Annotated in this window: 45 protein-coding genes, 1 pseudogene and 1 riboswitch; of the genes and pseudogenes, 17 read left to right on the forward strand and 29 right to left on the reverse strand. The window is 53.2% G+C overall.

Annotation, left to right across the window (positions count from 1 at the left end):
- Positions 1 to 184: 184 nt before the first annotated feature.
- The 3 genes from yqfB to dbpA all read right to left on the reverse strand — a co-directional run bounded on the left by yqfB (position 185) and on the right by dbpA (position 2327).
- Positions 185 to 493, reverse strand: coding sequence for a N(4)-acetylcytidine aminohydrolase (gene yqfB, locus ACMV5H_RS21645; RefSeq protein WP_024530217.1), 309 nt, complete (start codon positions 491 to 493; stop codon positions 185 to 187).
- A gap of 39 nt (positions 494 to 532) precedes the next feature.
- The gene (locus tag ACMV5H_RS21650) at positions 533 to 859 is read right to left on the reverse strand and encodes a YebG family protein (RefSeq protein WP_115158056.1); all 327 of its coding nucleotides are present in this window, start codon (positions 857 to 859) and stop codon (positions 533 to 535) included.
- 85 nt (positions 860 to 944) lie between these two features.
- A complete protein-coding gene (dbpA, locus tag ACMV5H_RS21655) occupies positions 945 to 2327 on the reverse strand; it encodes an ATP-dependent RNA helicase DbpA (protein WP_414822454.1) in 1383 nt (460 codons plus the stop codon).
- A 211-nt stretch (positions 2328 to 2538) separates the two neighbouring features.
- Between dbpA and purT the strand changes: the two genes are divergently transcribed.
- Entirely contained in the window at positions 2539 to 3717 is a 1179-nt protein-coding gene (purT, locus tag ACMV5H_RS21660) for a formate-dependent phosphoribosylglycinamide formyltransferase (RefSeq protein ID WP_115158058.1), read from the forward strand.
- A 37-nt stretch (positions 3718 to 3754) separates the two neighbouring features.
- Here purT and ACMV5H_RS21665 read toward each other — a convergent pair whose 3' ends face one another.
- Together ACMV5H_RS21665 and ACMV5H_RS21670 are read right to left on the reverse strand one after the other, a co-directional pair.
- Positions 3755 to 3994: a YoaH family protein gene (locus ACMV5H_RS21665; RefSeq protein ID WP_021181044.1), complete on the reverse strand. Its 240-nt coding sequence runs from the start codon at positions 3992 to 3994 to the stop codon at positions 3755 to 3757.
- A gap of 63 nt (positions 3995 to 4057) precedes the next feature.
- Entirely contained in the window at positions 4058 to 5065 is a 1008-nt protein-coding gene (locus ACMV5H_RS21670) for a glycosyltransferase (protein ID WP_414822455.1), read from the reverse strand.
- Between the two features lie 265 nt (positions 5066 to 5330).
- On the opposite strand from ACMV5H_RS21670, the gene pabB reads away from it, so the two are divergent.
- The 4 genes from pabB to ACMV5H_RS21690 all read left to right on the forward strand — a co-directional run bounded on the left by pabB (position 5331) and on the right by ACMV5H_RS21690 (position 10954).
- Complete coding sequence (pabB, locus tag ACMV5H_RS21675) at positions 5331 to 6704, forward strand: aminodeoxychorismate synthase component 1 (protein ID WP_115158060.1); 1374 nt, start codon at positions 5331 to 5333, stop codon at positions 6702 to 6704.
- Positions 6701 to 7279 (forward strand): CoA pyrophosphatase, encoded by a 579-nt coding sequence (locus ACMV5H_RS21680; protein WP_115158061.1) that lies wholly within the window; start codon positions 6701 to 6703, stop codon positions 7277 to 7279. The genes pabB and ACMV5H_RS21680 overlap by 4 nt, the downstream gene beginning before the upstream one ends.
- A 372-nt stretch (positions 7280 to 7651) precedes the next feature.
- On the forward strand, positions 7652 to 9016 hold the full coding sequence (gene sdaA / locus ACMV5H_RS21685) for an L-serine ammonia-lyase (protein ID WP_021806771.1): 1365 nt from the start codon (positions 7652 to 7654) through the stop codon (positions 9014 to 9016).
- A 336-nt stretch (positions 9017 to 9352) separates the two neighbouring features.
- Positions 9353 to 10954: an EAL domain-containing protein gene (locus ACMV5H_RS21690; protein ID WP_115158062.1), complete on the forward strand. Its 1602-nt coding sequence runs from the start codon at positions 9353 to 9355 to the stop codon at positions 10952 to 10954.
- Between the two features lie 87 nt (positions 10955 to 11041).
- On the opposite strand, the gene ACMV5H_RS21695 is transcribed toward ACMV5H_RS21690, so the two are convergent.
- Positions 11042 to 12589, reverse strand: coding sequence for a TerC family protein (locus ACMV5H_RS21695; protein WP_414822456.1), 1548 nt, complete (start codon positions 12587 to 12589; stop codon positions 11042 to 11044).
- A gap of 586 nt (positions 12590 to 13175) precedes the next feature.
- Between ACMV5H_RS21695 and manX the strand changes: the two genes are divergently transcribed.
- From manX to mntP, 5 genes are all read left to right on the forward strand, one after another.
- A complete protein-coding gene (gene manX, locus ACMV5H_RS21700; RefSeq protein ID WP_209523880.1) occupies positions 13176 to 14147 on the forward strand; it encodes a PTS mannose transporter subunit IIAB in 972 nt (323 codons plus the stop codon).
- Positions 14148 to 14202: 55 nt separating this feature from the next.
- Positions 14203 to 15003: a PTS mannose/fructose/sorbose transporter subunit IIC gene (locus tag ACMV5H_RS21705; RefSeq protein WP_021181036.1), complete on the forward strand. Its 801-nt coding sequence runs from the start codon at positions 14203 to 14205 to the stop codon at positions 15001 to 15003.
- A 15-nt stretch (positions 15004 to 15018) separates the two neighbouring features.
- The gene (locus tag ACMV5H_RS21710) at positions 15019 to 15861 is read left to right on the forward strand and encodes a PTS mannose transporter subunit IID (protein WP_037376029.1); all 843 of its coding nucleotides are present in this window, start codon (positions 15019 to 15021) and stop codon (positions 15859 to 15861) included.
- Between the two features lie 55 nt (positions 15862 to 15916).
- The gene (locus ACMV5H_RS21715) at positions 15917 to 16375 is read left to right on the forward strand and encodes a DUF986 family protein (RefSeq protein ID WP_021806775.1); all 459 of its coding nucleotides are present in this window, start codon (positions 15917 to 15919) and stop codon (positions 16373 to 16375) included.
- 218 nt (positions 16376 to 16593) lie between these two features.
- Positions 16594 to 16773: riboswitch (yybP-ykoY riboswitch) on the forward strand.
- Positions 16774 to 16785: 12 nt separating this feature from the next.
- Positions 16786 to 17352 (forward strand): manganese efflux pump MntP, encoded by a 567-nt coding sequence (gene mntP, locus ACMV5H_RS21720; protein ID WP_024487163.1) that lies wholly within the window; start codon positions 16786 to 16788, stop codon positions 17350 to 17352.
- Between the two features lie 137 nt (positions 17353 to 17489).
- On the opposite strand, the gene rlmA is transcribed toward mntP, so the two are convergent.
- Entirely contained in the window at positions 17490 to 18356 is an 867-nt protein-coding gene (gene rlmA, locus ACMV5H_RS21725) for a 23S rRNA (guanine(745)-N(1))-methyltransferase (RefSeq protein ID WP_414822457.1), read from the reverse strand.
- A gap of 145 nt (positions 18357 to 18501) precedes the next feature.
- Between rlmA and pgeF the strand changes: the two genes are divergently transcribed.
- The gene (gene pgeF, locus ACMV5H_RS21730; RefSeq protein WP_115158065.1) at positions 18502 to 19215 is read left to right on the forward strand and encodes a peptidoglycan editing factor PgeF; all 714 of its coding nucleotides are present in this window, start codon (positions 18502 to 18504) and stop codon (positions 19213 to 19215) included.
- A gap of 65 nt (positions 19216 to 19280) precedes the next feature.
- Here pgeF and cspE read toward each other — a convergent pair whose 3' ends face one another.
- From cspE to ACMV5H_RS21745, 3 genes are all read right to left on the reverse strand, one after another.
- Positions 19281 to 19490, reverse strand: coding sequence for a transcription antiterminator/RNA stability regulator CspE (cspE, locus tag ACMV5H_RS21735; protein ID WP_002221949.1), 210 nt, complete (start codon positions 19488 to 19490; stop codon positions 19281 to 19283).
- A 41-nt stretch (positions 19491 to 19531) separates the two neighbouring features.
- Entirely contained in the window at positions 19532 to 19648 is a 117-nt protein-coding gene (locus ACMV5H_RS21740; protein ID WP_002211058.1) for a DUF2627 domain-containing protein, read from the reverse strand.
- Between the two features lie 746 nt (positions 19649 to 20394).
- A complete protein-coding gene (locus tag ACMV5H_RS21745; protein WP_021806779.1) occupies positions 20395 to 21393 on the reverse strand; it encodes an MBL fold metallo-hydrolase in 999 nt (332 codons plus the stop codon).
- 213 nt (positions 21394 to 21606) lie between these two features.
- Between ACMV5H_RS21745 and ACMV5H_RS21750 the strand changes: the two genes are divergently transcribed.
- A complete protein-coding gene (locus tag ACMV5H_RS21750; RefSeq protein ID WP_021806780.1) occupies positions 21607 to 21891 on the forward strand; it encodes a hypothetical protein in 285 nt (94 codons plus the stop codon).
- Between the two features lie 36 nt (positions 21892 to 21927).
- Here ACMV5H_RS21750 and ACMV5H_RS21755 read toward each other — a convergent pair whose 3' ends face one another.
- From ACMV5H_RS21755 to ACMV5H_RS21765, 3 genes are all read right to left on the reverse strand, one after another.
- Entirely contained in the window at positions 21928 to 23298 is a 1371-nt protein-coding gene (locus ACMV5H_RS21755) for an amino acid permease (protein WP_209526764.1), read from the reverse strand.
- A gap of 162 nt (positions 23299 to 23460) precedes the next feature.
- A complete protein-coding gene (locus ACMV5H_RS21760) occupies positions 23461 to 23697 on the reverse strand; it encodes a DUF4060 family protein (RefSeq protein WP_021181027.1) in 237 nt (78 codons plus the stop codon).
- Between the two features lie 90 nt (positions 23698 to 23787).
- A complete protein-coding gene (locus ACMV5H_RS21765; RefSeq protein WP_414822458.1) occupies positions 23788 to 24090 on the reverse strand; it encodes a phage protein NinX family protein in 303 nt (100 codons plus the stop codon).
- A 110-nt stretch (positions 24091 to 24200) separates the two neighbouring features.
- Between ACMV5H_RS21765 and fos the strand changes: the two genes are divergently transcribed.
- A complete protein-coding gene (gene fos, locus ACMV5H_RS21770; protein WP_209554856.1) occupies positions 24201 to 24608 on the forward strand; it encodes a fosfomycin resistance glutathione transferase in 408 nt (135 codons plus the stop codon).
- An 87-nt stretch (positions 24609 to 24695) separates the two neighbouring features.
- Here fos and ACMV5H_RS21775 read toward each other — a convergent pair whose 3' ends face one another.
- The 3 genes from ACMV5H_RS21775 to ACMV5H_RS21785 form a co-directional block, all read right to left on the reverse strand.
- Positions 24696 to 24977 carry a YebO family protein gene (locus ACMV5H_RS21775; RefSeq protein ID WP_059201072.1) on the reverse strand — a complete coding sequence of 94 codons (282 nt, stop codon included), beginning with the start codon at positions 24975 to 24977 and terminating at the stop codon, positions 24696 to 24698.
- A 98-nt stretch (positions 24978 to 25075) separates the two neighbouring features.
- Positions 25076 to 25219 carry a PhoP/PhoQ regulator MgrB gene (locus tag ACMV5H_RS21780; protein WP_414822459.1) on the reverse strand — a complete coding sequence of 48 codons (144 nt, stop codon included), beginning with the start codon at positions 25217 to 25219 and terminating at the stop codon, positions 25076 to 25078.
- Positions 25220 to 25338: 119 nt separating this feature from the next.
- On the reverse strand, positions 25339 to 25578 hold the full coding sequence (locus ACMV5H_RS21785; protein ID WP_414822460.1) for a DUF2766 family protein: 240 nt from the start codon (positions 25576 to 25578) through the stop codon (positions 25339 to 25341).
- Between the two features lie 169 nt (positions 25579 to 25747).
- Here ACMV5H_RS21785 and ACMV5H_RS21790 point away from each other — a divergent pair, with 169 nt between their 5' ends.
- On the forward strand, positions 25748 to 25960 hold the full coding sequence (locus ACMV5H_RS21790; protein WP_179249036.1) for a YccJ family protein: 213 nt from the start codon (positions 25748 to 25750) through the stop codon (positions 25958 to 25960).
- Between the two features lie 462 nt (positions 25961 to 26422).
- On the opposite strand, the gene cbpM is transcribed toward ACMV5H_RS21790, so the two are convergent.
- The 5 genes from cbpM to ACMV5H_RS21815 form a co-directional block, all read right to left on the reverse strand.
- Positions 26423 to 26725 (reverse strand): chaperone modulator CbpM, encoded by a 303-nt coding sequence (gene cbpM, locus ACMV5H_RS21795; RefSeq protein ID WP_021181020.1) that lies wholly within the window; start codon positions 26723 to 26725, stop codon positions 26423 to 26425.
- On the reverse strand, positions 26725 to 27645 hold the full coding sequence (cbpA, locus tag ACMV5H_RS21800; protein WP_115158068.1) for a curved DNA-binding protein: 921 nt from the start codon (positions 27643 to 27645) through the stop codon (positions 26725 to 26727). Before cbpA ends, cbpM begins: the two co-directional genes overlap by 1 nt.
- Positions 27646 to 28253: 608 nt before the next feature.
- Positions 28254 to 29060 (reverse strand): dimethyl sulfoxide reductase anchor subunit family protein, encoded by an 807-nt coding sequence (locus ACMV5H_RS21805; protein ID WP_115158069.1) that lies wholly within the window; start codon positions 29058 to 29060, stop codon positions 28254 to 28256.
- A gap of 12 nt (positions 29061 to 29072) precedes the next feature.
- Positions 29073 to 29621, reverse strand: a complete 549-nt coding sequence (locus tag ACMV5H_RS21810) for a 4Fe-4S dicluster domain-containing protein (RefSeq protein WP_024486412.1) — start codon at positions 29619 to 29621, stop codon at positions 29073 to 29075.
- 3 nt (positions 29622 to 29624) lie between these two features.
- Positions 29625 to 31958, reverse strand: coding sequence for a molybdopterin-dependent oxidoreductase (locus ACMV5H_RS21815; RefSeq protein WP_218519219.1), 2334 nt, complete (start codon positions 31956 to 31958; stop codon positions 29625 to 29627).
- A gap of 218 nt (positions 31959 to 32176) precedes the next feature.
- On the opposite strand from ACMV5H_RS21815, the gene ACMV5H_RS21820 reads away from it, so the two are divergent.
- Together ACMV5H_RS21820 and ACMV5H_RS21825 are read left to right on the forward strand one after the other, a co-directional pair.
- Complete coding sequence (locus ACMV5H_RS21820; RefSeq protein ID WP_021805653.1) at positions 32177 to 32869, forward strand: IclR family transcriptional regulator; 693 nt, start codon at positions 32177 to 32179, stop codon at positions 32867 to 32869.
- A 101-nt stretch (positions 32870 to 32970) separates the two neighbouring features.
- On the forward strand, positions 32971 to 33357 hold the full coding sequence (locus ACMV5H_RS21825; protein ID WP_024486415.1) for a helix-turn-helix domain-containing protein: 387 nt from the start codon (positions 32971 to 32973) through the stop codon (positions 33355 to 33357).
- 702 nt (positions 33358 to 34059) lie between these two features.
- Here ACMV5H_RS21825 and ACMV5H_RS21830 read toward each other — a convergent pair.
- Positions 34060 to 34224 (reverse strand): hypothetical protein, encoded by a 165-nt coding sequence (locus ACMV5H_RS21830; RefSeq protein WP_021805654.1) that lies wholly within the window; start codon positions 34222 to 34224, stop codon positions 34060 to 34062.
- Between the two features lie 490 nt (positions 34225 to 34714).
- Positions 34715 to 35154 (reverse strand): annotated as a pseudogene (gene lysM / locus ACMV5H_RS21835) (peptidoglycan-binding protein LysM).
- 225 nt (positions 35155 to 35379) lie between these two features.
- Between lysM and ACMV5H_RS21840 the strand changes: the two are divergent.
- Complete coding sequence (locus ACMV5H_RS21840; RefSeq protein ID WP_021181014.1) at positions 35380 to 35571, forward strand: YebW family protein; 192 nt, start codon at positions 35380 to 35382, stop codon at positions 35569 to 35571.
- 85 nt (positions 35572 to 35656) lie between these two features.
- On the opposite strand, the gene ompC is transcribed toward ACMV5H_RS21840, so the two are convergent.
- The 6 genes from ompC to ACMV5H_RS21870 all read right to left on the reverse strand — a co-directional run bounded on the left by ompC (position 35657) and on the right by ACMV5H_RS21870 (position 43453).
- Positions 35657 to 36739 carry a porin OmpC gene (ompC, locus tag ACMV5H_RS21845; protein ID WP_021805655.1) on the reverse strand — a complete coding sequence of 361 codons (1083 nt, stop codon included), beginning with the start codon at positions 36737 to 36739 and terminating at the stop codon, positions 35657 to 35659.
- A gap of 578 nt (positions 36740 to 37317) precedes the next feature.
- Positions 37318 to 38301, reverse strand: a complete 984-nt coding sequence (astE, locus tag ACMV5H_RS21850; RefSeq protein ID WP_209523955.1) for a succinylglutamate desuccinylase — start codon at positions 38299 to 38301, stop codon at positions 37318 to 37320.
- Positions 38302 to 38313: 12 nt separating this feature from the next.
- Entirely contained in the window at positions 38314 to 39654 is a 1341-nt protein-coding gene (gene astB / locus ACMV5H_RS21855; protein ID WP_115158072.1) for an N-succinylarginine dihydrolase, read from the reverse strand.
- A 27-nt stretch (positions 39655 to 39681) separates the two neighbouring features.
- Positions 39682 to 41154, reverse strand: coding sequence for a succinylglutamate-semialdehyde dehydrogenase (gene astD / locus ACMV5H_RS21860; RefSeq protein WP_414822461.1), 1473 nt, complete (start codon positions 41152 to 41154; stop codon positions 39682 to 39684).
- Entirely contained in the window at positions 41154 to 42188 is a 1035-nt protein-coding gene (astA, locus tag ACMV5H_RS21865) for an arginine N-succinyltransferase (RefSeq protein ID WP_021805657.1), read from the reverse strand. The genes astD and astA overlap by 1 nt, the downstream gene beginning before the upstream one ends.
- A gap of 50 nt (positions 42189 to 42238) precedes the next feature.
- Positions 42239 to 43453, reverse strand: coding sequence for an aspartate aminotransferase family protein (locus ACMV5H_RS21870; RefSeq protein ID WP_414822462.1), 1215 nt, complete (start codon positions 43451 to 43453; stop codon positions 42239 to 42241).
- Between the last annotated feature and the right edge of the window lie 1476 nt (positions 43454 to 44929).

A 44929-nucleotide genomic window follows, 5' to 3' on the forward strand; every position in this document is an offset into this window, starting at 1 on the left:
GAGTCCGGCAAGATAGTACCGGACAACGTCAAGTTTGAACTGAAGTGAATACTTCATCAGAACTGTACCTCCAAATGTCAGATGTTTGTCCAACATTTGGGGTTCAGTTCACATGCAGCGCCCCTACGCAGTGAACCGGTTAGGTTTGTCAGCATCTCATCGCAATGTGAGATGGCGTACCGCATCAGCGCTTGGTAAACGCGATGACAAACAGCTCATCCAGCCCTGGGTAGATATCCTGGATCACCTGCTTGAGTTCGCTGAGCGTCATATTCTCCTGCTGCGCATGTTCATGCGTTAGCTCATCCAGGCGCACCGGCGTTACCGACTTTACCTCGATATAACAGAAAAATACGCCGTCTTCGTTGCGGCTGACGCGCAGCACCTCGTTCGGCTGGAAGTGAGCTTCGCTAGCATCCCGAATGGTAATGGTTTTGCGCCCGGCCAGAATATCTTGCTCAAAACGGCTGAAGAAGGTTATCTCACGGGACATGCTGGATCCTTGGTTATCATCATGTTGCTGTACCACTGCTTAGGCGGCCTGCTGCTCTTCTGACGCAGCGCCTTCTTCCGGGACGGCGGCAGGTTTCTCACCTTTGGTTTTGGCTGGTTTTTTGGCGGCTTCTTGCGGGGCACCACCACGCAGGATCTGCGCCAGCACATCTTTGTGTTCCGCCAGGAAGAAGCTCAACCCTTCACGCTGTTCTTCTTCCAGCGAGACTGGCGCTTGCTGCAACCATTCACCGAGGCTATCGGCCAGATCCAACATTTTGTCGTAGGCATCGGCTTCTTTCTTGTTTGCGAAAGTCATTTTTTCCTCACCGTTTCTCACTACTACATATTTCACTTCAACAGCCATGAGCATCTTCCTCAAAGGTTATGATACTGTATTTTTATACAGTATAGAGTAATTTCGGGCAGGGCTGCAAGCGCCCTGCCGTTTATTATTTCAACAGCCGCACTTTGCAGCTCTTGCCTTTGATCTTACCTTGCTGAAGCTGTTGCAGTGCCTTACGGGCGCTGGCCTTACGGATAGCCACATAGGCATGCACCGGGAACATGTCGATCTTGCCGACTTCTGCCGCCGTTAGCCCGGCGTCACCGGTCAACGCCCCAAGAATATCGCCAGGGCGGATTTTTGCCTTGCGGCCACCGTCTATGCAAAGGGTGACCATTTCCGCTTCCAGCGGCGCGTTAGACGCCCCGCTCAGCTCAGACACCGGCGACCATTTTGCGCGCATGGACAGATACTCTTCGAGAGCATGAACACGCACCATTTCCTGCGGCGTACACAGGCTGATTGCCAACCCACTCAGACCGGCACGGCCAGTACGGCCAATACGGTGGACGTGAACCTCAGGGTCAAACGACAACTCGTAGTTGACCACCAGCTCCAATTCTTTGATATCCAAGCCACGCGCGGCCACGTCGGTCGCCACCAATACACGGCAACTACGGTTGGCAAAGCGAACCAGCACCTGGTCACGATCGCGTTGTTCAAGATCGCCATGCAGCGCCATGCAGCTGATATCACGGGCTTCCAGCGCTTCATACACGCTCTGGCAATCACGCTTGGTGTTACAGAACACCACGCAGGACGCGGGCTGATAATGGCGGATGGCGCTCACCAGCACCGCAGGGCGTTGATCGCGAGTGGTTTCATAGAAACGTTGTTCGATAGAGGCTTGCTCATCGCCATCTTCAACTTCCACATTCAGTGGCTGGCGTTGCACACGGGCGCTAATACGCTCAATGCCCGCCGGATAGGTGGCAGAAAATAGCAGGGTCTGGCGCTGCGGCGGCGTATAGCTGATCACATCATCGATATCATCGGCAAAGCCCATGTCCAGCATGCGGTCGGCCTCATCCAGCACCAGCACGGTCATCTCGTCCAGCACCAGGGTTTTCTTGCGCAGATGCTCCTGCACACGGCCCGGCGTACCCACCACAATGTGCGGCGCATGCACCAGGGAGTCGAGCTGTGGCCCCACCGGTTGGCCACCACACAAAGTCAGTATCTTGATGTTCTGGGTAAAGCGGGCCAGGCGGCGCAGCTCTTTGCTCACCTGGTCGGCCAGCTCACGCGTCGGGCACAGAATAAGCGCTTGGGTTGTCACTTTGGCAACGTTGATTTTATCCAGCAGGCCGATGCCAAATGCCGCCGTCTTACCGCTACCGGTTTTCGCTTTGGCACGTACGTCCTGCCCGTTCAGGATGGCAGGCAGTGCTGCGGCCTGTACCGGCGTCATTTCGGCATACCCCAGTTCGTTGAGGTTGGCCAACTGTTCAGCTGGCAGCGGCAGGGAAGAAAAAGAAACTGTGCTCACGGCAATAACTCTTATATAGCAAGTGGAAAGGCGGCGCTGCGCTTGGCTGGCACCGGATCAGGCGCAGATGATAACAGAGTTGGTGGGGTTTCCGGATTTCGGCGTTAAAAAAAGCGGTTATTATGCACCGCTGGTCGTACGCAATCGTTTTCGTATATACTGCGCGCTCAGTGTCAGACCCGTGAATTCATTCAGATCCAGGTATCAGACTATGTTAACTATTGGAACCGCCCTGCGTCCTGCCGCCACCCGCGTTATGCTACTCGGCTCAGGCGAGCTGGGCAAAGAAGTGGCCATCGAATGCCAGCGTTTAGGCTTGGAAGTGATTGCCGTTGACCGTTATGCCGATGCCCCAGCCATGCATGTGGCACACCGCAGCCACGTCATCAATATGCTGGATGGCGCGGCGCTAAAAGCGTTGATCGAACAGGAACGCCCCGATTTTATCGTGCCGGAAATAGAGGCTATCGCTACCAGCATGCTGGTTGAGTTGGAGCAACAGGGCCATAATGTCGTCCCCTGCGCAGAAGCCACACGTCTGACCATGAACCGTGAAGGTATTCGCCGTCTGGCCGCTGAAACGCTGGAGCTGCCAACCTCCAGCTACCGCTTTGCCGATAACGAGCAAAGCTTCCGCCAAGCGGTGGCCGAAATCGGTTACCCGTGCATCGTCAAGCCAGTGATGAGCTCATCCGGCAAAGGGCAAAGCCTGATCCGTGAAGAGCAGCAACTGGGCGCCGCCTGGGATTACGCACAGCTCGGTGGGCGCGCTGGCGGAGGCCGGGTCATTGTTGAAGGGCTGGTCAAATTTGATTTCGAGATCACTCTGCTGACCATCAACGCCGTCGATGGCGTACATTTCTGTGAGCCGATCGGCCACCGTCAGGAAGATGGGGACTACCGCGAGTCCTGGCAGCCGCAGCGGATGTCTGAGCTGGCATTAAGCCGTGCTCAGGGGATCGCCGCCAAGGTGGTTAACGCACTGGGTGGATTTGGCCTGTTCGGCGTAGAGCTGTTCGTCTGCGGTGATGAGGTGATTTTCAGTGAGGTCTCTCCACGCCCGCACGACACCGGCATGGTTACGCTGATTTCGCAGGATCTGTCCGAGTTTGCGCTGCACGTGCGCGCTTTCCTTGGGCTGCCGATTAACGCGATACGCCAGTTCGGGCCCGCCGCCTCTGCGGTGATCCTGCCGGAGCTAAGCAGCGACAACGTGCGCTTCAGCGGGTTGGAGACGGCACTGAATGGTTATAATCAGGTGCGGTTATTCGGTAAACCGAACATCGATGGCAAACGCCGGATGGGCGTTGCACTGGCCGTTGCGCCAGAAGTAGAGCAAGCAGTAGAGCTGGCCAAACAGGCTGCTGCTGCGGTGACGGTGCAAGGGTAAACCGGTTGGGGGTTCGGGACGCCGACCCCCGCTAACGTCAGTAGTTTTCGTCGTCTTCGCTATCTTCGTCCAGATACTCGGTCGGTTCTTCCTGCTGCTGTTCTTCTTCATCGTCGAACATCACGCTAACCTGATCGCCCTGATGTTTTTCGCGGATTTCTTGCGCCACAGTCGCGATGGCCTCTCCGCTGCTCATGCCCTGCCCCATCAGCAGATGGATACGTTCAGCAGCTTCCTGCTGTTCTTGGTGACTCAGTGACGGCATACCTGCAAGCATGTATTTCTCCCCGGTAAAATAGGCGTGAATTATACGCGCTAACGACGCAGATCCCTACACCTGTTATTCGCTGGCCCGCAAGGGGGTCGCGTTATCAATGCGCCACTGTTTTAAGCGATGCAGCCACAACATCACATGCCATGTCTGCTTGATCCCCCGCATATTGTCGATCATCATCCGCTGAATGCCACGCCGGTAGAAATCTTCAGCAATCTGTTGTTGTGCCTGCAATTCGGGCTCACGGCGAATACTATGGCAAATCCCCAGCGCTTCACGCGCGATTTGCCAGTGGAAGGCCGCACAAATCGGGACCTTGCTGCTGTAACGCTGATTCAGCGCCACCAGCATCTCGACGATTTTCATATAGTGACGCTGATACTCGACGTTCGCCTGCCCGGTACGCCGACGGTTGCTGATCGAGCGGTCGTGTACCCGTTGGCGATATAGCGGTTTGCTCAGGTATTTCACTCGTTGAGCATTGAACATTACCTCGGTGGTCCACGGGATATCCTGGTGGTGTAAACCAGGTTCGAAATAAAGTTGGTGCTGCTTGATAAAATCCAGGCGATACACGGCTAACCACACCACATGAATAAAGCGTCGTGATTTCAACGCCATTTCCAACCACTGCGCGCCAGAAATAACCGCCGTATCTTTCAAGCGCCCAACAGGAATAATGGGGTTCACATCACCATTATTTGCAAAATAGCGTTCGCCGTTACATTGCATCACGTCTAATTGATGTTCTTCGGCTACTGTAAGCAGCGTTGAATATATTTTTGGATGCAATAAGTCATCGGCATCGGGGAAGGCAACATATTTGCCACGGGCCACGGCCAGCCCAGCATTGCGGGCATTGGAAACCCCTGAATTGGGCTGGTCGATGACCTTGATATGCGGATGCTGCACAGCGTAGCGGTGCGCGATCTCTCCTGAGCCGTCGGTGGAACCATCGTTAACGATGATCACCTCCAACTGCTGCTCATCTTGCGCCAGCAATGAATTCAAGAAAGGAATAAATAGCTCCCCTACATTATGCAAAGGAACAATAACGCTTAATTTTAATGACATTGCCGCCTCACCTGCAGAATGATTTTCGGGTGAAAAAGATAATTTTGAATTTATTTTTACTTATTAGAGCATTCATCGCGGAAATTTATTCCGGTGAATATAGGCGAGATTTTTACATGTTATAATATGGCAGACGTGGCAAAAAATGCTCCATTTACGCTTGGTTTACTTTTCATCCGGCTAATCTGTAAGCAGCACCCTATAGCGTAATGTGGCAGAATGGCTGCCAACACCGCTGTTTACGTAAGTCAGGTTGATTGATCCTATGAATGTCACCGCCCCAAACCTTAAATCGTTACCCTATACGCGCGAAGCCGTATTAACGCTGTTCGCTCCATTGGCACAACGGCCTTGGGCTATGCTGCTGCATTCAGGCTTTGCCGAGCACCCGCATAACCGGTTTGACATTCTGGTGGCAGAACCGCGCACCACGCTGACGACTTGCGGTGCCAGCACCGAGATCCAGCAGGGAGAGACTCGCAGTCACTCACCGGAAGATCCCTTTGTGCTGTTGCAGCAACAGCTAGATGCTCTCAACCTGCATCCGCCACTGAACGGCGAACTGCCCTTTCAAGGGGGAGCGCTGGGACTATTTGGCTATGATTTGGGGCGACGTATCGAAGCATTGCCGCAGTTGGCACAGGCCGATATCAAGCTGCCGGATATGGCGGTGGGTATTTATGACTGGGCCCTGATCGCCGATCATCATCAGCAAAAACTGACCCTGCTCAGCTATGGGGATGTAGAACAGCGCTGGCAATGGCTTAACCAACAGCGGGTTGTGCCACAGCCCCCCTTCGCACTGACCGGCAACTGGCAGGCCAACATGACGCGCCAACAATATGGCGAAAAATTCCGGCGGATCCAGAGCTATCTGCGCAGTGGCGATTGCTATCAGATCAATTTGGCTCAGCGTTTTTCCGCCCCGTACCAAGGGGACGAATGGCAGGCATTCCAGCAGCTAAGCGCCAGCAACCGTGCACCGTTCTCCGCGTTCCTGCGCCTGCCCACCAACGCGGTGTTGAGCGTTTCACCAGAACGTTTCCTGTGGTTGGCCGATCGGCAGATCCAGACCAGGCCCATCAAAGGCACACTACCCCGCCTTGCCGATGCCGCGCTGGATGCAGAACAGGCACAAAAGTTGGCCAATTCCCCCAAGGACCGGGCCGAAAATCTGATGATTGTCGATCTGCTGCGTAATGACATTGGCCGTGTGGCAGAGCCTGGCAGCGTCAAGGTGCCGGAACTGTTCGTGGTTGAGCCGTTCCCGGCGGTACATCATCTGGTCAGTACCATTACGGCCACCCTGCCCGTTAACCGCTCGGCTAGCGAGCTGTTGCGCGCCTGTTTTCCCGGCGGATCGATTACCGGCGCGCCCAAAGTGCGGGCAATGGAAATCATCGAAGAGTTGGAGCCGCAGCGTCGTAATGCCTATTGTGGCAGCATTGGCTATCTCAGCGTTTGCGGTACCATGGACACCAATATCACCATCCGCACCCTGATTGCCGAAAACGGGCGCATCAGCTGTTCTGCCGGTGGTGGCATCGTTGCAGATAGTCAGGAACAGGCGGAGTATCAGGAAACCTTTGATAAGGTAGGCCGTATCTTGCCACAGCTGGGGGAGTTTACCGTTTCGTGAGCCATCAGGACTATCCGGCCTCATTGGCCGATTTTATCAGCCGCTTTCAGCTGCAACAGCCGCAGGCGATGCAGATCTCCCACCACTCGCGCCCAGCCGCCGTGCTGATCCCGATCGTTTGTCGGCCAGAACCGACCCTGTTGCTCACCCGCCGCGCCGATTCACTGCGTAAACACGCGGGTCAAGTGGCCTTCCCCGGCGGTAAAACCGATGCTGAAGACGGTTCTCCCATCGTTACCGCACTGCGTGAAGCGCAGGAAGAAGTGGCGATCCCGCCGCAGCGGGTGCACATCCTCGGCCAGTTGGCCCCGCTCGACAGCAGCACCGGTTTTCAGGTGACACCGGTGGTGGGCCTGATCCCGGCAGATGTGGCGTTTCATGCCAACGAAGATGAGGTCGCCGAGGTGTTCGAAATCCCGCTGCAAGAAGCGCTGCGGCTCTCACGCTATTATCCACTGGACATTCATCGTGGCGGCCACGCACATCGAGTCTATCTTTCCTGGTATCAGAGCCAGTTCGTCTGGGGTCTGACGGCCGCGATTATTCGCCGCCTGGCACAGCAAGTCAGCCTTTGAATCGGGCATTTTTTGAGACATACATCACGTTAAAGCCGGGATTACCTGTCGTTTTGAGTATAAAGCGATCGCTATCACTCCAGCAGTCTGTTTTATCAACTACCGTTACCGCTATCGATGTTTTAAAAAAACTGTAAACTCTCTCTTCAGCCTTACGAAATACCTGTAAAATAGCCACGACCGGAATAAACCACTAATATTATAAGGATTACCCCGGTAGCGTTTTAAGGCGTTAACAGCAATACCAAGGATTACTTTATTTCATGCGAAAAGGGCCGCAAAACCCGTACGGCCCTTTTACACTATCGCCGTTCCCTGCGCGGTTTTTAACCGTAGCAGCCATAACAATATGCCTCTTTAAGGAGTTTTAGCGTGATTAGCGTTTTCGACATGTTTAAGATCGGCATCGGCCCGTCCAGCTCTCATACGGTTGGACCGATGAAAGCCGGCAAACAGTTTGTCGACGATCTGGTAAACGAAGGCTTGATGCCTTCCGTCACGCGTGTTGCCGTCGATGTTTACGGCTCACTCTCATTGACCGGTAAAGGTCACCATACCGATATCGCCATCATTCTCGGCCTGGCGGGCAATATGCCTGATACTGTCGATATCGATGGCATTCCAGGCTTTATTCGCGATGTTGAGCAACGTCAACGCCTGATGCTGGCCAACGGCCTGCACGAAGTCGATTTCCCCCGCGACGGCGGCATGGTATTCCGTAGCGACAATATGCCGCTGCACGAAAACGCCATGCAGATCCATGCCTTTGCTGGAGACAAGCAGATTTACAGCAAAACTTATTACTCCATCGGTGGCGGGTTTATCGTTGACGAAGAACATTTCGGCAAAGCCGAAAGTAATGAAATCTCGGTTCCCTATCCGTTCCACTCGGCAAGTGAAATGTTGGCCCACTGCAACGCCACCGGTCTGTCCCTCTCCGGGATGGTCATGCAAAACGAACTGGCACTGCATAGCAAGCAGGAGATCGAAGCCTATTTCGGTAACGTTTGGCAAACCATGCGCGCCTGTATCGATCGTGGTCTGAACACCGAAGGCGTACTGCCTGGTCCTCTGCGGGTTCCACGCCGCGCCTCCGCCCTGCGCCGCTTGCTGGTTTCCTCAGACAAACTGTCCAGCGACCCAATGAACGTGATCGACTGGGTCAACATGTTTGCGCTGGCGGTGAACGAAGAGAACGCCGCCGGTGGCCGCGTGGTGACCGCCCCAACCAACGGAGCCTGCGGGATCGTCCCTGCGGTGCTGGCTTACTACGATCATTTCATCGAGTCCGTCAGCCCGGAAACCTATGTCCGTTACTTTATGGCATCCGGTGCGATTGGCACGCTGTATAAAATGAACGCCTCAATTTCCGGTGCCGAAGTGGGCTGCCAGGGCGAAGTTGGTGTGGCCTGTTCAATGGCCGCTGCGGGCCTGGCCGAGTTGCTTGGCGGCAGCCCTGAGCAGGTTTGCATCGCCGCCGAAATCGGCATGGAGCATAACCTGGGCTTGACCTGCGATCCCGTTGCCGGTCAGGTACAGGTCCCTTGCATCGAGCGCAATGCCATTGCCTCGGTGAAGGCGATCAACTCGGCGCGTATGGCATTGCGCCGCACCAGCGAGCCGCGTGTGTCGCTGGATAAGGTGATCGAAACCATGTACGAAACCGGTAAAGACATGAACGCCAAGTATCGTGAGACCTCCCGTGGCGGTCTGGCGATCAAGGTTCAGTGTGACTGATTAAGTCTGTCCCCCCTCGTCATCACCGGCGAGGGGGAACGGCTGAAAAAGTCTGAACTGGCTACGCAACCGCGTGCTGCGCACACTCAGAGAATCAATAGATTAGCTGGGGAAAAACCTCGTTGCCCCGTACAAATTCAGCAATACTGCTAACCTGACCACCTCGCCCATCCGCCGGTTAACCCCAAAATTTCCCCTTTGATTGCACGAACCGAAATAATTTGTTGAGTTACCATCAATTTTCCATGCGAACAGGCTAGAATTAGCCAAGCATAGTATTACTGAATTGCGCCTGGAAGTGGCGTCAGGCAGCTAGACTGAACAAGGACTTACCGGATGTTGATGACCCAACTTGCCGCATCGAAATACCGCTATTACCGTTGGCTTCTCGCCGGCGCGGTTGGGTTGGCTATTTTGTTGATTTCGCTTTATACCCGCTACTATCAGGAAATCCGTAATACCGAGCAGAACCAGCGCGTCCTGGCCAGCCGAGTGATCACCAAACTCAATGCGTTGCTGCTGCCCGCAGAGCAACAGGCTCTCAGCACCATGTCGCTAATCGGGCAACCCTGCGATTCGGTGATGCCAACGTTACGCTTTCGTGCCGCACAGAATCAGGCGCTGCGCTCGTTGCTGCTAGTCAAGGATGGTACGATTTATTGCTCCAGCCTGTTTGGTCAGCGCCACTATGTGTTTACCTCCATTTTCCCGACCATGACCCAAGGCGGCATGCAGCTGGCACTGCGCCCCTCCCTCATGGTGGCAAAAGGAACGCCAACGCTGGTGCTATGGACTCCGTTGCCCAACCAAAGTACCAGCGGAGTGTTGAACGTTTTCAATATCGATCTATTGTCCAATTTCCTGCTGGAACCACAAGAGCCTTACGCTCACCGCGTAGCCCTGAACGTGGGTGCCTACAGGCTGGAATATGGTCAACAGGAAATTACCCTGAGCGATGCCAATGCAGACGGCCTGCAATACACTGCAAAATCCGCCAAATATCCTTTTTCCATCTCCCTGTTTGGACCTGATGCCCGAACTCTGGCGCTGGCCGCACTACCCCGCCATATTCCTCTGGCGCTGATGCTGAGCCTGCTGGCGGCCTACGTGGTCTATCTGATCACCGCCAACCGCATGAGCCTGTCTTACCACATTGGCCACGCCATTTCGCATCGCGAATTTCGCGTTTATTGCCAGCCGATTATCAACAGCGATAATGGGCGCTGCGTCGGCGTTGAAACCTTGATGCGCTGGAAGAACAAGCGACAAGGCTGGATTTCGCCAGACGTGTTTATTCCGCTGGCCGAACAACACGCCCTGATCATTCCCCTCACGCGTTATCTAATGACCACGGTGGTAGAAAACCTCAACCTGTTCCCCCCCCGCCCCTCTTTCTATATCAGCATCAACGTCGCAGCTGAGCATTTCAATACCGTCAGCATTATCGATGACATCCGCCGCATATGGCTGCCCGCCCATCCGATGCCTTCATTGATGCTGGAACTGACAGAGCGAACCGCCCTGTCAGAAATTCAGTATGAGCAGATTAAAACGCTCAAAGAGATGGGCATCATGCTGGCGATAGACGACTTCGGTACCGGCCACAGCTCGCTCAGTTACCTGAAAAAGCTCAGCCCGGACGTGTTGAAGATCGATCGTGGCTTTACCGCCGCCATTGGTACTGACGCAGTCAATGCCACCGTGACCGATACCATCATAACGTTGGCACAGCGCCTGAAATTAAAACTGGTGGCCGAAGGGGTTGAGACAGAGGAACAGGCTGAGTATTTACGTTCACAGGGAGTAAATGCCTTACAGGGATATTATTTTGCCAAGCCGATGCCGATCAACGTGTTCCCGCTGTGGCTGCAGCAGTATGAAACCCGCCAACGCGCGCTGCATCAAAAGCCGCAAACAAAAGAAAAGCGAGACGGCTGATACAATTCAACCGGCTCGCTATGTACGTTAGCCAATGGACCAGCAACGCGGCAAACTGTGGCCGGGAGATACCCCCGGCCTGAACACTTACTCGTCTTGTTCGTGCAGCGGTTTCACCTTGGTGATACTGACCAGCTCGATGCGATAATCCGAGATCTCAAGGATTTCAAAGCGCAGGTCGTGAAGTTCGACCACGTCGCCCACCGTTGGCATCTGGTCAGAATATGAGAGCAGGAAGCCCGCCAGCGAGGCGTAATCCTCGGTGGGGCTAACCAGATCGTCACAGTCCAACGCCTGCTCCAACGAGTGGAGATCCGCTCCGCCTTTCACCAGCCAACGGTCGCCATCCTCGATAATATCCGGCGTTTCATCTTCATCCGGGAACTCACCGGCAATCGCTTCCAGCACGTCTAATGGCGTGACCAGCCCCTGCACCACGCCAAACTCATTGGTCACCATCACCAGACGGCCCTTGGCCCGGCGCAATACTGCCAGCAGCTTGATCACGTCCATGGTTTCCGGCACCACGATCGGTGGAGTACGTGCGGCAAACTCGGCGATATCCACGCCCTGATCCAACGCGACCAGCAGATCCTTGGCTCGCACTACGCCGATAAACTCGTCCAGCTCATAGCGGCAAACCGGGAACAGGCTATGCGGGGTATCCAGCAACTGTTCGCGCACCTCGTCGCGGGAGCGTTCGCAATCTACCCACGAAATCTCGGTGCGCGGCGTCATGACGCTGCGCAAGGTACGGGAAGCCAACGTCAGCACGCCGCTGATCATATAGCGTTCCTCCTGCGCAAAGGTTTCTTTCACCTTATGCAGGCTGTCTTCATCCACCTGCTGCTGGGTACGCTGTTGCCCCATCAGGCGCATAATCGCTTCAGCCGTGCGTTCGCGCATCGGGCGACGAGACTCGTGCTTGATGAAGTTGCGCCGTGCAATCTGGTTAAACATCTCGATCAGGATCGAGAAACCAATCGCCGCATACAGATAGCCTTTCGGAATGTGCACGCCAAGGCCTTCGGCAATCAGGCTCAGGCCGATCATCAGCAGGAAGCTCAAACAGAGCACCACGATGGTCGGATGGGCGTTCACGAAGTTGGTCAAAGGTTTCGAGGCCAGCAACATCACCGCCATCGCAATCACTACTGCTGCCATCATGACCGGCAGATCGTTGACCATCCCCACCGCCGTGATCACCGCGTCGAGCGAGAACACCGCATCAAGGATGACAATCTGCACCACCACCGCCCAGAATTTGGCGTAGCCACGGTTGGCACCTTCCTGATGGGTGCTGCCCTCCAGCCGTTCATGCAGCTCCATCGTGGCTTTGAACAACAGGAATACCCCACCAAACAGCAGGATCAGGTCGCGGCCAGAGAAAGCGAACTCCCCCACGCTGAACAGCGGTTTGGTCAGCGTCACCATCCACGAAATCACCGACAGCAACCCAAGACGCATCACCAAGGCTAATGAAAGACCGATAATGCGCGCTTTATCACGCTGCTTGGGCGGTAGTTTGTCGGCCAGAATGGCGATGAATACCAGATTGTCGATACCCAGCACGATTTCCAAGACCACCAGGGTCAATAACCCGGCCCAAATCGAGGGGTCCATTAATATTTCCATATCAGACTCCAGAAGAAAGACAGGTTGGCAGAGCTGTGCTCAGACGTAGGGAAGCAAACGCAGACGTGGCGTTGGCGATGACAGAGAGAAAACAGGATGGCACTAACAGGAAGCAGCCATAAGGCCGAGCGAACGTTGTGGCGCCAACAGGTGGCGGGTGAAACCTTGTAAAACAGTAACTTCGGTGACAGTCCATAGGGAGGGCTGAGGCCCTTCACTCCTTGGTTATGAAAGAAGAATGCACTCTAACAGGAAATTTTTCGCCAGAAAAGTGGCTTTATTCAGTTTACGTCTCATTTTGTAACAGCTTTGCTGTTTAATTCCGCAAACCAACTATTCGGCTTAATCGATCCACTAATAGCAGAGCAATGTCACAAAATTTATTTTTTCACGCACTAAAATAAATGACGTTAACGGGAATTAACGGCCACAGGTTTTTGAAACTGCGTGATAAATGTTAAGTGTGAGTTTCTTTTTTTCTACCATAATGTATTTGAACCAACGTATCTGAACCGCGGAAGTGACTGCCAGGATGGTGATGAGTCAAGACACGATCCGTGCCTTAAGTTCAACGAGGAGGTAGCGAGTGGCAATAGCTATTATCATCGGCACACACGGGACTGCAGCGGAACAACTGCTGAAAACAGCAGAAATGCTATTGGGTGAGCAAGCCAACGTCGCCTACATAGATTTCGTTCCCGGTGAAAATGCTGAAACGTTAATTGAGAAATATAATGGGAAAATCAGTGAACTCGATACCAGCGATGGCGTCCTGTTTCTGGTTGATACCTGGGGCGGCAGCCCGTTTAACGCGGCCAGCCGCATCGCAGTAGACAAACCACACTATGAGGTTATCACCGGGGTTAACATTCCCATGCTGGTGGAAACATTCATGGCCCGTGATGACAACCCAAGCTTTGACGAACTGGTCGCGCTGGCGTTGGAAACCGGCCGTGAAGGCGTGAAAGCGCTGAAGAAACCGGTGGAAGAGAGTGTTAAGCCCGTCGCGCCACAAAGTGCCCCTGCTCCAAAAGCCGCTGCGTCCCAAGCGCCTCTCGGCCCCAATGACCATATGAAAATCTGTCTGGCACGTATCGACGATCGTCTGATCCACGGCCAGGTTGCTACCCGCTGGACCAAAGAGACCAACGTCAGCCGCATCATCGTAGTCAGTGATGAAGTAGCCGCCGACCACGTCCGTAAAACCTTGCTGACTCAGGTTGCTCCTCCAGGCGTTACCGCTCACGTTGTTGACGTGGCAAAGGCGATCCGCGTCTGGAACAACCCGAAATATGCGGGTGAGCGCGTAATGCTGCTGTTCACCAATCCAACCGACGTTTGGCGTCTGGTAGAGGAAGGGGTGGATATCAAATCGGTGAATATCGGTGGTATGGCGTTCCGCCAGGGCAAAACCCAGGTGAATAACGCGGTGTCCGTCGATGAGAAAGACATCGAGGCGTTTAAGAAGTTAAACGAACGCGGGATTGAACTTGAAGTCCGTAAGGTCTCTTCCGACAGTCAGCTAAAAATGATGGACCTGATTAACAAACTCAATTAACGGCAACGTCGTTAATTTTTTACTCAGAGCTGTTTGGTCATATAGGAGAAGTGCAATGGAGATCACCACTCTTCAGATTGTACTGATATTTATCGTTGCCTGTATCGCCGGGATGGGTTCCGTCCTGGATGAGTTTCAATTCCACCGCCCGTTAGTGGCCTGTACGCTGATTGGCTTCGTTCTCGGTGACATCAAAACCGGTATCATCATCGGCGGTACGCTGGAGATGATCGCACTGGGTTGGATGAACATCGGGGCTGCGGTTGCACCCGATGCGGCGTTAGCATCGATTATTTCCACCATTCTGGTTATCGCCGGTGGGCAAAACATCGGTGCCGGTATCGCCCTGGCGATCCCACTGGCAGCAGCAGGCCAGGTACTGACCATTATCGTGCGTACCATCACCGTGGCCTTCCAGCATGCGGCGGACAAAGCGGCAGAACGGGGTAACCTGAACGGTATTACCGTGATCCACATCGCGGCCCTGTTGGTACAGGCAATGCGTGTCGCTATTCCTGCGGTGATCGTGGCGGTCTCTGTCGGTACAGCTGGCGTCCACGCCCTGCTTAACTCAATTCCGGAAGTGGTCACAGGCGGTCTGAATATCGCCGGTGGCATGATCGTGGTAGTTGGTTACGCGATGGTCATCAACATGATGCGTGCCGGCTATCTGATGCCATTTTTCTACCTGGGCTTCGTTACCGCAGCCTTCACCAACTTTAACCTGGTCGCACTCGGTGTGATCGGTGTGGTGATGGCGGTGCTCTACATCCAGCTCAGCCCTAAATACAACAAGTCTCAGGTGGTTCAGGCCAACCCTGCCGGTGCCAACGACCTCGATAACGAATTGGACTAGGAATAGGTGAAAGAAATGGTTGATACAACGACTCAAAAGAAACTGACACCTGCCGATATTCGAGGCGTATTCGTACGCTCCAACCTGTTCCAGGGTTCATGGAACTTCGAACGTATGCAGGCGCTAGGTTTTTGCTTCTCGATGGTGCCGGTGATCCGTCGCCTGTACCCTGACAATAACGACGAACGCAAGCAGGCAATCAAGCGCCATCTTGAGTTCTTCAATACGCAACCGTTCGTCGCAGCGCCAATACTTGGCGTTACCATGGCGATGGAAGAACAGCGTGCCAACGGCGCACCGATCGACGATGCGGCCATCAACGGCATCAAAGTAGGTCTGATGGGGCCACTGGCCGGCGTCGGTGACCCGATATTCTGGGGTACCGTTCGCCCGGTATTTGCCGCATTGGGTGCCGGTATTGCCATGAGTGGCAGCCTGCTCGGCCCGCTGTTGTTCTTCGTACTGTTTAACCTGGTACGCCTGTTGGTTCGTTACTACGGTGTCGCCTACGGTTATCAAAAAGGGGTCGATATCGTTAGCGATATGGGCGGTGGTTTCCTGCAAAAACTGACGGAAGGGGCGTCTATCCTCGGCCTGTTTGTCATGGGGGCCCTGGTTAACAAGTGGACGCACGTGAATATCCCGCTGGTAGTGTCAAAAATTACCGACCAGACCGGGCAAACTCACGTCACCACGGTACAAACCATCCTTGACCAGTTGATGCCTGGCTTGGTACCGCTACTGCTGACATTCGGTTGTATGTGGCTGCTGCGCAAGAAGGTCAATGCGCTGTGGATCATCATCGGCTTCTTCGCCATCGGTATCTTCGGTTACTGGATTGGTCTGTTAGGTCTGTAATAGCAATTGATAGCCGGGGGGCAACCCCCGGTTTTTTTATTTATGGAGTGGTGAGATGTCGCTGACCGATAGCGTAATACTGATTTTTATTCTGCTGATGCTGGCGTATGCGCTGTATGACGAGTTCGGCATGAACCTGCTGAAAGGAAAAACGCTGTTAAAGGTGCAGCTCAAGCGGGGTAATCGCCTGGACTGCCTGATCTTCGTCGGTCTGATCGCCATCCTGATCTACCGCAACCTGGTCGAGCAGGGAGCGCCGATAACTACCTACCTGCTAATTTCCCTGGCGTTGATGGCGGTATATATCTCCTATATCCGCAAGCCCAAAATGTTGTTTAAAACTACGGGCTTCTTCTATGCAAATGCGTTTATTGACTATCGACGCATCAAAGCCATGAATCTATCTGAAGACGGCATTCTGGTTATCGATTTAGAACAGCGCCGGTTATTAATCCAGGTTACGCATCTGGATGACCTGGAAAAAATCTATCATTTTTTCCTTGAAAATAAATGAGTTAAAAACACCCCACCCCATCCTGATTAATTAACAGTGCTTTTTTTGGGTAATTAATCAGCATGGATGGTGTTTTTCCTGCTTATTATTTCCACACCATTGATGCATCTACCGCCATTATTACTCTCACCAAGCTGGTTAATGAAAATAAGTCTCAATTTCACCCAATGCCTCGGTGAAATTAAACGTTGTCCGCAGCAAAAATATTATGGTATGGTTGCGCCGTCATTGGGGAGTAGCCGGTTTTTGGGGGAGTTTTAACCAGAAACGCCCGTATCAACATACTCGTTTCGTCAGCGAAACGTGGTGCGGGCAGCCAGGTAGGTTGGCGAGACCATAGGCACGTAACTCCGTCGTATGGTTGGGGGTGGGTTACGTGTATATGGAGCCACCCGGCCGAGACTATTTCAATGAACCTTTCCGCAACTCTTATCCTGGCTTTTGGCATGTCTATGGACGCGTTTGCCGCGTCGATCGGCAAAGGTGCCACTCTGCATCAACCGCGTTTTCGCGAAGCTATCCGTACCGGTCTGATCTTTGGCATCATTGAAGCCATTACCCCGCTTATCGGCTGGGGCATCGGGCTGTTTGCCAGCCAATACATCATGGAATGGGACCACTGGGTCGCCTTTAGCCTGCTGTTTATCCTTGGCGCACGCATGATCGTTGAAGGGGTGAAAAACAAGCCGGAAGAAGAGAAAGTCAATCGTCATGGTTTCTGGGTGCTGGTTGCTACGGCCATCGCCACCAGTCTGGATGCGATGGCAATCGGTGTGGGTCTGGCATTCCTGCAGGTTAATATCCTGCATACCGCGATGGCAATAGGTATGGCGACCATGATCATGGCTACGCTGGGGATGATGGTTGGCCGGTTTATCGGCCCGCTGCTGGGCAAGCGCGCAGAAATTCTTGGCGGCGTGGTGTTGATCGGGATTGGCTTTAATATCCTGCTGGAGCACTTAGGTTACCTTGCTTAATCCTTGGCAGAGAAGAAGACTCCCTCACCCTAACCCTCTCCCCAAGGAGAGGGAACCGACCGAGTTCATTGATCTTTCTGCGTAATACCTCAACTTTCTTGCTTTTACACCCTGGTTTCCGAAGCTACTTTGGCCAATTACCTACTCTGTTCAGTTCCCTCGTCCTGTGGGAGTGGGTTGGGGTGAGCGGCGACCCGACGGTACAAGCGGATGGCGAAATCCGTCTCGCAGGCAAAGGTAGCCATGTCGAGCAAACCTTGCTGCACCTCCGGCGAAGCGCGCCAGGCAAACGGCGTCATCTGCAACAGATTGGCAGCCTGTTCACCCGGCAGCGCCATCGGATAAGCCAGTGACTCGGCCAATTCACAGCTGAAGCCCTCAAGCTGCTCATCATGCTCCGCATGCAATTTAACCTCCTGATAAACCTGCTGTTTTAGCTGATAAAGGTGCCGCGGCCCCGGTGACACCGTCACCACCACCCCACCCGGCTTGACGACTCGCGCCAACTCCTCGGCTTTACAGGGGGCATAGATACGTAACACAGCATCGAGCGACGCGTCAGCAAACGGTAGACGATGGCTGGAAGCCACGCAGAAAGAGACCGCCGGGTAGCGTTTGGCTGCCGAGCGGATAGCCACCTTGGCAACATCCAGGCCATACACCGCTACGGTCCGTTCCTGAGACAAGCGTGCAGCCACGGCGGCCGTGTAATAGCCTTCACCACAGCCAATATCCAGCAGTGCCTGTGGCTCAATAGGCAAGGTGCTGGCTAACAGTTCAGCCACCCGCTGTTGCAACGGCTGGTAGTAGCCGCCGTCAAGAAATGCGCGGCGGGCCTGCATCATCTCGGCACTGTCACCCGGCTGTTTAGAACGCTTGTGTTGCACCGGCATTAAGTTGACGTACCCTTCTTTGGCACGGTCGAATTGATGGTTATTTTCGCAACGCCACTGTTGGTTTGCGAAATCAAGCGGTTGGAAGCACAGGGGGCACTGATAAGACATGGATGAGATCCCAGAGAGAGATGGCGCGGGTAGTCTAAAGAAGGCTGGTGTACGATGCAAGGCGGATGCCCATCTGCCACTAGCCAAGTAATCCAAAAGCTGGCTACACTGGATATCTCCTCTCAGCCACAGGCAAAAAAGTTCTATGACCGACTATTCCCCGCTGCTCAGCGGCGTTCCTGGCATCGCTCATGGCTTCGGCAATAAAGGTGCCCTACTGCCAACGCCGTTACTGCCCTATCGCGACACTCAGCCTGAGAAAAAACAGGTACACGGTACTCGCATAGTCGATATCCATCAGGCGGGCCAGCAATGCGGTGAAGCCGATGGCTTCTTTACCCGTGAGCCAGGGGTCCTGATCAGCGTATTAACCGCAGATTGCCTGCCGGTGATTTTCAGCCGTAAAGACGGTAGCGCCATTGCTGCGGTACATGCGGGCTGGCGCGGCCTGCTGGATGGCATTCTGGAGCAGATGGCCAAACGTATCGGCCAGGATGACGATACCGCCAACTGGGTGGCCTCCATCGGCCCCGCTGCGGGCGCTTGCTGCTATCAGGTTAACCAAGAGTTGGTCGAACAGTTTCAGCAGGCGCTGCCCTTGCCAGCAGAGCTGATCAGCCCGACCCAACGCCATCTGGATCTGGCCGCCATCGCCGTAAACAAGCTCAAAGCCTTGGGCTTCGCCGCAGTCGATCACGCAGGCTCTTGCACTATCTGCACGCTCAACAGCGACCCACGGCAGCCCCAGCGCTTTAAATACACCAGCTATCGCCGCAACAGCCATCGCCGCGCACAAGATCCCAACCATCCGGGGATTAAAGGCCGCAACCAGTATTCCGGCATCATCATCACCGGGTGATATTCATCGACGCCAGATACGAAAAAACCCGCACTAAGGCGGGTTTTTTGTTCAGCTGAAGCTGATTAGATTGCAGTAACGTTTACTGCAGATGGGCCTTTCTGGCCATCTTGGATTTCGAACTCAACGTTCTGGCCTTCAGCCAGGGTTTTGAAACCGTTACCCTGGATTGCAGAGAAGTGTACGAACACGTCTTTGCTGCCGTCAGCTGGGGTGATGAAACCGAAACCTTTAGACTCGTTGAACCACTTAACTTGACCTTTGATCTTTGCCATCTTGAGTATTTCCTTTGGATTGTTTAAACCGCCCGTAGGCGTTACATAGACAAACTAGAGTCGTTACTGCTTGAGGCACTAAGATAAGGATCGGCAGAGAAGCGGTATTCAACGCTAACGTCTTTACTCAGAACTTCTTTACTGAAAATGCCACACATATACAGAACTGTACCTCGTTTTACCCAAGTGCGTTATCACATACTCTGGAATCGATGGCAAGCCATTTTTAATCACTCATGGACGTGTCGCACATATTTGAAACGGTCAGTCGCAAGAATAGCTTAAATAGGGCAAAAGAGGTTGAAGCCTTGGCTATTTTCTGCTTTGTAAAGACGCCGCGCTGTACTCCGCGTGGCGCCTCAGTTTTAACAATTCTTTCAACTCGACAGCGAGCGATTTAGACCACATATAAGCCGCAGACAGGCCAAAGAACGTAAAAAAATTTGAATCTTTATGGAATTTTATATGCAACTATTGAATATCGAAGGCCGGGGGCCAAACGGCCCACTGATCCGACCTTTGGGGAGCAAAGCCTGTCATAGCAGGATAGTTATGCTTTGGCCACAGCAACAGAACCGTTCACTCGGGCCAAAACGCTCACACAGGCCAGTGCATAATCATGCAGCGAGCCAAATTTTGCACCAAGAATGTGCAACTGGACGAAATAGCCACCCCACCCTGCGGGTTTATATCCGTAGCTAAGTTAGTAAGGATAAAAAAAATATTAAAAATACCACCTAGCCACTCAGCAGCTATTTCCGCCGAAGATTAACGAAATCGCCAAGGCATTTTTTTCACTACTCTTGGCGTGACGGTTTTATCCATTACCCGCCGTAAACCCCGCAAAGCCGCACCACGCCCAGCGCCACCCGATGCGGGGTACGCCGCAACCCCATGATACTCATTAGGAGTTAGGGCTAACCTCCAGATGTTCACCAATCTTCAGCGGATAAAAACTGTGCTGCTCGACCCCGGCTTCGCGTAGTGCCAGGCTGAGTTGCACAGGTGGTTCATCCAACGACTCGTCGGCCAATTCAAACACGCCCCAATGGATAGGGATCACTCTGGGTTCATTCAATTGCTGATACAGCCTCACCGACTGCTGTGGGTCCATATGCTGCTCTTGCATGAACCATCTTGGGGCGTAAGCACCAATGGGCAACGCCGCGATATCGAACGGCCCAAGGCGGGTGCCGATATCAACCAACCGTTCGCTGTAACCGCTGTCACCAGAGAAATAAAAACGCAGCGCCGGGTGATGGATCACCCAGCCACACCATAGAGAACGATTGCGATCCCACGGTGTACGCATGCTCCAGTGGCGTGCTGGCGTGGCGTAGAACGTCATCTCATCCAGCGTCAGGCTCTCCCACCAATCCAGTTCGACCACCCGTTTGGCCGGGTAATGACTGAACCAGCGTTTGAGGCCCAGCGGGACGACAAAGGTGGCATTGCGAAAGCGTTTGGTCAATTCCCTGATGGTTTGACGATCCAGATGGTCGTAGTGATTGTGGGAAATCAGCACCACATCTACCGCTGGCAGCTGTTTTACCGTTAGCGGGGGCGGCGTCTTGCGATGTGGGCCGTAGAAGCTCACAGGTGATGCCCTTGGCGACAGTACCGGATCGATCAACACGTGGCGGCCCCCCAGGCGCAACAGCAGAGAAGCATGGCCCAACCACCATACACGGTCCTGATCGCCGCTCAGATCGGCGGCTTGCCACCAGTTGGCGATAAACTGCTCGTAGCCTGCCTGAGGAGGTTTGGGCAGGCCGAGCTTCTTGCGTTCGTCTTGCCAGCGCTTCAGATCCCCGGGCTGGTGTAACGACGGCTCCGGGTTGCAGAATCCCTGTGGCGTATGATGCGCTTTGCTGGCGTCGTAATATTTGTTGGTTATTTTCAACCGATTCTCTCCCTGTAGTACCATAGTGGTGCCGCAATCGTTACAAGATTGCCTACCCAATAGCTTATAGTATCGCAATGACAAACAACTGACCTTTTTGTGGATGTTGTTGTCATAGCCAGAGTAAGAAGGCCAAGGTCGCCAAGAACCTGTTAAGCCTTTCTTAAGAACCTTGTGATTTACTTACTAGGACATTCTGAAAAAGGAGGAGTTATGAGCCGGACTGCATCAGGCAAGTCACGCGTTCGTATGGGCCGCTATCGCCGAGCGCTGGCGACGCAAGGGCAATACTGGAAAATGTATCTGGCAATGAAGCTGCGCCGGCTACGCGTACCGTCACCGCTGCTGTTACTGGCAAGCACCCTGGCAGGCTTTTTTATGCTGGGCCTGCTGATGCTTAGCGTGGTGGTGATTGATGTTATCAGCACCCTGTTCCTGCTGTGCAGAAAGCTGCTGCGGCTGGGGCGCCACCCTCAGGGCAATGCCGTCGCCCGTTAACCGTTCGGAGGCGCTGAGGCGCCTCCAACGTGAATACTACCTCTTGTTACCAACTGCCTTTTTACGCCGGGTCAGCAAAAATCCAACCCACAACAACAGTACCCAAACCGGCATCAACAGTACGGAGATGCGGATCCCTGGGCTGAAGTACATGATCACCAGGATCAACGACAGGAACACCAGGCACAGATAGTTGCCAAACGGATACCATAGCGACCTAAAGCTGGTGATCACCCCTTGGCGATCTTTGGCTGCGCGGAATTTCAGGTGCGCCAGGCAAATCATCACCCAGTTAATCACCAACGTCGAGACTACCAGCGCCATCAGTAAGCCAAACGCCTCGCCGGGCATGACGTAGTTAATCAATACGCCTACCGAGGTGGCCAACGCCGATAACGCGATAGACAGCACCGGTACGCCACGTTTGTTAACCTTGGTCAGCGCCTTTGGCGCATTGCCTTGTGTCGCCAGGCCAAACAGCATCCGGCTATTGCAATACACGCCGCTGTTGTAGACCGACAGCGCTGCCGTCAGTACCACTACGTTGAGCATGGTCGCCACCAGGTTGCTGTTGAGCGCATGGAAGATCATCACAAACGGACTGCCCCCTTCCACAACCTTGCCCCACGGATAAAGTGACAATAACACCGTCAACGAGCCGATATAGAAAATCAGGATACGATACACCACCTGATTGGTGGCTTTAGGAATGCTACGGCGTGGATCGGCGGCTTCTGCTGCGGTAATACCCACCATTTCCAGTCCACCGAACGAGAACATGATCACCGCCATCGCCATCACCAGGCCGCTAATGCCGTGTGGCATAAAACCGCCCTGATCCCACAGGTTGCTAATGCTGGCTTCCGGGCCACCGTTGCCGCTGGCCAACAGGTAGGCACCAAATACGATCATCCCCAGGATCGCCGCCACCTTGATGATAGCAAACCAGAACTCGGTTTCCCCATACAGGCGTACGTTCACCAGATTGACCAGGTTAATCACGACGAAGAAAACGGCAGCCGATGCCCAGGTTGGGATTTCCGGCCACCAGTATTGAATATAAATCCCTACGGCGGTCAGTTCCGCCATACCGACCAGGATAAACATCGCCCAGTAGTTCCAACCGGATAAGAAACCGGCAAAGTCCCCCCAATATTTATAGGCAAAATGGCTAAAGGAACCGGCAACCGGCTCTTCCACTACCATCTCCCCCAGCTGGCGCATAATCAAAAAGGCAATAAAACCACCTATGGCATAGCCTAGCAGCACGGAAGGCCCGGCCATCTGAATGGTTTGTGCAATACCCAGGAACAGGCCGGTACCGATGGCACCGCCCAGGGCAATAAGTTGTATGTGTCTGTTTTTTAAACCGCGTTTTAGCGGGGTATCCTGAAGCTGACCGCCCATCTTATCCTCGTCCGGCTGAGTATCCAGGCAGCATTGCGCAAGATATCGCCAACCAATAAATAAACCTGCGGGCGTTTTAACACTTAACCTTTCAGGCATCAAGGATTAGCGCCCGGCGATCGTTAACCGGGCCAGAGGGTTGCAGGAGGTTTGCTACGCCAGCTAGCTTGGCATACCGCACAGTTTGCTGAGGTTACGTGCGCCGATCATCAGCGTCGCCACATAGGATTGACGGCGGGTGATGACCTCCACCGCCACGCGATCGTTTTGATACTTTATCAGGTAGGTTGAGGGCCAGCCCTGTCGGTGCAGCCCATAGCTTTTGGCATGACAATCGATCGCCGCATGGGCAATCACTAAATGAGAGAGAGTGGTATCACCTTTGATAATGCGCTTCATAAAACAGTCTCCGTCAGCGACAGGTCCATTGTCAGAATAAGGCGGTGTCTCATCATTACGGGTCATCTACATTATCGACTAACATTTGATTTATTGCGCTTGCTGACTCAATAAAAAACAGATCATTGCGGCACGCAACGGGCTGTGACTGCCAGCTTGCCACGCCCCTTGCTGGGTGATCATACTGGCTTGCCACTGTGGCTGGTCACTTTGTTCGGGGGCATTAAGGCTTATTTTGTTGGCGCAGATAATCGGCCAGGCATCGGAGGGGTTTTTGCAGTAATCTTTCCCTTTCACGCCGCCGTAAGGATACCATTTGTCCGGATTTTCTCCGGTGATTAACGCAATGCTGCGGTTTACTTCGGCGTCGCTTTCTTCGTACCATCTAATCATTGCTGATATCCATCTTTCGTAGAGTTGGCGCTACATTACGACGCCAATACGACAGATTTATGACAGCTAGCGTGCCGTAAACATTATTTTTACTAACGGATGAATTGATTATGTTGCTGGGTCTTAACCACCTGACGCTCGCGGTAAGTGAGGTAGAACGCAGTTTTCGCTTTTATGTTGAGGTGCTGGGGTTTATCCCTAAAGCCCGCTGGCATCAAGGTGCCTATCTTGTATTGGGTGAACTGTGGTTATGCCTGTCATTGGATGATGCCCGAAAAAATCAGATGTTGGGCGACTATACACATTACGCGTTTAGCGTGGCACCGGAGAACTTTACCATCATTGTGGAGCGTTTGCGCAAAGCAGGCGTACAGGAGTGGAAGAGTAATCACAGTGAGGGCGAATCTTGCTATTTTCTCGATCCCGATCGGCACGCGCTGGAAATTCACTGTGGCGATCTGGCAAGCCGGTTGGCAGCCTGCCGGGAGAAACCCTATCAGGGGATGGTGTTTTACTGAAACGGAATGGTGAGAAGGCGATCCGGTTAAAACTGAAACTGAGATAACCGACGTGTCCTTAACCTTCTCACCAAATGAGGGATGCGATTAACGCTCTGGTATAAACCCTTTATAACTCAGTGCCGGGCTAAGGTCATCATCATAATCGTCAACCGATGCCTTGTCCCCGCGGGCGGTTTGCACCAACGTTTTTAACAGTGCCGTTTGCTGGCGCTGCTGCTCGGCGATTTCCTGCAACAGCTGGATCTGTTCGTTGGCGCGTACGCTGGCGCGATTCACGATGAACCAGACCCACAAGCCAAACGATGCAGCCAACACCACAACGGCGATGGAAATCAGGCCGGACGGGCCAGAAGCTAAATCAAACATGAACAACCCTATCTACTCTACTGCCTCAACCAAGCCGACATAGTAACATTCTCACCAAGGCCAGGGGCAAGTTTGCGAAAAATTGTTATTTCGCCATGTTACCAGGGAAGGATACGCGTGATTGAGCAAATGCCCAGTGCAAACTTCTCACCTTGATCGCAATAGCTATCCAGAGCCAGCAGATAGAAAAGCAAGCAGGCAAACAGCGTTGCCGCTATCACCAGCAGTTTTTTATGCCCCAAAACTTAGCAGCCTTATGATTATGTTGTTAACCTAATCATCGATGCTAGCATAGGCAACTTAAACGAAGTTTAACCGGCCGTTTAGATTTCTCAGCCATCTGGAACAAAAGATAACCTAGTTACTCACGGTTAAACTTCATCTCGATCAGCGCAATCGCTTTTTCAATCGCCCGTTTGGTGATCGGATCGGCCCCGGCCGGGTGGCTGCTAAAATCGATACTATTGAGCTGGCTGGCCATCTTGTCCCGTACTTCGGTCGGCGCGATCACGTCGATCACATCCAGGATCTGCTTGATAACCAGTTGGCAGGCAACCAGATCGGAAACCAGTTCTTGATCGTTGCTCAGTGCGCTAGACATAATTTTTCCTCTGTTGATTTAAACGCGGCAAAGAATACCACGCCGTTTTGCATTTTGCCGCAGGCGTTCCGCCCTGAATTTTCGGCAATAATACGCATGCCTTGCAAAAACCAGCGGCAGAATTGTGGCCTATACTAGGCTGTGCCTCACACTCAACAGGAGAGCAGTCATGGCAAATCATAATGTGAAATCTTGGGCGACAGTGCGTGAAACCTCGGTAGAAATTGCCGAAGCGATCTTTGAGTTGGCCGGTAATGACGAGGTTTTGGCGCAAAAAATTTGGGAGGAAGGCAGCGATGAAGTGTTACCGCTGGCGTTCAGTAAAACCGATGCCGACCAACTTTACTGGGGTGAAGAAACCATCGAGCGTAAAAACGTCTGAGGCCCCTCACCCCAATCCTCTCCCACAGGGAGAGGGAGTTGTTTGCCCCTGCCCATTTGGAACTAAAGAGGTCATATCAGCAAACCCGATCACCCCTTAGTCCAAGGTGAGTCAGCCGATGCTCAACTTTCACCCAACTCGATCTGTCCCTCTCCTTGTTGGAGAGGGAGTTGTTTGCCCCTGCCCATTTGGAATTAAAGAGGTCATATCAGCAAACTCGATCACCCTTTAGTCCAAGGTGAGTCAGCCGATGCTCAACTTTCACCCAACTCGCTCTGTCCCTCTCCTTGTTGGAGAGGGAGTTGTTTGCCCCTGCCCATTTGGAACTAAAGAGGTCATATCAGCAAACTCGATCACCCTTTAGTCCAAGGTGAGTCAGCCGATGCTCATGATGAATCACTGCACTTTCACCCCACTCGATCGGTCCCCTCTCCCTGTGGGAGAGGGCTAGGGTGAGGGGCATCACTCTGCGATAAAGCGCTCAAGACGATGGCGTAGCTGAGCGTTCTCCCTGCGCAGCTGTTCAATCTCATCGAGCAGCGTCAGCGCCACCGCAATGCCGGGCCAATCCAGAGCCAGTTCACGTTGCAGACGCTGAGCGCGATTAAACGCCGCCACCGCCCCATCATCAAACAGCCAATCATCCACCGTCAGATCGCGGGGCTGGATCACTCCCAACCCCACCACCTCGGCCAATTCACTTTCCGTTACGCCAGTATGCAGGCAAAACTCGGTAATGGTGAGGGTTATCTGTAGCTTGGCCATTATGCTTTACTCCATTGCGTACGAGGATCGAAGGCCTGATTCGCCTCGGCCAGTCGTTGCCAGAGTGCGGCGCTGTCTGCATCGGATTTGGCCGGCATGACAATCTTGATCACCGCATACAAATTGCCGGTCTCTTTTTTGCTGACCAGCCCCTTCCCTTTGACGCGTAACCGCTGCCCGGTCTGGCTCCCCGCAGGGATGGTCAACAGGATATTGTCCGCCAGTGTAGGGACAGAAACCTTGGTTCCTAACGCAGCCTCCCAAGGTGCCAAGGGCAGAACGATTTCCAGATCGTGCCCGATCACCTCAAACAACGGATGAGGTGCCAGCTGAATGATCAGGTACAAATCGCCATTGGCTCCGCCAGCCATACCAGGCACGCCTTGGCCTTTCACGCGGATACGCTCCCCGTCTGCCACGCCCGCCGGGATTTTCACGTTCAGCGTTTTAGCGATCTCTTTCTCTGTCTGACCAAATGCGTTGTACACCGGCACCTTATAGCTCAGGGTGCGGGTTTGCTCAGTGAGGGTTTCCTCCAGGAACAGCGCCACGCCGATCTCAACATCCTGCCCACGGGCCGCACGCGGTTGGCCCTGCTGGCGGCCACGCGCACGTTGGCCAAACATCGAGGAGAAGATGTCGGAGAAATCCTCGGCACCACCATACTCTTCACGCCGGGTCTGGCGGCCGAAATTGGGCTCGTTACGATGCAGCCGCATTTGGTCATATTCGGCCCGGCGTTCGCTGTCTTTCAGCACTTCATAGGCTTCTGCGACTTCTTTAAAGCGCGTTTCGGCATCGGGCTCGGTACTGACATCGGGGTGATATTTGCGTGCCAGGCGGCGGTAGGCGGTTTTGATAGCCTTGATATCATCTGAGGGTTTAACCTCTAGAATGGCGTAGTAATCCTTGATTTCCATAATGCTATGGTCTCTTTACTGTGGCCGGAAAAGTGGATAGCGCGTTGATACGTGAGCAAGTTTAGGAGATAAGACTCATTGTAGCGCCATCAAGCAGTTAGTGCAGTATGCGCATCACTTCACGCGGTGATTTAGCGTTTCGAGCTGATTGGTTGCGGAACGTGCGGGAATTGCGGTGCTGACAAAGTGTTGATGACACGGCCCATATCTGAGCCGGTCAACAGGTAGTGAGTGAATTTCGAGTTAACATTGCAGGTTCCGGTTGCTAGCCAGTTTCACGGTTCTTCACCTCCCACGCCTTGCGTGTTATTGACCATCATCACTGGCATTGCCAGAAAAGCGGCGACGCCCACGATCACAAAAAGAGTAATAATCACTGTCATTAACATGCGATCACCCCATCAACGTGGCGTTGTTACGGCTGACTCTCTGTTTTGGTTAATTACATTGCTGGCCTGGACTACTTGGCATTTGCGGTAGCGGGCAATCTCAGATTAGCTGGTTTTTCCGAATGCTGGCAAGCCCTGTATTGAGGCTTTTTTCTGCAGGATGTTGGGTCGGCCCGTCGCTCGGCGGTTGCACGGCTGGACCGACCTCAGTTTATTGCCTCAGAACCAGGGGAATTGGCCCATGACGTTATGATAAAACAGCATACGCCCGACAATCTCCCCCGACACCAATGCCACTCCGGCTATCACGGCCATTGACGGGGCCAAACGTGTGCGCAAGCCAAGCACCGCGAACAGCACACCACCCACCAACATGCTGCCAACCAGCTGCCACCAAAGCATGATCCCTTGAGCGCTGGCCCCGGCAATCTGGTAACGCCCCACCAACGTGGCCAGCAGCAACAGGCAGCCCACCAGCAAACCATAGCGAACCGTGCGCGGAACGGCCAGGCCGCAGCAATTCAAATAGATCCCCAAGGTAGCGAACCCCAGCAGTAACGCGGTACTCAGAAACGCCAATTGGGTCAGTGGCGTATGCCACAGCGGATGGCTGACCATCTGGTAGTAGATTTGTGCCGAGACCAGAATGGCGGCAATCCCCAATACCGAGGTCACCATTCCCAATGTGGTGATCAAGGCCGACTTCTGCGGCCGCAGCCAGCAAACTGCCAACATCAGGAACAGGCTGATATTCACCAGGATAAAGGCGATCACCTCACGGCTTAACCAGGAGTGCGGCAGGCCCAGCACCGCGCGGTAAGCCCCAAACGGGCTCCCCAGGTGCAGCAGTGACAAGCTGGAGCCAACGACTTCCACCAGCCACAATCCCAGAACCAGATATTTCAGTTGCCCAACGGACATCTGGGAGGTTGGTCGCAACCGATAGAGCGTCAAGGCGATAATACCGCCAATGCCCCATTGGCAGAGCACGGTAAAAAACACCAACGGCAGTTCATATTCGTTCATGGTAGCACCCTATTATTTATCCGCTGGAATAATGACCACGTTCGGGCCGCTGATACGGTGATCAGGCATGTGATATCTAGCCTCCAGTACCGCCCAATCCGTTGAGTGGATTTTCCTTAACTCCTCGATATCACCAAACTTCAAGACGCCCGCCGGGCAAGACGCCACGCAACGCGGCGGTAACCCTTCGTCCAAACGCTCGGCACACATATTGCACTTGCTGGTTTTACCTTCCTGCGGATCAAACACTGGGGCGTTGTACGGACAAGCCATAATGCACATGCGGCAGCCGATGCATTTCTCATGATCCTGCACCACAATACCGTCCGGGCGCTTATGGTAAGTATCCGCCGGGCATACCTTCATGCATTGCGGATCGTCACAATGATTGCAGGACATCGAAATAAACCCTTCAGAATTCGGGCCATCGGTTTCATACTCCCGCACCCGCCGCCAAAGCACGCCCGGTGGCGTCTGATTCTCTGACTTACAGGCCATGGAACAGGTTTTACAGCCGTAACAACGTTTAATATCAATCAGAAAGCCATATTGTTTGGTCATGGGTTATCCCTCCGCCCGTACATCAACCAGCGTACTGTTACAGCAATGCCCGGTACCCAACGCCTCTACGGCGTCATTGGTGACATGGCTGCTACTGCCTCCCTGTTGTTCCCACCAGCCGTTATCCAGGGAAACCACTCCTCGCTTGATATGTGTCGTCACCACGGCTATAGCCCGATGCTCCCCTCGCTCATTAAATACGGTGGTCCAATCGCCGTGTTTGATCCGGCGCTGTTGTGCATCCTGCGGATGGATCATCACGTTAGGCTTATTGCGCTGCACCTCAAGGATCCATTCGTTCATGCCGTGGCTTGAGTGAATGCTGCGCGCCAGCTTGCGTTGTACCGCCATCAGCGGGTATTTAGCGGCCAATTCCGGCGAGCCTTGTGGCGATTCATTCACCCGCAGATAAGTAACGACCGGCGAAAATTCTTTCTTCTGCCACTCTTCAATAAAGAAGTGGGCTTTACGGGTCGGCGTGCGGAACACCCCATGTTCAAACGGGATCCAGTCGCCGCTCACCGGCAGCACCGGTCCTTTTTTCAACTGTTCCAGGGTGATACCGGAACCTTGCAGGCACGCATTGATGTAATGCTCAATCGGCTGGTTAAACACGTCGCCAAAGCCAAAACGCTCAGCCAGACGCGCAAAGATCCAATAATCCGGCTTGGCTTCACCCGGTGGCTCGACCGCTTGCTCCATCAGTTGCACATAGTGGCTACGCACGCCCGCCATCAGGCTGACATCTTCAAAAATGGTCGTCACCGGCAGCACCAGATCAGCATACAGCGCGGTAGAACTCATCAGGTTATCGGCCACCACCACGAAGGGAACCTTTTCCAACGCCTTCCTGACCATGTTGGTGTTGGGTAGTTGGGTCATGACCCCCATGGTCATAATCCACCAGAATTTAATTGGGTAAGGCCGGTCATTGACCACCCACTCCCCCACCTTGGCAACCGGGATCGGGGTGATTTTCTTCACCGCAGGCGCTGGTGGAATGATCGGGCTGAATTTTGCCATTTGGCGTGCTCCGCCTGCGTCACAGACCCCCGCCCCTCGCTTGCCGATATTGCCAGTTAGCAGGGCCAGGTAGAATTGGCTGGCGGCCACGTAGGTACCAAATTCGGTGCGCTGAGCGCCTGACATATTTTGCACAATCATCGCCGGAGCGGTGGTGGCATAGTCGCGGGCCAAACGCAAAATGGTGTGGGCGGGAATGTCGGTTTCAGCCGCAACCCGGTCAAGCGTCCATGGTGCAGCCTGCTGATAAACGGTTTCGAATACGGTGCGATAGCCGCTGTCAGCTGGCAGTTGGTGCTGGAACAACGCAGGAGTTATCCCCGCCTTGTCATGCCTTACCAGGCTCTGGCTGGTGCAGTCATAAACCAGATAGCTTTCAGTGTCGTTGGCATCGGCACGCACCAATTGATCTTTGGCATCCACCAGATACACCGCGCCGGTATGCTGACGCAGGAAATCTGCGTCAATATGCTGCTCTTCGATAATGATCTTCATCATCCCGAGCGCTAAAGCCGTATCCGTACCTGGAACAATCGGGATCCATTCGTCCGCTTTGGCGGCGGTCTCGTTAAAACGTGGGTCGATAACCACGATGCGAGCGCCCTGTTCTTGCGCACGTAGATAATTTTTAAAATACGCCTGCATGGTCACCGCCGGGTTGTTACCCCAGCAGATAATCAAACGGCTGTCGGCAATGGTGTCGCGGGTATCGGCATAACGTAGCCCCACCATTGGCATCATCGCCGCCGTCACTGCCGAGCAGCAGAGCGAACCCGCCTGTTTCACCGAACCGCCCAGATAGTCGAAGAACGCCTTGCCCATATCGTTCTTTATCGAGTCCATGTTGCCAGCATGAGTGGACAACAGCAGCCCTTCGTTGCCCTGTTCCTTGATGGTGGTACGGATGTTTTTTTCGATTAAATCCAGTGCCTGTTGCCAGGTAATAGGCTCGAATTTACCCTCACCTTTTTTGCCTACCCGCAGCAGAGGTGTCGTGACTCGCTGCTGATGATAAACCCATTTGGTTCGGCTGATGCCCCGCAGGCAACATTTCACATTAAAACCTTCCGTCGCTTCAATCTTCATCAGTTTTTTCTGATAGACGTAAGCAGTCAGGTTGCAGTGCAGGCACTCCATCGCACAGGTTGAGCGGAAAGTTTGATAGTCCGTCAGTTTAAGGTGGATGTGCCGTAGGGGTTCTTTTTGTTCAGATGTTAAGGAGAAAGCGCAAGGCGAGATTGACGCCAGGCCAATAACGCCAAGTCCTTTTAGCAAAGTACGCCGTTTGAGCCGGAGTGAAGAAAGTTCGTTCATAGTTTTTATCTCGGTAATCACACGCCCTGGTGTTCACTATAAATAAACCGAGTTAACCCATAGTATATTGAAGCAGATCAATCCACCTCAAAATAGTTAGCCCTTGCGCGCTGAAAATGCTGCTGCTGCGGAAGCCAGGATCGGGTTAACTGGGGCATTCACCGCCTTAAACTGGTAAAGTGAGCGGATCGAAGTATTAGCAAGTCAAGGTAAGCAGAATGTCGGAAGTTCAAGGCGTAAATTCGGTCGATATTGCCGTGTCGGTATTAGAGAGTGTCACCGCACTGGGGGGAAACGCCCGCGCTTCGGATATCGCCAAACACAGCGGGCTTTCGAAAAGCCGGCTGCATAAATATCTGGTTTCACTGTGCCGTAGCCAGATGCTGTATCAAGAGCAGGAGACCAGCCGCTACTCGCTTGGCAGCAAACTGTTGGCGCTCGCGGCGGCGGCAGGCAAACAGCAGACGTTGGCGACAATCATCAATAATGCGCTGTGTGAGCTGCGTGATGAGTTGAACTACTCCACCGGCTGGGCGGTGCGACAAGGAAGTAGCATCTTGCTGACGCGCTATAATCGCAGCCATAAAAATATCGATATCGACTACCTCGAAAACACCCTCATCCCTATGAATGCCAGTGCGGCGGGTTATGCCTATCAGGCGTTTGATGGCTCTATTACCCCCCTGCTTGAGGCTAAAGAGCTCGAAAAGATCCGTCTGCAGGGCTATGCGGTACGTTACAATGTTACCGAAGGCATCCCAGGGGCACGCGCGATTGCCTGCCCGATTTTCAGCCAGGATAACGTCCTGTTGGGGATGGCGATCACCATGGGGTTTATTCCAGACGACCCGGAAGAGATTGTTCGTCTGGCTGACCGCCTGATGGCAAAGGTCAAAACGATCCCGCTTTAACCGGCACGAAGGTGACAACCCGGAGCCTGTAAGGTACGCTAAGTGAGCCTGCCGTAAGCTCTGCGCTGCGGTTAAACGACAAAATCAATTGGGTAAAGTTATTGATACAAGAACATCATCTCGCACTAGTCTGCGCACTCAGTAAATGGGTCGAAACCCACCTGGGACGAGTGATCCACCTTGAAGAGTTGGCCGAGTATTCCGGCTATTCACTGTGGCATATGCAGAAGCTGTTCAAAGAAGCGACGGGGATCTCGCTGGGCAAATACATCCGCGAGCGCCGCCTTGCCGGAGCGGTGTACCAGTTGCGTAGCAGCGAGGCTTCCATTTTTGATATCGCCTTGGATTTTGGTTTCGGTTCCCAATCTCACTTCACCTACATGTTCAGAAAGCGTTTCAACATTACGCCCTATGACTTCCGCCAGGATTTGAGTGTCGATCTGCACATCGAGCCTCCGCTGCATATTATTCACCAGAAGATGGCGTGAGACGGCAGCGGGTTGCTTAAGTTATTACAAAAGAAACGGCCCCAGAAAGGAGCCGTTGGCTGAGTATGTCAGCTATGTCAGGATTGTTGATTAGTCATCCAGCGTTACTTTAGTGCTACCGCCACGAGTACAGCAATGCAAACCCAAAACACCGCCGTGGCGATCACAACATGGGATAATCTTGCACGGGAGAGTAATTGACTCATAAACACCTCGCTTACATCGGCAATAGAACTGACAGAGATTTCCGTACAGATTAGTCTTAGCTTAGCAGGGCCTGACTAGTTACGACAGCGTGCTCATTCGGGGTAAATAACAATATTTGATTAACATCACAAACACATTTAAGAAATACATTCAATTTAATAATTTATTGCGACTAAAATATAATTAAAGTGAATTTGTTTAGATAAGTTAACCAATAAAGTCCGCAGACCATGCTGCCTGACTCTCATAAGGAAAGGCCATCAAAAAGTGTGTCGTCTCCCTGCTACACCTGAGCTGTAGTGGCTTTGCCGTGGCAGAAAAAATGCCATCCAACTATCCGTTGTCTATTTAACGGCCCACAACCGACGAATGATTCGCCATAACCTTTATTAGTGGTTTAATCGCAGCTAGTACGTTAAGTCCCAAATAAACCAAGGCATATGGCAAAAATATTTCATCGTCGAATCAAGGATTGCGATAAACGCAGATCCAACTTCAGCCGCCTTTGATGTAACAACTTTTGGCATCGACCTCTTGATCGTTATGCCGCAGATCGGATAAATACGTGATGCCAAACAAGATCGACACGACAAGCAACACTGAGATCAATAAGGCAATGACCGCAATAAGCTTGGTTTCATCATGCGGATTATGTTCCATTTTATCTCCTAAAAACAGTAAGTAACTCCCACCCACTGTGTGATCGTCAACGTAAGAATGATCAATATGCAGCAACCGCCGTCAACGTTGTGCTGACCCGTTGCGCATTGTCCATGGTTTTCCTGGTGTTTTTTTGTCTAATGGGGCGTTCACACCCTCTACTCTCTTATCACCTAGCATAACGCCTTGATGCAAAAAAGGGATAACCCTAGGCTCAAGCAACAGCCCAATTTACGCCAGAGATAGCTAAGATTTTTCTTGCATGCAGACGCTACCAATTTTCTGCAACAGGGTCAAGATTCTGAAGGTTAGTCACCAGCTTGTGGACTGGAAACATTCTTTGGGTTTATCGAATTGCGGGTGGGTAACTTATAGGGGTTAACATATGTATGAACATACGCATTGGTGAGGGATTGCTGCACAGCGCCCCAGATGGGGCGCCGGATTACGCCGTTCTAAGCTCGAGCGTCAATTACCCTGGCTTTCAGCATCATTGCGGGATGCGCAATACCTGGCCCGGATAGATTTTATCTGGATGGCTTAGCATTGGTTTGTTGGCTTCAAAGATCTTGTTGTACAGGTTGGCATTGCCATACATCTCTTTGGCAACGGCACTCAGGATATCGCCCTTCTTGACGGTGTAAAAGCGGCTTTCCGCTTCTGGTTGCGCCACTGCCACATTATCTTCCACGCCGCTGATACCCGCAACGTTACCCACGGCTACCAGAATTTTTTCTTTCAGTTCCTGGCTGATACCGTCCCCGGTGACTACAGCCTTGCCATCAACGACCTGGACATCCACCTTGTCGTATCTGGCAGGCCGCTGTTATCAAGGTGCGCTTTCAGCTTGGCGCTTTGATCCTCAGCGTTAACACTCACCGTATCCCACAGTTTTGCGCCAGCTTCTTTGACGAAGTTAAACAATCCCATATTCGCTCCCGTTAATGATTGGATAGTTAAGAAATTTTAAAACTTGTTAAGCTTAGCAGTACCGAGCGGAACTTCAATCCTCTAAGAGATGATTAAACGCTGCCATAATTCTGAAAATACCGTTTTTGTCTGGTCAATTATTATTTTTTTGTATTAATTAGCTAAATTCAGCCAAATTTTACCTACAATAGGGATTGGAACCTTAATGGGGGGACGCAATAGGTTATGTACGCATTGGTGATGTTCGTTTGCTATCTGGATGGTGGCTGTGCCGACATCGTTGTCGACGTGCTGCGTGATGAGCATCAATGCCTGGTAGCGATGAAAGAACAACGGTTACGTCATGCTGGGTGTTTTCCGATCGAGGACTTTATCGACGGCTTCTGGCTGCCTGCCAGCGAGTACGCTCCTTTCTGATCCCACACGCCAAACTGAAAAAGGCAGAGCTTGCGCCCTGCCTTTTGAACCACGTTCCGACACAGGAATGAGGTTTGAATACGACTTAGAAACGGTAGGTCAAGCTGGCTGCCACGATGTTGTCAGTGTTCAGTTTCAGCTTGTTATCGTCATTCAACTGGTTGATTTTGTAATCAACGTAGGTGTACATGTTTTTGTTGAAGTAGTAAGTCGCGCCGATATCGATATATTTCACCAGATCGACATCGCCGATGTTCTCAATGTCTTTACCCTTGGATTGCAGGTAAGCCAGTGATGGACGCAGGCCATTTTCGAACTGGTATTGCGCGACCACTTCAAAGTTTTGCGTCTTGTTGGCAAAGCCAGCAACGCTGTTAACCGTGATCGGGGTCATGTTGCGGGTTTCAGCATACATGGCCGCCAGATACACCTGGTTGGCGTCATACTTCAGCGCGGTGGTCCAGGCCGTCGCGCTGTCGCCTTTACCGTATTGAACGGCCTTCTGATCTTTCGTACGGTTAGAATCAGAGAAAGCTACCGCAGCGCCAATGCCGCTACCGCCGATGTCCTGATAGTCCACAGACATACCATAGCCGTCACCGTTCTGCTTGTGGATGTTGCTGCGGTCATTCTCGTTCTTACCTTGGTACTGCAAGGCGATATTCAGACCATCGACCAGACCGAAGAAGCTGCGGTTACGGTAGGTAGCCAGACCGGTAGAACGGCCATTCATGAAGTTATCGGTGAAGGTATAGGTATCGCCGCCAAACTCCGGCAGCATATCGGTATAGGATTCGACATCGTAAACCACACCGTAGTTACGGCCATAGTCAAAGGAACCGTACTCGGCGAATTTCAGACCAGCGAAGCCCAGACGAGTTTTGGTGCCTTCGGTACCCGCTGACTCGGCGTGGTTAGCCTGGACGTTGTATTCCCATTGGCCATAACCGGTCAAATCGCTGTTAATCTGCGTTTCGCCTTTAAAACCAAAACGCACATAGGTCGCGTCGCCATCAGCAGATTTGTTATCGCTGAACAAGTGCTTGGCGTTAACACGGCCGTACAGGTCGAGTTTATTGCCATCTTTGTTGTAGATTTCGGCCGCATTGGCCATTGAGGCGGCGGTGGCAAGAACAACCGCCAGGGCTACTACACTGCGTTTCATCATTTATTTTCCTAGATTCTATTAAAAGCTGCCCGTCACGCCCAATTTATGCTTTGGGCTGTGATTTTTATTATTTTGTTTTTTATCTACGCCCCTTAATAAAGCGCCATGTGACATTAGCATCATGAATAAAAACTTAAAATAAAAAAGTTCATGAAATAGCGCGCATAAAGCATGTTTATTTGTAACTAAATATTACACCAAAACACTATTCTAATATAATGATTTAAATAGATATTTAATGCATAAGCCATAACAATCACGTTTAAAAGCACCAAAACAGTGCAACCACGTTTCATTTTGTGTGATTTACCTACGATTCTGAATAACCACAAAATTAGCATGCTAATCAATAGCGTTACTTATTTCACACTTTTTACTTATATCAATCTGATTACCAGGAATGGTGCAAATAATTGTATCTTTACTCTGTTTTTTACTTATTGGGGTAAATCATCGAAAGTAAGGGCACGTAACAGGCAAAATACCCTATCAACTGATTAAATAAATTACGCTATTAATGTTTGAAAGGAAAAACGGCGCCACAGGTCACTGACCTGTGGCGTAATGAACGGGTGAGATTAAAACAGGGTGCTGCGCGGTACTTCTATCAACATCATGCCTGCACGTAACCCCAATGCCACCTTGGGATTGGGAAACAGGACCCACTCCTTTTCATGCTGCACCCGATAACTATCCCCCGGTTGCTCATACAATAAAGTGCCCTGCGGCAGAGCGGTAAAATTGGCAGTCTCATCGCTCAAATGAAGTTTGAAAGATTCACTGCGCTTAATCAGCGACCGATCGACACGGAACACCCGAATCGGAACCTCCTCCCGCAAAGGGAGAGATTGCCCGCAGACCAGCGCCTGCAGTGCTTTATTGATAGCGGAAAACTGCTGCAGATCGTTGCTGCCAAAGGGACGCGCCTTGCCCAATTCAAGGGTACAGCTGGCCGCCTGCGCATGCTCACTGGAAAAGTGGCTGAACGTGCCGCCAGGCGCCTGGTGTATCACCAGTGCATCCAACCCGGCGGCGTCTAGTAACGCCAACATCTCGGGGCTGTAACTCTGTGGTTGATAGGGCAGGATACCAAAACGTGGCAACAGCGATCCGCGGATCGCCGTATGCAGATCGTAATGAAAACGAGTAGCCTGCTCTCCGGCAAAGAAGCTGGTGACTACTTGCTCTAACTGCTGCGCCCGCGCCGTTTCGCCAGAGGGCTCAAACTGCTGATAGCGCCCACCAAACATACGATTCATATCGCTTGCCAGATAACGTTGATTGGTTCGCATCGCTGGTGGATTGCCCAACACCACCAGCAAGCGCACCGCCAATGGCCGCACACCTGAGAAGATTTCGTTCACTAACCGGTCGAGCAGTTCGATCGGGGCCGTTTCATTGCCGTGAATACCGGCTGAAAGCACCACGGCTTGCCGATAGCCTTGCAGTGGAGTGAGCTCCAATAGCCCTTCCCCCAACCACTTCCAGCTCAGTGCAGCGTTTTCACCCTGGGTGGTAGCTGGTGGAGTTCCTGCCAACGTCAGAGCCAATAAATTGTTCACTATTGCCTCCGGTTACTGTTGGAACGGGTAAACATTACCCAGCCCAAGGATAGAAGTCAGAGCATCCAGTGCCGCACGCCCTTCATGCAGCAGTTGCGGGTCTGCCAGATCCTCCTGTACCAAGCGATCGCGGTAATAGCGGTCTACCCAGTCGTTCAGGGTGGCGAAAAGCGTATCGTTCATCATCACCCGTGGGTTCACCGCCCCCAACTCGGCATCGTTCAGCGCCACGCGTAAACGCAGGCAAGCCGGGCCGCCGCCGTTGCGCATACTTTCGCGCAGGTCGAACACCTTGATCTCATCGATTGGCCCACCGCTGGCCACCATCTCCGACAGATAATGCCAAACGCCCGGATGCTGGCGGGACTCTTCCGGCACCACGATCATCATCTTGCCATCGGCTTTGGTCAGGATCTGACTGTTAAACAGGTAGGTCGCCACCGCATCCCCCACGCTGACACGGGAGGTTGGCACTTCTATCGCCACCAGTTCCGTCTCCAGCAAGGCCATCTTACGGCGGATTTGATCCAGCCCTTGCTGCTGTTGCAGGAACGCCTGCTGATGATGGAACAGCACCTGCTGATTGCTGACGGCGATCACGTCGTTATGAAAAACGCCCTGGTCGATCACCGCCGGATTCTGTTGCAGAAATACCGTTTGTTGCTCGTGCAACTGATGCAGACGGGCGATCGCCTCGCTGGCCTCGCGCGTCTGGCGAGCTGGGTAACGCGTGGGGGCACTTTCCCCGCCAAACTCCTGCTTGCCATACACAAAGACCTGCACCCCGCGTTTGGCATAGTCGCCCCCGAGGCGGTTATGGTTGGCAGCGCCCTCATCTCCAAACAGTGCTACCTGCGGTAAGGCATCGTGGTGAGCAAAGTATTGCTCATCATTGAAGATGGCACGCAGCACGCTGGAGGTGGTTTCGGCCTCAATCGCACGATGGAATTTGTTATTCAGATTGGCGGCGGTGAAATGCACTTTCCCATCCTGACTGTCTGGCGAAGGCGAAACCGTCGCGGCATTGGCCGTCCACATGGATGAGGCCGAACTAAGCGCCGAGAGCAGGCGCGGTGAGGTTCGCATCGCCTGGGCCAGCACGCTCTCGTCACTACCGCTGAAGCCCAATTTGCGCAGCGTGGGGAGATGAGGCCGTTCCTGCGGTGGCAACACGCCCTGCTGGAAACCCATATCCGCCAGCGCTTTCATTTTCAGCAGCCCCTGCTTTGCCGCCAGCTTGGGGTTCGACACGCTGTTGCGGTGCTGCGTCGAAGCCTCATTGCCAAACGACAGCCCGGCATAGTGGTGTGTCAAGCCAACCAACCCATCGAAATTGACTTCATATCCGGACATTTTTCTCTCCTATAAACTGCCGAACGCTCAGTTAAATATCAGGCCCGGTGACAGGCTGGTGGGTAGCGTCAGGCTGGCACTTTCCAGCGACGCCATCGGCCAGGCGCAGTAATCTGCCGCATAGAACGCACTTGGCCGATGGTTGCCGGATGCCCCCACACCACCGAAAGGTGCTGCGCTAGAAGCCCCGGTCAGCTGCTTGTTCCAGTTGACAATACCGGCTCGCGCCTCCAGCAGCAGCCGTTCGAACTGCTCCCGCTGCGGGGACACCAGCCCGACAGACAGGCCATAGCGCGTGTTATTAGCCATGCGCAACGCCTGGTCGAAATGGTCGTAACGAATGATCGTAGTCAGTGGGCCAAAATATTCTTCGTCTGGCACGTCCTCCACGCCGGTCACATCGATAATCCCAGGGCTTAATAACGCACTACCGCTCTCCAGCGATTTCATGGTCAACAAGGCTTTGCCACCCAATGCCAACAGATGGTGCTGAGCTGCCAGCATGTTCTCTGCCGCAGAGGAGGAAATCACCCCGCCCATAAACGGCTGAGGTTCAGCATCCCAACGGCCAATGCGCAGTGTAGATGCCACCTGAACCAGGCGTGTAATAAAGGCATCACCCTGCGGCCCATTTTTCACCAAGATGCGGCGAGCACAGGTACAGCGCTGCCCGGCAGAAATAAACGCCGATTGAATGGCCAGATTCACCGCCGCGTCACAATCTTCAACCTGTTCGACGATCAGCGCATTGTTGCCACCCATCTCCAACGCCAGGATCTTTTCTGGCTGACCGGCCAACTGGCGATGCAGGTGATAACCGGTGCCTGCGCTGCCGGTAAACAGCAGCCCATCAATATCAGCACAGCTTGCCAAGGCCTCACCGGTTTCACGCCCACCCTGTACCAGATTGATCACCCCGTCCGGAAGCCCCGCCTGCAGCCATAGCTGTAACGTCACCTCCGCCGTTAACGGCGTCAATTCGCTAGGTTTGAACACCACGCAGTTGCCCGCCAACAGCGCCGGAACGATATGCCCATTCGGTAAGTGACCAGGGAAGTTATACGGGCCAAACACCGCCAATACGCCGTGCGGCCGATGCCGTAACACCGAGGCTCCGTCGGCCATCGCGGTTTCCGTCACCCCAGTTCGTGCCTGATAGGCCTGTAATGAAATGCCCACCTTGCCAATCATCGCCTGGACTTCGGTCAAGGTTTCCCAGCGGGGTTTGCTGGTTTCACGGCTGATGGTCTCGGCCAGATGCAGTTTATGCTCTTCCAGTAACGCCGCGAAGCGTTTTACCAACTGTTCGCGCTGCGCAAATGGCGTGCGAGCCCAGGCAGGAAAAGCCTCGCGTGCAGCTGCGCAGGCCGCAGCCACGTCGTCAATATTGGCCGCATTGGCTTGCCATAGCGGTAGGTTATCCAACGGATCGGTTTTGCTGAACTCAGCGCCTCGGCCAGCCAGCCAGACGCCATTAATTAACAATGCAGGATGCGACATTACACTTTCTCCTGAGCGATAAGCTTGATGACCCGTACCGGGCTCCCCTGCTCGACGCCCAGCGCCGCTGCCGTTTCGGCGTTGATACGCAGGCGATCATCATGCAGTTGGGCATGCACCAACAGGGCGCGATAATTCTGATAGTTGTCGTTGGCCACCAGGTAGGCTGGGGCTTCGTTGAATACCTGTGCCTCATCCAGCACCACCTTCACCAGTTTGCTGCGCTTGACCGCGCGGATCTCGTCGATCTCGGCTTCCAGCGTCGGGCCCCCGTCAAAGATATCGACGTAGCCCTGATAGCGCAGCCCTTCGGCTTCCAGCAGCTTGCGCGCTGGTGCGGTTTGCGGGTGAACCTCGCCGATCACCTTCTGCGCATCTTCGGCCAGAAAGTCGACATACAGCGGGTGTTTTGGCATCAGTTCGGCGATAAACGCCTTTTGCCCGGTGCCGCTGAGGTAGTCCGCCTTGGCGAACTCGATAGAAAAGAAGTGGCGGCCAACGCTTTCCCAGAAGGGGGAACGGCCATTTTCATCGGAATAACCGCGCATCTCCGCTATCACTTTGCGGGAGAATTGATTGCGAAATGCGGCCATAAACAGGAAGCGAACCTTTGACAGCAGCTTGCCATTCTCACCATGCCGATAGTCCGGATCGAGAAACAGCGTACAGAGTTCCGAATGACCGGTATGATCGTTGCTTAAAAACAGCGTTGGCACCGATTTATAGACATTAAGCTGCTTTGAGGCATGCACCTGGGTACCGACGCGGAAGCTGTACCAGGGTTCGGTCAGCCCAACCGCGACTTCGATCGCACTGACGCCAACGACCTGTTGCCGTTCGGTATCCTCCATCACAAACAGATAGCAGCGATCGCTTTGGGGAAGTTCGCCTTGCCAGGTTTTTAACGCCCGCTCAATACGTGCCGACAGCGTCTCTTCATTCTGCGGCAAAGAGGTGAGGCCAATACCGGATTTACCGGCGAGCGTCAGCAGGTCAGCCAGGTCACGACGCTCTATGGGGCGGATAATCATCATAATGCGAACCTCGGAAGTCATCGGCTGCGCACCGGGCGCAGCCGCCTTGATTAGCTGCAAATCCGCGCCACAGCACGCGCGAATCGCGCCAGCCCCTCTTTCACATCCTGTTCCGGGATGATCAGCGAAGGCGTAAAGCGCACCACGTCCGGACCCGCGATCAGGGCTATCACCCCTTCCTCGTTAGCCAGTTGGGTGATCTGCTTGGCTCTACCGGCATATTCCGGGTTCAGAGCGCAACCAATTAACAGACCCGCCCCGCGGATTTCGCTAAAGATCGGATACTGTAGGTTGATTTCCGTCAGCCCGGCGATAAACCATTCGAGACGCTGCTTCACCCCATCGAGCACCTCCGGTGTGTTAATCAGCGAGAACACCACCCCAGCCACTGCCGCTGCCAGCGGATTGCCGCCGTAGGTAGTACCATGAGTGCCGACGCCCAGCGTTTTTGCCAGTTTGTCGGTGGTGATCATCGCACCGATCGGGAAACCGCCGCCCAACGCCTTGGCGGTGGTCAACACGTCCGGTACCACCCCGTAATTCATATAGGCATACAGCGAGCCAGTTCGGCCCACGCCGGTTTGCACCTCATCAAAGATCAGCAGTGCGCCGTGGCGATCGCACAGTTCACGCAACCCTTGCAGGAATTGCGGTTGCGCCGTTACCACACCGCCCTCGCCCTGAATCGGCTCAACGATCACCGCGCAGGTACGGTCGTTAATCACCTGAGCAGCGGCGGCCAGATCGTTAAACGGCGTGTGGGTAATACCGCCAGGCAGTGGCGCAAAATCCTGTGAGTATTTTGGTTGGCCCCCGGCAGAAACGGTAAACAGGGTGCGACCATGAAACGCGTTATTGAACGCGACGATGTGGTTCTTTTCTCTGTTACCACTATCCAGTGCATATTTTCGCGCTAGCTTCAGCGCGGCCTCGTTGGCTTCCGCACCGGAGTTGCAGAAAAATACCTTGTCGGCAAAGGTGGCATCAATCAGCTGTTTGGCCAGGCGCAACACCGGCTCGTTGGTATAACCGTTGCCCAGATGCCAAAGCTTGCCGGCCTGTTCGACCAGCGCGGCCAACACCTGCGGATGGGCGTGGCCCAGGGCGTTGACGGCAATGCCTCCGGCGAAATCAATATAGGATTTCCCCTGCTGATCCCAAACCTGTGAGCCTTCTCCCCGCACCAAAATAAAGTCCGCAGGGGCATAAACCGGGATCATCCAGTCGTCGAAAGACTGGCGGGTAACTGCGATTGGCTGTTCCATAATGACCTCATAACGTCAGCAAAGGCTGAATTTTGGCGGTAAGGACCGCTCTGGTGGCGCAAGGCCGGCGAAAAAGCAAATTAACCCTATTATCCGGTGTCTTTTCTGGCCGACGATAATGCTGCTCAGCGCCGCCTATTCAGATACAAACCTGTTACATAAAATCGGTTATTCACTATTAATGCCGCATTTAGCGCCCCGTAGCGGGGAATAAATGTTAACGAGTAGTTAAAATACAGCCCATTTGATAAATAGTGTAGAGCAGCTATCGTGCCAGAACGGGGTTTTTGACGGATTTACCAATTTTTTTCGTTAAAACAAGGAGTTATAATGCATAAATATTCAATAATTATGCATTTGTAATGATTAATGGCAAAAATAGGGCCTAAAATCATCAGCGATGGAGAAATCCTATTCAATCGCAAAATTCTTCCGTTTTTCTGATCCTGCTCGCAAAAATAATTGCGTGAGATGGCGGGATCGGGGCCCTTTTGCACCGCAATTGTGCAATGCGCCCTCATTTAGCGCAGCAAAATGCCCCTCACCCTAACCCTCTCCCACAGGGAGAGGGGACAGTCCGTGCCACAATTTATCTGGGTGTTCGTCCTTTTGTTGGGGGCCGATCGAGTGGATTTGAAACTGTGGTGATTCACCTTTGCATGAGGAGATGAGTTTGCTGAGAGGACCACTTTACTTCCAAATGAACAGGGGCTATCAGATCCCTCTCCCTATGGGTGTACAGACCGGGGACAGTCCGTGCCACAATTTATCTGGGTGTTCGTCCTTTTGTTGGGGGCCGATCGAGTGGATTTGAAACTGTGGTGATTCACCTTTGCATGAGGAGATGCGTTTGCTGAGAGGACCACTTTACTTCCAAATGAGCAGGAGCTATCAGCTCCCTCTCCCTATGGGTGTACAGACCGGGGACAGTCCGTGCCACAATTTATCTGGGTGTTCGTCCTTTTGTTGGGGGCCGATCGAGTGGATTTGAAACTGTGGTGATTCACCTTTGCATGAGGAGATGCGTTTGCTGAGAGGAGCACTTTACTTCCAAATGAGCAGGAGCTATCAGCTCCCTCTCCCTATGGGCGTACAGACCGGGGACAGTCCGTGCCACAATTTATCTGGGTGTTCGTCCTTTTGTTGGGGGGCCGATCGAGTGGATTTGAAACTGTGGTGATTCACCTTTGCCTGAGAGATGAGTTTGCTGAGAGGACCACTTTACTTCCAAATGAGCAGGAGCTATCAGCTCCCTCTCCCTATGGGAGAGGGTTGGGGTGAGGGCACACCCCCAGTCTTTGACTACACTGATAAGTTACCCCGTACTCAATGTTCCTCCTCAACCTTAAGTGTTAGCGCCGATGTAAAAATGACCCACATGCCAATGTAAAATGGACCCACCATGGGTAAAACTGGCAGTTTTAAGCGAGCTGCCGATGCTAACATTGGAGTTAAGAGTGGAGATTGCTGTTCTTC

This window comes from Serratia sp. N21D137 (assembly GCF_047530005.1).
In the GTDB taxonomy this organism is placed as follows: domain Bacteria; phylum Pseudomonadota; class Gammaproteobacteria; order Enterobacterales; family Enterobacteriaceae; genus Chania; species Chania fonticola_B.

What these genes read in the sequence shown, in the direction of transcription:
- yqfB (WP_024530217.1), bottom strand. Translation starts at nt 493, where the DNA reads ATGTCCCGTGAGATAACCTTCTTCAGCCGTTTTGAGCAAGATATTCTG.
- ACMV5H_RS21650 (WP_115158056.1), bottom strand. Translation starts at nt 859, where the DNA reads ATGGCTGTTGAAGTGAAATATGTAGTAGTGAGAAACGGTGAGGAAAAA.
- purT (WP_115158058.1), top strand. Translation starts at nt 2,539, where the DNA reads ATGTTAACTATTGGAACCGCCCTGCGTCCTGCCGCCACCCGCGTTATG.
- ACMV5H_RS21665 (WP_021181044.1), bottom strand. Translation starts at nt 3,994, where the DNA reads ATGCTTGCAGGTATGCCGTCACTGAGTCACCAAGAACAGCAGGAAGCT.
- ACMV5H_RS21670 (WP_414822455.1), bottom strand. Translation starts at nt 5,065, where the DNA reads ATGTCATTAAAATTAAGCGTTATTGTTCCTTTGCATAATGTAGGGGAG.
- pabB (WP_115158060.1), top strand. Translation starts at nt 5,331, where the DNA reads ATGAATGTCACCGCCCCAAACCTTAAATCGTTACCCTATACGCGCGAA.
- ACMV5H_RS21690 (WP_115158062.1), top strand. Translation starts at nt 9,353, where the DNA reads ATGTTGATGACCCAACTTGCCGCATCGAAATACCGCTATTACCGTTGG.
- ACMV5H_RS21695 (WP_414822456.1), bottom strand. Translation starts at nt 12,589, where the DNA reads ATGGAAATATTAATGGACCCCTCGATTTGGGCCGGGTTATTGACCCTG.
- ACMV5H_RS21705 (WP_021181036.1), top strand. Translation starts at nt 14,203, where the DNA reads ATGGAGATCACCACTCTTCAGATTGTACTGATATTTATCGTTGCCTGT.
- ACMV5H_RS21710 (WP_037376029.1), top strand. Translation starts at nt 15,019, where the DNA reads ATGGTTGATACAACGACTCAAAAGAAACTGACACCTGCCGATATTCGA.
- ACMV5H_RS21715 (WP_021806775.1), top strand. Translation starts at nt 15,917, where the DNA reads ATGTCGCTGACCGATAGCGTAATACTGATTTTTATTCTGCTGATGCTG.
- mntP (WP_024487163.1), top strand. Translation starts at nt 16,786, where the DNA reads ATGAACCTTTCCGCAACTCTTATCCTGGCTTTTGGCATGTCTATGGAC.
- rlmA (WP_414822457.1), bottom strand. Translation starts at nt 18,356, where the DNA reads ATGTCTTATCAGTGCCCCCTGTGCTTCCAACCGCTTGATTTCGCAAAC.
- pgeF (WP_115158065.1), top strand. Translation starts at nt 18,502, where the DNA reads ATGACCGACTATTCCCCGCTGCTCAGCGGCGTTCCTGGCATCGCTCAT.
- cspE (WP_002221949.1), bottom strand. Translation starts at nt 19,490, where the DNA reads ATGGCAAAGATCAAAGGTCAAGTTAAGTGGTTCAACGAGTCTAAAGGT.
- ACMV5H_RS21740 (WP_002211058.1), bottom strand. Translation starts at nt 19,648, where the DNA reads ATGTGTGGCATTTTCAGTAAAGAAGTTCTGAGTAAAGACGTTAGCGTT.
- ACMV5H_RS21750 (WP_021806780.1), top strand. Translation starts at nt 21,607, where the DNA reads ATGAGCCGGACTGCATCAGGCAAGTCACGCGTTCGTATGGGCCGCTAT.
- ACMV5H_RS21755 (WP_209526764.1), bottom strand. Translation starts at nt 23,298, where the DNA reads ATGGGCGGTCAGCTTCAGGATACCCCGCTAAAACGCGGTTTAAAAAAC.
- ACMV5H_RS21760 (WP_021181027.1), bottom strand. Translation starts at nt 23,697, where the DNA reads ATGAAGCGCATTATCAAAGGTGATACCACTCTCTCTCATTTAGTGATT.
- ACMV5H_RS21765 (WP_414822458.1), bottom strand. Translation starts at nt 24,090, where the DNA reads ATGATTAGATGGTACGAAGAAAGCGACGCCGAAGTAAACCGCAGCATT.
- fos (WP_209554856.1), top strand. Translation starts at nt 24,201, where the DNA reads ATGTTGCTGGGTCTTAACCACCTGACGCTCGCGGTAAGTGAGGTAGAA.
- ACMV5H_RS21775 (WP_059201072.1), bottom strand. Translation starts at nt 24,977, where the DNA reads ATGTTTGATTTAGCTTCTGGCCCGTCCGGCCTGATTTCCATCGCCGTT.
- ACMV5H_RS21785 (WP_414822460.1), bottom strand. Translation starts at nt 25,578, where the DNA reads ATGTCTAGCGCACTGAGCAACGATCAAGAACTGGTTTCCGATCTGGTT.
- ACMV5H_RS21790 (WP_179249036.1), top strand. Translation starts at nt 25,748, where the DNA reads ATGGCAAATCATAATGTGAAATCTTGGGCGACAGTGCGTGAAACCTCG.
- cbpM (WP_021181020.1), bottom strand. Translation starts at nt 26,725, where the DNA reads ATGGCCAAGCTACAGATAACCCTCACCATTACCGAGTTTTGCCTGCAT.
- cbpA (WP_115158068.1), bottom strand. Translation starts at nt 27,645, where the DNA reads ATGGAAATCAAGGATTACTACGCCATTCTAGAGGTTAAACCCTCAGAT.
- ACMV5H_RS21805 (WP_115158069.1), bottom strand. Translation starts at nt 29,060, where the DNA reads ATGAACGAATATGAACTGCCGTTGGTGTTTTTTACCGTGCTCTGCCAA.
- ACMV5H_RS21810 (WP_024486412.1), bottom strand. Translation starts at nt 29,621, where the DNA reads ATGACCAAACAATATGGCTTTCTGATTGATATTAAACGTTGTTACGGC.
- ACMV5H_RS21815 (WP_218519219.1), bottom strand. Translation starts at nt 31,958, where the DNA reads ATGAACGAACTTTCTTCACTCCGGCTCAAACGGCGTACTTTGCTAAAA.
- ACMV5H_RS21820 (WP_021805653.1), top strand. Translation starts at nt 32,177, where the DNA reads ATGTCGGAAGTTCAAGGCGTAAATTCGGTCGATATTGCCGTGTCGGTA.
- ACMV5H_RS21830 (WP_021805654.1), bottom strand. Translation starts at nt 34,224, where the DNA reads ATGGAACATAATCCGCATGATGAAACCAAGCTTATTGCGGTCATTGCC.
- ACMV5H_RS21840 (WP_021181014.1), top strand. Translation starts at nt 35,380, where the DNA reads ATGTACGCATTGGTGATGTTCGTTTGCTATCTGGATGGTGGCTGTGCC.
- ompC (WP_021805655.1), bottom strand. Translation starts at nt 36,739, where the DNA reads ATGATGAAACGCAGTGTAGTAGCCCTGGCGGTTGTTCTTGCCACCGCC.
- astB (WP_115158072.1), bottom strand. Translation starts at nt 39,654, where the DNA reads ATGTCCGGATATGAAGTCAATTTCGATGGGTTGGTTGGCTTGACACAC.
- astD (WP_414822461.1), bottom strand. Translation starts at nt 41,154, where the DNA reads ATGTCGCATCCTGCATTGTTAATTAATGGCGTCTGGCTGGCTGGCCGA.
- astA (WP_021805657.1), bottom strand. Translation starts at nt 42,188, where the DNA reads ATGATGATTATCCGCCCCATAGAGCGTCGTGACCTGGCTGACCTGCTG.
- ACMV5H_RS21870 (WP_414822462.1), bottom strand. Translation starts at nt 43,453, where the DNA reads ATGGAACAGCCAATCGCAGTTACCCGCCAGTCTTTCGACGACTGGATG.